Raw genomic sequence first — 57,671 nt, 5'->3', positions numbered from 1 at the left:
CCGGGCTCAACGGGACGAGGGCGGACCGCAGAGCGCGGCCAACTGGTCCACCACCTCGGCGATCGGCTTCCGGGTGTCGATCTCCATCGTGGCCGTCGCCCTGAGCAGTGGCTCCACCTCGGCGGTGTCCGCGGCGATGCGAGCGCGCTGGTCGTCGGTCTTGCCGAACGGGTTGTCGGAACGTCCGGCGATGCGCTCGAACATCACCTCGATCGGCGCGCTGAGCAGCACCACGTGGGCGAAACGGGGGTAGAACCGGCTTTGGTTCCACACCGCACCGGAGATGACCAGGGGTTCCCCGGAACGCTCGTGCTCGGTGAGCAGACCGTCGATCCGGTCCTCGCGCCACTGCCGCTCGACCCCGGTCCCGTCCGCCGTCGGGATTTCCTCGATCCACTCTCCGAAGTCGGTGTCCACCACCCGGTACCCGCGTTGTTCGAGGTGGCCCAGGATCGTCGACTTACCCACCCCGGACATGCCGGTCACCATAATCACGGCCACCCGGCCACCGTAGAGGACAAGGCGACCGGCCGGACTGGACAACCTCGGTGGCGTCCGGCTCGACGGCCCGGCGGCGAGACCGAGCAGCGCTCCGCGGTCACCCCACCAGCCGGGCAGCCACTTCGTCCGCCGCCCGTTGACCCGACAGGATCGCCCCGTTCATGCTCCCGGACGTCTCGTCGGCCGTTTCGGTGCCCGCCCAGTGCACGAGTCCGACCAGTTCGCGGAGGTACCGCCCGAACGTGGTCCACGCCTTCGGTGCGACCGCGGGGTTCGGCCCGCCGGGCGCGAAGACGTCGTTGCCCCAGGAGAAGTCGGTGTAGTCGGTGGTGTGGCGAGCGGATTCCCCGTACAGGTGCACGAGGTGCGCCACGACGCGCCTGCGGCGCTCGTCCTGGTCGTAGGCGTCGAACCCGCGCGCGTCGCAGAACACCATCAGGATGCCGGGGCCGTCGGCGCCGGGGCTGACGTCGAAGGTGAGGAAGACCGTCTCGTCGTCGGACACCGCTTCGCCCGAGAGCCCTCGGTCGCGCCAGAAGGGACGGTCGTAGGCGACGAACGCCTTGCTGAGCGCCCCCAGCCGCCAGCTGCGGGCCAGACCGTAGTGGCGCTCCGGCAGCGCGGGCGAGAACTCGATGGTCGAACGGTCCGTCGGCGACGCGGTCACGATGACGAACCGGGCGTCGATCGTGTGCTCGCCCGTCCCGACCGTGACGCGATCGCCGACGGTGGTGATGGTCTTCACCGGCGCGTCGACGATCACGCGGGACCCCAGCGTGTCGGCGAGCCCGCCGACGAGCGCGTGGGTGGTGCCCAGCACCCGGTCCTGCTGATCGCGGCCCTCGACCTTGAGCATGAGCTCCACGCCGCCGAGGTTCTTGATGTAGCGCAGTGCGTTGAACAGCGACACGTCACCGACCGGCGCGCCCCAGTGCACCAGGCTGAACATGGTCATGAACTTCCGGGTGCCCGCCAAGGCGTGCTTCGAGGTCAGCCACTCGCCGAGCGACATCGAATCGAGCCGCGCGGCGTCGGGGTGCTCCCACGGGGACGACACCGGGAGGCCGTCGACGATCTTCTGCAGCGCGCCCATGATCCGTGTGATGTCGAGCATCACCCAGGGCGCCAGGGCGGTGATGCCCTCGACCTTGCGCCTGCCCCCCGAAGGAGATCACACCCTTCCCCTGGTGGAACTGGGGCACGAACTCGCAGCCGAGCCGGCTCGCCAGGTCGCGCACCGCCGCGTGGTCCGGCGCCACCCAGGTCGCTCCGGCGTCGACGGGCACGCCCGCGATCTCGGTCCTGCGGATCCGACCACCGACGCGATCCCGGCCTTCCACGACGACGACGTCATACCCCGCTCGGGCGAGCCGGTCCGCTGCCGTCAGTCCGGCGAGCCCGGCGCCGACGACGACGACATCGGCGGATCGATTACCGGCACTGTTCATGGTCGCGCTCCGTCTGTCCGGGGGTCTCTCGGCCATCGCACCGGAGCACGTGTGCCTCCGACGCGAACGCCGCGACGACACGTGCCTCCCCCTCGGTCGACGACGGGGGTGCGTCACACCCTTCAGCTTACAGACCAAACGGTCGGCTAAGAAGTGCGCTTGGTCGCATATGTGCGCGTGTGGGGTCGGCGGCCCGCGACACCCCGGGGCCGGGACGGTGCGCTCAGCCCGGCAACTGCTCCCCGCTGGCCAGCGCCAAGAGGAGCTCGCGCGCGCCTCTCGTGGCCTCGGCGTCCCCGTAGGTGATGGCGGCCGCCACTCCTTCCGCGGCGCGACGGACCACCAGGATGCGGGCGTCGTCCACACCGTCGAGGGCGAACTGCTCGGACCACCACCGCTCGTCCGCACGAACGAGGTCCACCACGCCGGGCACGGTGTAGATGCCCGCCCAGGCAGGCGCCGAGGTGAAGTACTGGGTGACGGCGTCGGAGCCGGAGCAGAGCGCCCGGACGTAGGCCCTCAGCATCTTGCCCGGCGTGTTCTCCGACAGGTCGAGATGGGCGACCACGGCCGCGCGGAACCTGCGGTTGGCGTCCTCCACGAGCGCCGTCAGCAGGGCGTCGCGATTGGGGAAGTGGTGCAGCAGGCCGCTCTTGGAGACCCCCGCGCGCTGGGCGATGAAGGACAGCGAGACACCGGTCCCGCGCTCGGTCATCGCCGCCGCGGCAGCGCCGAGCACCGCGGCGCGAGTGCGTTCGGTGTTGCGCGTCGCGCGGGACTCGTCCGTCGAGTTCGAGGTCATGGTCGGAGGCTACTACCGTGCGAGTGGTCGACTGTAGAGACCGTTCGGTCCGGCTAATCGTCCCTGACCGCGAGTGCCGCGCGCCGTCGGCGAGGACGGGCGCGCGGCACTGCGTCACCGTCGGCCCGGTGTCGTCACGCGCGGGTCCACTTCTGGTTGTCCTGGCCGTTGCAGGTCCACAGGATCAACCGCGTGCCGTTGGCGGTGGCCGCTCCGTCGGCGTCCAGGCACAGCCCGGCGCGCACGTTGCGGATCGAGCCGTCCGAGCCCGACGCCCACTTCTGGTTGTCCTGGCCGTTGCACGACCAGATCACCACCCTGGTGCCGTTGGTCGTGCCTTGCTCGTAGGCGTCCAGGCACCGGTCGCCGAACACCCGGAACTCGCCGCTCGGGTTGGTCGTCCACTGCTGGTTGGCGCCGGCGCCGCAATCCCACAGCAACACGGTCGTGCCCCGGGCCGTGGAGGCGTTGTCGACGTCCACGCACCGGTTGGACCCGACACCGCGCAGCCGTGACGTGACGTCGCCGGACGAACCGCCGGCCGAGAACTGCCACCAGTCCACGTTGAACAGGAAGCCGCTCCCACCGGTGTAGCGCAGGTACACGTCCTGGTTGCCGGAGGCGCCGCTGACGGGGCAGGTCACCGATCGCCACGCCTGCCAGCCGCCGGTGTTGGGGACGGTGCAGCGGCCCACGACCGTGCCGGCGGCACTGCCCAGGCGGACCTCGATCGTGCCGCCGGAGGTGGCGGAGGCGACGCGGGCGGTGAAGGACGAGGCACCCGCGCCGAAGGCGACGTTGCGGACCTTGGTGTAGTCGCCGTTGTGGAGGGAGCCGATGTTCATGCCGCCCTCGGCGGAGGGTTCGGTTTCGATGCCCGAACCCCAGGCGATGGTCTCGGCCTCCTGGCGGACGTAGGGGTTGAGCACGTCCACCGGCGGCGGGCCGGCGGTGGTCATGGTCATCTGGGGAATGGTGCCGTCACCGTTGTAGGTGAACTTCTCGATCGCCACCGATCGGGCGTAGCCGCCCCCGCCGGGCAGGGCGCCGTTGTGGTAGAAGAAGTACGAACCGCCCTTGTAGTCGACGATGCCCGGGTGGTTGGTGAAGCTGGAGCCCTGGGTCGGCATGACCGTGCCGCGGTAGGTCCACGGCCCAGTGGGGCTCGGGGCGGTGGAGTAGGCGATGAACTCCGAGCAGCACTTGGCGGCGAAGATCATGTAGTAGAGGTTGTCGCGCTTGTAGACCCAGGGCGCTTCCTCGTACAACGTGGGTCTGGTCGCGTGACCGGTACGGGTGCCGAACCCGGCGGTGGTCAGCGGGATCTTCGTCGCGCTGCCGGAGAACGAGATCATGTCGGCGTTGAGCCGCACGTACCACAGGTTCGGGTTGCCCCAGTACAGGTACGCCTGGCCGTTGTCGTCGATGAACGCGTGCGGGTCGATCTCGCCGTTCTCCACCAGCGGGCGGCCGATGGCGTCGCGGAACGGGCCGGTGGGGCTGTCCGAGACGCCCACGCCGATGGCCATCCCGCCACCGCGGCGGCGGACCGGGACGTACCAGTAGAACTTGCCGTTGCGGGCGATCGTGTGCCCCGCCCAGGCGTTGGCGTCCGCCCACGCGAACGTGCCGAGGTTCATCGGCACGCCGTGATCGGTCCAGTTCACCATGTCGGCGGAGGAGAACACCCGCCACTCGCGCATGGTGAACGTGGTAGAGCCGTCCTCGTCACGTCCGGTGTAGACGTACACCCGTCCGTTGTGGACCATCGGTGCCGGGTCGGCGGTGTAGATGTGCTGGACGATGGGGTTGTCGGCCCTGGCCGTGGCCGGGAACAGCGCCAGGGCCGACATGACACCCACGGCCCAGGCGAGCAGGCGCCTTCGACGTTGCACGGTTGTCTCCTTCGATAGGGGTGCCGGTGCGCGCAGGCGGCATCGCGGTGCCGCCTGCACGCACCGGTGATGTTGTGCGGGCCGTGGAGTCGACCTTCGGCTCGTCAGCTCGTCACGTGCGGGCCCACCGCTGGTTGGCCTGCCCGTTGCAGGTCCACAGCCGCGCGGGCGCGCCGTTGGCGGTCGAACCGCCGGCGACTTCCAGGCACAACCCCGACTGCACGCCGGTGATCGAGCCGTCGGCGTTGAGCCGCCACTTCTGGTTGGTGCCGCCGTGGCACGTCCAGATGATCACCAGGGTGCCCGCGGTCGTGCCGGCGTTCTCGGCGTCGAGGCAACGCCGGGAGGTGGCGCTGTAGACGGACAGCTCCTGCGTCGTGGTGGACGTCCACTGCTGGTTGGGCCCGTTCCAGCAGTCCCACACCTGAAGCCGGGTGCCGGTGGTGGTGGACTGGTTCGGCACGTCCAGGCACTTCCCGGCGCTCACCGAGCGCAGCGGACCGGTGGCGCCGCCACCGCCGCCACCGTCGAGGCCGAGGAACGAGATGGCGTAGGCGAGCATCCCCGCCTGCGGCAGGGTGTGCCCGGTGCCCGTGATGCTGATGCCCTCCACCGTGGCCGTGGTGCCGGTGTCGCCGTAGCGGGTCCGCGTCCAGCTCGACTGCGGGCGGTCGGTGAAGGAGGGTGTCTGGCTCAAGCCGCGGAGGTTGGTCCACTGCTTGATCTCTTCGCCGAAGTTGCGGTAGGCCAGGGTGGTGTCCTGGTCACCGTGCCACAGCTGCATCCGGGGGTAGGAGCCGGTGTAGCCGGGGTACATGGACCGGGCCAGGTCGCCCCACTCCTGCGCGGTCTTGACGATGTTCCCGCTGGAGCACTGGCTGTTCCACAGCGAGCCGTTGGTGGTGGCGAAGCACCCCGCCGGCACCCCGGAGAAGGCCGAGGCCGCGGCGAAGACGTCCGGGTACTGGGCCGCCAGCACGTTGGTCATCATGGCCCCGGACGAGAACCCGCTGACGACGATGCGGGCCGGGTCGACGTTGTAGCGCTGGCGGGTCCAGTCGACCATGGACATGATGCCCGTGGAGTCGCTGCCGCCGTTGCGGGTCAGCCCGGCGCGGGTGGACACGTCGAAGCAGCGACCCTCGCGGGTCGCCTCGGGCACCACGACGACGTAGCCGTACCGGTCGGCGGCGGTGGCGAAGTCACGCCCGTTGCCGTTGAAGATCGCGCCGGCCGACCCGCCGCAGTAGTGCACGAGGACCAGCAGGGCGGGACGGGGTGCGACGTTGTCGGGCACGTAGACGTACATGCCCAGGTTGGTCGGGTTGGCGCCGAAGTCGGTGACGCGGGTCAGCGTGGCGGCCGAAGCCGGCCCCGCCGACACCAGCGCGACGCCGAAGACGAGCGACAGCAGCGACGCCATCGTCAACAGGGTGGTGAGCATTCGTCTCATGTGTTCCTCCTGAATGGACTGTCGCCGTTCCCGTAGCCGTGCGCGCAGCGGCACGGTCGGGCCGTTGGTGGACGGCCCGACCGGATGACCCACTACGCGGCCTGCCGCCGCCACTGCTGGTTGGCGCTGCTGCTGTTGCAGGTCCACTGGACGAGTTGGGCGCCGTCGGTGGTGGCGGCCTCGGACACGTCCAGGCACTTGCCGCTGTGCTGCGCGATCAGCCGCACGTGGTCGCTGCCGGCGTCCTCGAAGCGCCAGCGCTGGTTGGTCTGGCCGTTGCACGTCCACTGCACGACCCGTGCCCCGTCCGCGGTGGCCGAACCACCGCCGTAGACGTCGAGGCACTTGCCGCTGCCGACGTTGACCACCTCGCTGTAGCCGCCGCCGACGTCGCGGACACGCCAGCGCTGGTTCGCCTGGCCGTTGGGCGCCCACTGGACGACGTTGCCCCCGTCGGCGGTCGAGGCGTTGTAGACGTCGGCCACCTTGCCGCTGTGCCGCGCGGTGAAGGTCTCGGCGGTGGGCACCGGCACGGTGGAGCGCGGGGTGAGCCGGTAGAGACCGGAGCCGTGGGCGGGCAGCGAGCGGGACAGCGTGCCGCTCACGGTGCCCAGGCTCGCGCCCGACCACAGGTCCACCACCGAGGCGGAACCCATGCCCAGTTCGGCGAGCGAGGCCGACACGGTCGAGGTGCCGGTGCCGCGGTTGAACAGGGCGAGGTACTTGTCATCGCTGCCGGGCACGTCGGCGGTCCACGCGGTGTGCGTGCCCGAGAACAACTGACGGTTGTTGAGGCTGTGCTGGTCGACGGCCAGCACGGCGGTGTTGGTCATCAGCGCCAGCTCGGAGGCCCGGTTCTGGGTCAGGTCCCCGCCCCACATCAGCGGCGAGCGGGTGATCGACCACAGGGTCATCAGGGTCCGCTGCTCGTCGGCGGTGAGGTTCGAGTAGCGCGGTGAGCCCACGGGTCCCTGCTGCGACAGGCGCCCGATCGGGATCATGTCCGGGTCGGGCCACGCGCCGGGCCGGCGGTGCGGCGTCCACGCGTGCAGCCGCTCGAACAGGGCGTCCAGCGCTGACCAGTTGTCCCACAGGTCGTTGACGATCCGCCACATGTTGGCGTTGGCCGAGACGTGCGCACCGTTGCCGGTGGAGGTCGGGCCGGGCGAGAGGCTGAGCACCATGGGCCGCCCGCTGCGCTGGATGGCCGTCTTGTAGCCCTCGATCTCGGCTTGGCGGTAGGTGGGCGCGGCGATGTCGTCGACCTTGACGTAGTCCACGCCCCACGAGGCCAGCAGCTTGAACTGGGCGTCGAGGTAGGACTGGGCGCAAGGGTTGGTCATGTTCAGGCCCCAGTTGAGGTTCAACCAGGCCGCGGTGGTGTTGTTGTTGATCTGGTTCGCGCGGCAGTTCGTGCCCGGCACGGGGAGGTTGTCGGCGACCACCTGGCGCGGGATGCCGCGCATCAGGTGCACGCCGAACTTCAGGCCCTGGGCGTGGATGTAGTCGGCCAGCGGCTTGAACCCGTTGGAACCCGCGGCGGAGGGGAAGCGGGTGGTGTCGGGCAGCAGCAGGCCGCCCGCGTCGGTGCGCAGCCGGGGCTGGAAGTTCGCGTCCTGGTTCGGGCTGCCGGTCCCCCGGCCGGGGTAGTACCAGGCCCAGTCGATGACGATGTACTGCCAGCCGTGCTGCTTGAGGTTGTCGCGCATGTAGTCGGCGTTGGCCTTGACCTGGGCCTCGGTCACGTTCCAGTTGAACGAGTCGTAGCTGTTCCAGCCCAGCGGCGGCGTCGTGGCCACTCCGTTGTCCCACGCCGACGCCGACTCCTCCGATCCCGGGGTCAAGGTCGTGACGGACAACGCGGCGGCGGCCAGCAGCACGCCCACCCGCCGCAGGGATGATCTCCGGATCCCACCCACGGTGCCTCCTGCTCGTCGTTGAGAAGGCGCTCCCACCGATCACGAGAAATGCTCGATGAGCACGCTAACAGTTTGCAACTGGCTCGGTGATCTGCGTCTGCGAGTCTCTTGGCAGCAATGGAGAGTGTCAAGGATTCCCGCTTGGTTAGCGCTCACAATCGAGCTGAGCGAGCTGCTGGAGACCGCCTCCCCCCACCGTGCCCCGCAACCGGGACCTGGCGGCTTCGTCGACTTCTGACGGAACTTCGGCAACACGACGGCGAGAGGTTCCGCGGCAGCGTTGCCACGGCAGCGCCGCGGCAGCTGGAAGCACCGATCAGATCGACCGTGCCCCTGATGCGTCGGAGGTGCACCCGCTCATGTTCGCGTTCACATCATGACTCTCGAATCGATTCGAAGCCAATGACCCAATCGGGGTAAGCCGGCGGTTTACCCAGTTGGCGGCCCTTTTGAGACGGCAAGTTGCCTTCGCCTACATCCCGAGTACGTAGTGAGCGCTCACATGACAGGGCCCGACACCGTTGACCCGCACCCCTCGCGCGGCTACATTGGCCCGAAACTTCAGGTTGTAGCACCGAAAGTCATGACGACCGGTCACATCGGCGCACGGGAGTCCTCCCGTGGTCGGCAATGTCCTCAATGGACTTCGATCGACACCGAACACCCGTCAGGCCGACGCCATCAGGGAGGAAGTTGTGCGCACGCAGAACCACATCGCTCCCCGGCACGGCGACCACGACCTGACTCCCAGCTCCTCAGCCGCACACCACGTGGTCGTACGGCCACCCGGTCCCCGCCGGCACGGTAGCCGCCTTGACCGCGGTGTTCGCACCGGCCTCGGCGGCCGCCTGCCGAGGTGGCGATCCGGCTCGATCATTGACAGACGGGCACCCGATCGGGAAACTCCTGTGACACGTCAGCGCGCGTGCTGGAACCACCCAGCCCCGCGAACCGCAGGGAGACGCCGGCGGGTTACCACCTCGAATGCCGACGTGCCGTCGTCTACCACCTGTTGTTAACGCTAACACACTGTTTCACCACACCGAAGTCGACGCCGACACCGCCGGTCGGTCGCTCGTCGAAGTGTCGAACTTGCGCCTGTCACAGCGGAGAGGCCCGAGATGTCCACAGCTTCGTCGCAGTTGCGAGAACCGGTCGCGGGGCCGCGTCGGTGCTGCGCGCCGCATGGTCGGCGTGAGAGCCATGCAACTGGCCACGGCAGCGAATCCCCGGCACTTCGCCCTTCCGCAGTGTGGATCTCGACGACCACCTAGCTGACACCGCCGCCCGCGGCCGCTTCCCGGGCATCCGATCGCGGATCACCCGTGACGTGTTCGCGCGCCCGTCGTGACGATCCGGTCCGGACAGCCCTCGCACCGTTCTGATCCCTCGCGCCCCCTGGCGACTCATTGCCAATCCATGGAACGATCCATCAACGACGAAGGAACGCCATGACCCGAGCACTCCCGTCCCCCCGCCGCGGGCGGTTCGCCGCGCTGTTGGCAGCCGCCGCCCTGGTGGTCGCGGGCGCGGCCGCCGTGACGACCACCGCTGCCGCTCCGGCCCAGGCCCTGGAGAACGGCGTGGCCCGCACGCCGCCGATGGGCTGGAACACGTGGAACACGTTCGGCTGCGACATCAACGAGCAGCTGATCAGGCAGACCGCCGACGCCATGGTCGCCAACGGGATGGCCGCACGGGGCTACCAGTACGTGGTCGTGGACGACTGCTGGTTCGACCCCAACCGCGACGCCCAGGGCAACCTCCGCGCGCACCCCACCCGCTTCCCCAGCGGGATGAAGGCGCTCGGGGACTACCTGCACGGCAAGGGCCTGAAGTTCGGCCTCTACCAGGTGCCGGCGGCCGAGACGTGCGCGCAGTACTTCAACGCCTTCCCCGGTGCCACCGGGAGCAAGGGCCACGAGGTGCAGGACGCGCGCCAGTTCGCCGCGTGGGGCGTGGACTTCCTCAAGTACGACTGGTGCTCGCCGCAGGGCACGATCGACGACCAGGTGAGGGACTTCGCGAAGATGCGGGACGCCCTGGCCGCCACCGGCCGGCCGATCGTCTACAGCATCAACCCCAACAGCATCCACGCCAAGACCGGCCCGCTGCGCAACTGGGGCGACGTCGCGAACATGTGGCGCACCACCGAGGACATCACCAACCGGTGGGACACCGGCAGCGACGGCAACTCGTTCATGGGCGTCAAGAACATCATCGACTGGACCGTCCCGCTGGCCTCCTACGCCAGGCCCGGTGGCTTCAACGACCCCGACATGATGGAGGTCGGCAACGGCGGCATGACCGAGACCGAGCAGCGCAGCCACTTCGCCATGTGGGCGATCATGGCCTCACCGCTGATCGCCGGCAACGACGTCCGCAACGCGTCCGCGGCCACGCTGAGCATCCTCAACAACAGCGACCTGATCGCGGTCAACCAGGACTCCCTCGGCCTGCAGGGCGTCCAGGTGTCGTTCGACGGCACCCGGCGCGTGCTCGCCAAGCGGTTGGCCAACGGTGACGTGGCGGTGGCCATGCTGAACCAGGGCAGCACCACCACGACCATCTCGACGACCGCGAGCACCATCGGCAAGACCGGGAGCTCCTTCACCCTGCGCGACCTCTGGACGGGGGCGACCTCCACGACCACGGGTGCGATCTCGGCGAGCGTCCCCGCCCACGGCACGGCCGTGTTCCGGGTGAGCGGCGGCGGCACCACCACGCCACCCACGACCTTCGCGCTGCGCAGCGCGTCGGCCAACCGATGTGTCGACGCGCCCCAGAGCTCCACCGCCAACGGCACCCAACCGGTGATCTGGGACTGCCACGGTGCGGCCAACCAGCAGTTCACGCGCACCGGTAACACCCTCCAACTGCTCGGCAAGTGCCTGGAAACGCCGACCAACGCCACCGCCGGCACGCGAACCCAGCTGTGGGACTGCAACGGTGGCACGAACCAGCAATGGAACCTGAACAGCAACGGCACGATCAGCAACGTGCGAAACGGGCTGTGCCTCGACGTGGACAACAACGGCACCGCGAACAACACACCGGTGATCGTGTGGACCTGCCACGACGGCGCCAACCAGCGCTGGACCCGAGCCTGACCGCGGCAGTGGGCACCGGTCCACGACCAACCGTGCTCGACGGGCCGTCCCGGTGGCCAGACTGAGCACGACCCCATATCACGCGCTCACGTGAGGACCCCGAGCACTCCGGCCGTCGCCTCGCGCGCATTGGTCCGAGTGCTCGGGGTCCTGTCATCGGCATTGAACCGTGAGCGGGCCGCCTCGCAACGCCCATCCGTGCCCGGCGACCAAGCGCTCGCACACCTGCCGCTGCCACAACCGCGAGGAGCACCGGTCCTGGTACTCCGAGTCGGTGAACCGGGTGGATGTGGGGTCCACCCGGAGGTCCGCGACAGGGTCGGTGTTATCGTAACCCGTCCACGATCGCGGCGCCGGTGACTTCGTCGGTCAAATACGGGACAACCGAATGCGCTTTCGCGCCATTGTGCACCAGCGCGTTACGGACCCGCGCCCCGAACCGCGGACGGAGGTCCTTGACCAGCGCCACCACGTCCTTCTGGTCGGCCACGTTCGTCCACACCAGGTCCTCGCCACCGGGCCACACACCCGTTCCGCCGGCGGGAGCCGGGTCGAGGCGGTCGAACACGAGGTTGGCGATGCCCAGTGGCGAGCCCAGCGTGACCAGGGCCCGCACCCCGTGGCCCGGCGTCGCGCAGAGCGCTTCGTAGGCCACCACCGATCCCAACGAGTGCGCCACCACGACCCGGGTCTCATCGTCGAGGGCGGCGAGCACCCGTGCCCGCACGGCGGCCCGCACCTCGGGTTCGGTGAGGTAGCGGGCTACTTGCTTGAGGTCGAACACCACTGCTCGCAACGCCACGTCGGCGAAGAACCGACTGTTCGACAACTGCGTCAACGCCCGCTGCACCCATCCGGGTGTGGTTGCCAGCGTGTCCCCGTCTGGACGAGCGACGCGCTCGTCCACGTCGGCGGCTTCGGCCCACCACGCCGCGAGCAACTCCTGCTCCAGGCCCGGCTCCACGTCGCCGGGCCCCAGCATCGGGTCACCCACGCCCAGGAACGACCCTGCGGGCCGGAACACATCCCCGTAGAACGCCATCGCCAACGTGGGCATCACACCGTCGCTGCGAACCGCCGATCCACCACTCACGGTGGCGGCGCAACGGGTGATCCCGTCCAGCAGAGCCGGTTCCCAGGACGCCAACAGCGACCGTTCGCCTGAACTTTGTTGCCCGATACCGTGAACACACACCACTGACGCCACACAGCACTCCAAACCAACCTCGAGCGAGTACCTGATCACCATGGCATCGCGCCGGCCTGTTCCCCTTGCGCCACGCCGTTGCCAGTACTCGATTTCCGAACGGCGAACTCCCGGACACGAAATATGACGACGACTCGGTTCACGTTCCTGGCCGGCCGCGGCCGAAGCACCAGTGCCCGGCGCAGTGGGCACGGACATTGGTAGGCTGAAGCCGCTGCGCATCGTGACCCTGGATTCGCCGAGCCGCTCTCGCATTCGTGCACGGCGAGGCACCGAACTGGTAGAGGTGGTTGGTGCCTTGCGAGGGCAAGTAACCGCCTTGGGCAACGACTCGTCACCGAAGTCGGCGGACCGGTGCGCGATCTTTCGGTGCCCGACGTCGTGATCGCCTGCACATCCGCGTTCCGCGCACCCCGCGCCTCGGTCGAGCGTGGTGCGCCGTGAACCTGCGGGATCCGAGGCCCGCCGAGGGCAGGCGCTTGCTGGTGGCGACAGCGGTGACCCGGCACCGGCACCACCACCTGTGGGACCGGCCCACCTTGACCGCGGCCCGTCGAGACGTCATAGACCTGTTCACCACGCGCCTCGGGTACCGGCACCTGCCGGATCTCGGTGTCGACCCGACCCGGGACGAGCTCGCGGCGGGGTTGCGGGACGTGTGCTCCCCGAGGGCGCCCGATCCGCTCGACGAGCGGGACATGCTGGCCGTCTACATCACATGTCACGGGCATGTGCTGGAGGAGACCGGCGAGCACGTCCTGATCACGTCCGACACCCATCCGGACGATCTCGGCGACGCGTTGTCCACCTCGGACCTCACGGCGAAGCTCCTCCGCGGCACACGGGTGCGGCGGCTGCTGCTCATGCTGGACACCTGCCATTCCGGTCGAGGCGGCAACGAGATCGCCGCCCGGGCGCTGAGCCTGCTGACCGACACGTGGGGACGGGAGCCCGGAGCGGGAATGGTGGTTGTCGCCTCTTCTCAGCCCAATGAGGAAGCCGTGGTCGGGATGTTCCCGAGGCTGCTGCGCGACGCCGTCGACGCGGCGGCTGTGGCGGGCCACGGCCCCACGACCCTGGACACCCAGGTCCTCGTCGAGCAGATGAACAAGAACGTGAACCGACCGGGGCACCAGCGGATCGGGATCGCGAAGGTCGGGATGACCGGTGCGGAACCGCCGTTCCTCCTCAATCCGCGGCACGACAACGGACTCGACGGCGTCGACTTGGCATCCCAGAAAGCGGCCGAGTGGCGTGCCACGGCCGACAAACAGGAGATCGCCTTCCGGAATGACGTGCTGCGGCGTGCTATGGGCAGCCATGATGCGCCTGAAGGGGGGTGGTGGTTCACCGGGCGTCGTGATGCTCTCCGCGACCTGTCCGACTGGCTGAACCGCCCCGACGCGTCCGAACCGCTGCGGGTGGTCACGGGCGCGCCCGGATCAGGCAAGTCCGCTGTCCTCGGCATTCTGGCCGCGCTCTCCGACCCCGACCGACGGCCCTCGGTCCCGGTGGAGAAGCTGGATCTTCCGGACGAGTTGCTGCCCTCTCGCGGAGCGGTCGACGTGCGGCTCACGGCCCGCGGCCTGACGACCGGGCAGGTCCTGCACGCGGTGGCGTCGGCCGCCCGCGTGGACGCCTCGACAGCAGAGGAGCTGCTGAGGGCTCTGGCAGGGCGGACGTTGCCGTTCACCGTCTTGCTGGACGGCCTGGACGAGGCCGCCGCACCCCTGGACCTCGCGGGTGGGCTGCTGGCTTCGCTCGTCGAGTCCGCCCAGGGCCGGATCCGCTTCCTGGTGGGAACCCGCCCGCACCTCCTGCCCGTTCTGGTCACCGACTTGAGCCGTGCCGACGAGCGACTGGTGACAGACCTCGACGCACCCCGGTACGCCGACCGACCCGCGCTCACCGCGTACGCCATCCGGAACCTGCTCGGCGCCACCGTCGACAGCGCCTACGGGGAGCTGCCACGCCGCCGCCTCGTCGAGGTGGCGGAGGCCGTCGCCGAGGCGGCCGGGACATCGTTCCTGGTCGCCCGGATCACCGCGACGACCCTCTCCGCCGAGCCCCCGGTCACCGACCCCGGCGACCGCGTCTGGCGGGCATCCCTGCCCAGCGTCCCCGGTGACGCCATGCGCCGCGACTTGGAAGCCCGCCTCGGCGATGACGTCGTCCGCGCCCGCGACCTCCTCATCCCCTTGGCCCATGCCGAAGGCCAAGGCTTGCCGTGGGAGGACGTCTGGGCTCCGCTGGCCACCCGCATCTCCGGGCGCGGCTACACCGACGAGGACATCGTGTGGCTACGTCGGAACGCGGGCTCCTACATCGTGGAGAACACCGATCACGGCCGCTCCGCCTACCGGCTCTACCACCAAGCCCTCGCCGAGCACCTCCGCGAGGACACCGACGCGCACCGCGTTCACGATGCCTTCACCACCGTCCTGCGCGAGCGCGTCCCCCTCAGCCCGGAAGCCAGGATGGACTGGGCACGTGCCAGTCCTTACGCCCGCGCGCACCTGGCGACCCACGCAGCAGCGGCCGGGCGGATGGACGAACTCGTCCTCGACGCCGAGTACCTCGTGCACGCCGACCCGGACACGCTCCTGCCGGTGCTCCACCACGCGATCACCCCGACCGCGACCACTGTCCGCGCCGTCTACCGAACGACGCCGCACCGTTCCCTCACCCCGGCACAACGCCGACTCGTGCTGTCGATCGACGCGCTCCGGTTCGGCGACAGCACCCTGTCCCGGACGTTCGGACGTGCCCACCCCTGGCGCCCGCGATGGGCGACCGGACACCAGACCAGCACCCACTTGCGGGCCACCCTCACCGGGCACACCGGTTCGGTCCGGGCCGTGGCCTGCTTCGACATGGACGGTCGCAGCCACGCCGTCACCGCCGGCAACGACCGGACGATCCGGGTGTGGGACCTCGCCGACGGCGTGTTGCGCTCGGTCGCCCCCCACCCGACCAGACCTGTTCACGCGATCGCCTGCATCGCGGTCGACGGCCGACCCCATGCGGTCGTCGGCGGCAACGACAAGGACATCGCCGTCTGGGACCTGGCCGACAACGCCCTTCGCGTGACCCTCACCAGCTACCGCAAGCCGGTCCTCGCTGTGGCGTGCACCACCATCGACGGACTCCCGCACGCGCTCACCGCCACCGGCGGCATGCACATCCAGATCTGGAACCTCACCGACGGATCCCTTCGCGCGACCATCAACGACCCGGCGCTCCTCGCCCGCTCGCTCGCGGTCCTCACGCTGGACGGCCGGCCGCACGTCGTCACGACCGGGCGCGGGAACAGCGTCCAACTCTGGCGCCTCACCGACGGCGAACTGGTCAGCTACGCCGAAGTCGGTGGCCCGTCCCCTGTGCGGACCGTCACCTCCACCGTCGTTGCCGGCCGCCCGCACGTCGTCCTCTGCACCGCCGACCACACCGTTCACTCGTGGGACCTCACTTCCACCGATGTCGAGCGCGAGTCCGGTGTCCAGTCCTCATCCTTGGTGAAGTCGGCGTCCAGCCTCGTGATCAACCAGCAGCCCCACCTCATCACCAGCGGCTCCGACCACACCGTCAGCGTCTGGAACTCCCAGACTTCTCTCAGTCACCTCCGGGCCACCCTGACCGGTCACACCGGAACCGTCCGCGCGGTCGACTGCACCACCATCGATGGTCACCCGCACGTTGTGACCGCGGGAGACGACGCCACCGCACGGCTCTGGAACCTGCCCCTCCCCGGCACCCCGTCCAGCTCGAGGAGTCCGGCCACAGCGAGGTCGGACGTGACAGCTTCCGCCCCGGTATCCGTCGACGGGCAGGACATGCTGGTGGTCTGCCGCCGGGACGGGACGTTCGAACTGCGGCACCTCGCCGACGGCACCACCCGACCCTGGCCATCCGGTCACACCGGTCCTGCCGGTCAGGTCCGCGCACTCGCGGTCACCTCCGTCAACGGGCAACCGCACGCAATCGTGACCAGCGGTGATGCGAAAGCCACCGCGTGGGACCTCACGAACGGCAGGTGGCGCCTCACCCTTTCCGGACAGGCCGCTCCCCTGCGGGCACTCGCCTGCACCACCCTCGATGGTCACCCGCACGTTCTCACCGGCGGCGACGACAAGAAGATCCGCGTGTGGGACCTGACCAACCGGATGTGCCGAGCGGTGCTCGCCGGTCACACAAAACCAGTGCGTGCCATCGCCTGCACGACGATCGACGGCCGACCGCATGCCGTCACCGGCTCCGACGACCGCACTGTGCGCGTCTGGGACTTGCACGGCGACTCCCAGGGAAAAGTGCTCGGCCAACTACCAGGACCGGTTCGAGCCGTGTCGTGCACGCTCGTTCACGGCCGGCCGCACGTCCTCGCGGCCGGTGCCGACCGGACCATCCATGTCTGGAACCTCGCCGACCAGACCCTGTGGGCGACGCTTGCCGGTCACACCAAAGCCGTACGCGCCATCGCCTGCACCGTCATCGACGGCACACCTCACGCCATTTCGGCCGGTAACGACAACGCCGTCCGGGTGTGGAACCTCCACAACCACACCGGCGAAGTCCTCCTCCACCAGAACGGCCTCCGCGACGTTCAGGTCGGTCCCGCCGGCGAAGTCGTCATCAGCACGGGATGGGACCTGGTCGTGCTCGACGCAGCCCTCCGCGAGTCAGGTGGCTGACGCCCGACTCGTGGACGACCTGGTGGGGTGGCCGCGGGTGATGACGAACCTGCGTGGCGCGTCGGCGGCAGCTATCGGGGGGATCGTGCTGGAATTCGGACTGCCCGGCCCAGTGGACGTGCGCGACGACGGTGCGCCCACGGCCAGGTGTCGACGTTGTCGACCACAGTGGACTACGGCGTCGGTCGCGACACGGTCAGCAGGTGCCGGGATGGTCCAGTTCAGCCACTCCTACCAGTCCGCCGTCGCCGACGTAGGCGATGACGCGTTCGTCGGGGTGGAAGGCGATGCCGTGCACTCGGCCGGCGCACGGCAAGCGAGCCAGTTCGCGGCCTGTCGCGCTGTCCCAGAGCACCACCATGCGGTCGGCGCCGCCGGTGGCCAGCAGGCTTCCCGAGCGGGACGCGGCCACGCAGAGCACCGGGCCCTGGTGGGCGCGCCACCGCCGCGCTCGGCCCCAGGTCGGTCGCAGCGCCAGGGTTCCGTCGGCGCCGCCGGTGACGAGGTCGCCCGAGGCCGTCCACAGGGCTGGGGTCTGCAGGATTCCCCCCACCTCGGCGCCCAGCACCTGGGGGGTCCACGCGGTCTCGGGGTGGTGGAGTGTTGCCGTCCCGCTCGCGTCGACGGTGATCACCGCGTCATCGGGTCTGACGGTGACGGCACGGATGGACGACGTGCGGTCGTCCCCGACGAACAACGCCACGCCGGTGGCGGGGTCCCAGATGTGGAGCTTGCCGCCTTCACCCGCCGAGAACACCACCGATCCGTCGGAGGCCGCGGCACAGGCCAGGACGGGCTCGCTGTCACCCGGGTAGGACGAGCAGCAGACCCGTCCGTGGAGGTCCCACACCCGGCACGTCCCGTCGGCCCCCGCGGTGACGGCCCGTGCGCCCGGCAACGGTGCGAGAGCCCAGACCTGCGATCCGTGCTCACCCACTTCGACCACCTTCGGCTGCCCCGCCCCGGGCGGCGCGCCGACGTCCTCGATCAGCAGGACGCCGCCCCGCTCACCCGCGGCGACCACCAGGTCGTCCCCCAGCAGGAGGTGGCGGACGGCGTCGTCGGGATGGCGCACGGCGGGACCGATCTCGTCACCGGTCGCCGTGTTCCACTGCCGCGTCGTCCCGTCGGACGACGAGGTGAGCAGCGCCGTGCCGGCACGTGTGAAGGTGACGTCGCCGACCAGGCCGGTGTGGCCGCCGAGGGCCGAGCCGGTCGCCGCCGCCACGCTCCACAGGCACACCGTGCCGTCCCCGCTGACCGACGCCACCTTCTCGCCGTCTGCGGACAGCACAGTGCTCACCGCCGTGGTGGTGTGGGCTTCGAGAACGCCGATCTCGCTGAACGAGCGGAGTTCCCACAGGTGGACGCGACCGTCGTCCGAAGCCGCGGCGAGGAGGGAGCCGTCGGCGGTGACGTCGCAGTGGATGATCGGCGTCGTGGCGGGAGTCATCTCGGTTCCACCACCGCCGGCCAGGTCCCAGACCACGAGCCGCCCGTCCGCACCGCACGTCGCCACCGGCCGCCCGCCTGCGCCGAGGGCGCACCCGTACAGCGGCGCCCCGTGCACGAGTTCGGTCACCCGGCCCCAGTCGGCGAGGTTGCGCACGTAGAGCACACCTCGCCGTCCCCCGTAGACGAGGACCGACCCGTCGGGGCTCAACGCACCGCAGGTCAACGGTTCCGGCGCGAGGAACGGCTCTCCGATCGGTCGCAGCTCCGGCAGTGACCACTCCCTCACCCACTGGTCGGTGCCGAAGGTGAACACCGCGCTGCCGTCCGGTCGGACGGCACAAGCGGTGCACGACGGCGTGTGCGCGGTGACCCGGGCTGTTTCCCGGCCGTCGCGGACCGCCCAGACGTGGAGGGTACCCGCGGGGCCGGCGGTCGTCGCCAGCACGAACTTCCCGTCGGGCGTGGCCGCGCACGACTGCGGGCTCGCGGACATCCCCGTCAGCGTCCGCACCGGCCGGCCGGACGCCGTGTCCCACAACTCCAGGGTCCGGTCCGTGCACGCGGAGACCATCAGGTCGTGGCCGGGCACGAAGGCGCAGGCCGTCAGCCACCGCGGTCCGTGCTCCAGGCGCCGCAGGAGTGCCTCCGACTCACGGGGACGTGTCCGCGGCCGCAGTCTGACCGGACCGGGCGGCGGGTCCTGGCGCCCGGCGTCGACCAGGGCGGCGGTCGTGGGGCTCCACTGGAGCCGGTTGGCGAGCTGCTGCCAGGTGAGTTCCGGGTGACGGGCGAGGTGGTGGGACTCCAGCCGCAGGGCTCGGGCGATGTGCGCGAGCACCTCGCGGGTCGGGTGTGGTCGCCTGCCCCGCGCGCTCACGCCCGCTCCTGCGGCCAGAGCCGCAGCGCCATGTCGAAGTCGTCCTGGAGCGCGTACACGCCGGTGTGGGTGACGACGACGCGCCCCTGCTGGTCGACGTGCTCCTCGATCCCCACCGCCTCCACCTTGCGCTGCAGGAAGTGGAAGTCGGCGAGGGTCGCGCCCAGGTCGTCCCAGCTGCCGCTGTGCGCCTGCTGGTAGGGAAGTTCGAGCAGCTTGCGGGTGTTCGCGGCGGAACGCCCGCCGTCGGTGAGGTCCAGCGGCTGGGCGGCGAAGTACTCGGCGAGCCGGCGGTGCGCGGCGGCGGACTCGTGCTGGGTGAGGTAGCGCGCGGTGACCGCTTCGGCGAGCTGGCGGTGGTAGAAGCCGAGCAGCACCCTGCCTTCGCTCGACCGCTCGTTGAGGTAGGGCTCCAGGTCCGCGTGCAGGCGGGCCCACAGGATCGGGGGCAGCCGCTTGCCGGGCGCGGCGCCGTTCCCGCTCACGTCCAGCGGCGGCGAGTGCGGCATCCTGCGCGCGACCTCTTCGGTCACCTCCGCCGAGGTGGAGAGCAGGTCGAGCAGTTCGGCCTCGCTCAGCCCGTGCCGCGAGGCGGCGAGCAGGCCGAGTGCCTGGCGCACCAACGCGGGTCCGTGCTCGGCCTCCAACCGGTCCAGCAGCTGCTGGACGATGCCCGGTACGTCGGTGGCCAACGTGCCGGGCAGCACGTGCGCGTAGGACGCCCACCGGCGGGCTTCCTCGAAGGCCAGGCGCAGGTGCAGGGGGTTGCCGTGCACCGCGAAGCAACCGAGCACCTCCGCCCTCTGCTGTGCGGTCAGCTCCCGGCGTGCCTCGCCCAGCCACGTCCGGCCGGCGCCGTCCAGCCACCGGGTCAGCAGCTCGTCGCCGTCCTCGGTCGGCAGCGCACCCACCGGCACGGTGACCGCGCCCAGTGCGGCGGCGGCGCTCTCGGCAGCGCTGCCCCGTTGGGCGGACAGCACCACGCTCACCCCGGCCGGCAGGTCGGTCGGCAGCCAGCTCAGGTCGGGCGCGCCCGCCAGCTGGTCCAGCGCGTCCAGCACGAGCACGACGCCGGGATCGGCCGGCACGGCGGCCAGTTCCTCCCGGAAGGCGGCGGCGAGGGCGGCCACCTCCGTCAGCGGCTCGCCGTCCGGGCGGGCGCTCCCGGCCACTCCGGGCACGGTGCGGCGGAGGTCGTCGACCAGGGTGCGGACGTCGGCGGAACGCGGTGTGGCGCCGATGAAGCGGGCGACGACCGGGCGGCTGCCGGCGAGCCGGTGGGCGGCCTCGGACAGCAGCGCGGTCTTGCCGATGCCGGGTTCCCCGACGAGCAGCAGGGGCTTCGCCGGGCCGGACCGGATGTGCTCGGTGATCGTGTCGAGTTCCCGCCGGCGGCCGGTGAAGCCGCTGCGCCGCTCCGCGCCGAACGCCTGGTGGGCCAGTTCTTCCGACAGGTGCGACTCGAGCCGTGCCGCCGCTCGGAACTCGTCGTCGATCGCTGCGGCGAGCACGGCGTAGACCTGCTCGCACCAGGGTTCGACGTGGTCCTTGCGCGGTCGGCCCGCTGACGCGTCCCAGACCGCCCGGTACTCGGTGACCGCGCGACCGCCGAGGCGCAACCGCTCCGCGACCACGTCGTGGAACCGGCGCAGCGACCTGGCCGCCTCCGGGTCCGGCCGCTTGCCCTCCTCGTCGTCGACCAGGTCGCGGTACCTGCCCGCGGACGCGTCGTCGGGCAGGCCGTCCAGGACGCGTCGGAACACGTGCACGGCGCCTGGTGCCCCCGGGTCGTTCTCGGGAATTCCGCGCATCGCTTCCTGTTCGGTCAGCGAAGTGCGGAGGAATTGCTGCACCGAGGCGTCCTCTGAATTCTTCGCGGCTTGGAAAAGCGCCGATCGGAGCATCTCCTTGTCGCGGTCCCACGCTTCGCCGCCCAGTGGTCCGCGTTTGGTTTGCAGCACGAACACCGGGGGCACCGAATTGCGGTCTTCGAGGTACCACCGGTCCACGACGCGTCGTGCCGCGTCATCGGTCAGGCCGCGCCGCAGCTCGCCGAACGTCGCCGCGTCGATGGTCGGCGGGAGCAGGCTCGTGCCGTAGCGGTCGCCCAGGACCAGCAGGAAGTTGGGCCGCGCGGTGGCCCGCCGGCAGCGGTCCACCTCGCTCAGGCAGATCTCCGTGATGCGCCGGTCGGCCGCGGCGTCGTCGGAGACGCCCCACCTCAGGTCGATGGCCTGGAACTCGCCGCCCCGGCTGGCGCACAAAGCGCCGAGCCTCGGGAATACCCGTTCGTGCAACGCCGTTCGTTCATCCTCCAGATCACCGAACGTGGAACTGACGAACACTCGAAAGAGTGATGTTGCCCTGGGCATCGACTTGCTCCGGAAAGGTCATCCCTATGGACCGCTCCCGATGCTAGCGTCGACGGACATGGACGGCACCGCAATCGACGGCCGCACCGGCCCTCGGTTGGCCGACCTCTCGGCGATCGGCGCGACGGTCAACGCGAGCGCCCACGTCCTCGCCCGTGACCCGGGCCAGTTCGCCGCGCAACTCCTGCTGCGGTTGGACGCGGCAGAGGGCTCGCCGGACGGCTTGGGCGTCCTGCTCACCGCGGCTGCCGCGGACGACGGGAGGCCGTGGCTGAAACCGTCGCGCGCGAGCCTGCGCCGCTCCTCGTCGTTGGTGCGCACCCTGTCCACCGGCGACGGCGGTGGGGAGTGCTTGGCGCTCACCCCCGACGGGAGCGGGGTCGTCGCACCCGTGGCCCGCGACACCCTCGGGGTGTGGGACACCCGGACGGGGAAGACGCTCCAGCGGCTGACCGGTCACACGGGCTTGGTCCGCGCGGTCGCGGTCACCGCCGACGGGGCGCGGGCGGTCTCCGCGTCCGAGGACGGCACGCTGCGGGTCTGGGACCTGCGGACCGGGAGCCTGCTGCACACCTGGGCACCGCACTCCCTGTCCCCACTCGCGCTGGCGCTGACACCGAACGGGCGACAGGCGGTGGTGGCCGGTGAACGCCACCCGATCGCCGTGGTGGACGCGGCCACGGGCCGGCGCACGGCGACCCTCGCGGGCCACGACCGGCTCGTCCGCGCCATCGCGGTCACCGGGGACGGGCGACGGGCGGTGTCGGTCGGCTGGGACCACACGGCACGGCTGTGGGACCTGGCCACGGGACGGCAGGTGCGGGCACTGCACCGCGACGACCTGGTCGGTGAGAGCACGGCGTTGTCCCCGGACGGGCGGCACGCCGCCTTCGGACTGGACGACGGCTCGATCGCTTCGTGGGACCTGGGTTCCGGCGCCGTCACGACGACCCGACCGGGGCACACGTCCTTGATCCGCTGCCTCGCGTTCACCGCCGACGGACGGCTGGTGTCCGCCGGGCGGGACCGGCTCGTGCTGGTGTGGGAGATCGGCTCGGGTGAGGTGTCGATGCGCCTGCGGGGCCACGCAGAGGAAATCGGTGCGCTCTGCCTGGTGCCCGGTAGGCCCCACGTGGTCACCGCCGACCGGCAACTGCGGGTGTGGTCCCTGGACAACGGGGAACTGCTGGCGACGTTGGGGCGCCACGACAACGCGGTCACGTCGATGGCGGTCACCGCCGACGCGCGGCTGGCCGTGTCCACCGACGGCGGAGGGGTGCTGAAGTACTGGGACCTGACGCGCGGGACGTCCGTGCCCGGTCCGGACGCGGGGACCGCGCGGTCCGTCGCCGTGATCGGCGACGACCGCCTCGTCTGCCTCGACGACGAGCACGTCGGCGTGTACGACCTGGCGTCCGGCGCGAGGCTCGCCAGGTTCGGCGACCCGGCGATCACCGGAGGGGTCGTGGCGGTCGCCGCGGGGGTGTCCGCACCGGGGTCACCCGCACCGGCCGGGCCGTCACCGCTGTCGCTCCTCGTCACCTGCGAAGATCACCCGCTGGAGATCCGGAACCTCGACACGGGCGCACTGGCCGGCACCTTGCGCGGCCACACCCGCTACGTCCGCGGCTTGGACGTGTCCGCCGACGGACGCCGACTGGCCTCCGTGTCGTGGGACCGGACCCTTCGGCTGTGGGAGCTCCCGGAGGGCCGTCCCGCGGACGTGGTGCACCTGCCCGACGTGTCCGGGCAGGCGGTCGCCCTCACCGCCGACGGCTCGCTGGCGCTGGTGCCCGACCTGTACGGCAGCGCGCACGTGTGGGACTTCGGCCGCCGCGCGGTGCACCGCAGCCTCCACATCGACGCCGACATCAGCGACCGGGTCAACGCGGTCGCCCTCTCCCCCGACGGGAACGTCGCCGTCACGGGGTCGCAGGACGGCACGGTCCGGGTGTGGGACGTGCCCTCCGGCGAGTGCGGGAACGTGTCGACCGGGCACTCCAACGGAGTGGGTGCGCTGGCGCTGTCCCGCGACTGCACCACGGCGGTGTCCAGCGGCATCGACCGCACCGTGCGCGTCTGGGCCCTCGACCGGCCGAACACGCGGACCACGCCGGACGGGCGCACCGGACCCGTCCACGCCCTCGCCGAGGTGCCGCGCGGCGGGCTCGTGGTGTCGGCGTCCGACGATCACGCGCTGCACGTGTGGGAGCCGCGGTCGGGGCGCCGGGTGCGAAGCCTGGTCGGGCACGACGCCGCGGTCTGGGCGGTGGCCGCGTCACCGGACGGGCGCCGGGTGCTGTCGGGTTCCGCCGACCACACCCTGCGATTGTGGGATGCGGGGACCGGCCGGCTGCTCCACACCCTCGAAGGGCACCGGGAGAAGGTCTGCGCGCTGGCGCTCAGCGCCGACGGCACCCGCGCGGTCTCGGGCGCGTACGACGAGGCCGCCATTATCTGGGACTTGAGGGAAGGCCGGCGGCACGTCCTGCGCGGCCACACGAGCCTGGTCACGGCCGTGGCCATCACCCCCGACGGGCGCATCGCGGTCTCGGCCGGGATGGACCGGACCGTGCGGGTGTGGGACGCGGGGACCGGCGAGGCACTCAGGATTTGGGAGGAGCACCCCGAAGGCATCGCGACCCTGGCCATCGGCCCGGACGGCAGGACGTTGCTCTCCGGGGGCAACGCCGACGAGTGCGTGCGGGTCTGGGACCTCCGGACGCTGTCCTCGCGCCCGAGCGCGGCCGGGCCGTTCAGCGCGGTCGACCAGGTCGTGACCGGTTCGGGCGACATCGCGCTTTGCGTGCTCGACGACACGTGGCGCAGATGGCTGGGCGTGCTGGACCTGCGGACGTGGGAGTGGCGGCAGCACCTGACCGGCCACGCGGACCGGATCGGTGACGTCGCGCTGCGCGGGGACGACCGGTTCGCGGTGTCGGTGTCCCTGGACCACACCGTGCGGCTGTGGGACGTGCGGGAAGGCGCCGAGGTGGCACGCCTGACCGTCGACACGGGCCTGACCGCGGCGGCGATGGCCCGCGACGGGAGCTGGGTCGCCGCCGGGAGCGAGTCCGGCGCCGTCCACTTCGCCACCCCCGTCCTGCCGGGGGTCGACGGCGCTCGTGGTCGACGAGGGGAGCCCGGGTGAACGCGGAGAACTCGGTCTCCGGGGAGACCATCTCGGTGGCGGTGCAGGCCGGCCTGATCGCTGGTGGCGTGCACCTGCACGACCACCCGGCGCCCCGCCACGTCCCGCGCAACCTGCCGCCGACGACGCCACGGTTCACCGGCCGCGTCCGGGAGTCGGAGGAGTTGACCCGACTCGCGCGCACGGAGCAGGGCAGCCGGCTCTGCGTGGTCGACGGCGCACCCGGCATCGGCAAGACCTCCTTCGCGGTCCACTGGGGTGAGGCGGCGCACGAGCTGTTCCCGCACGGGCAGGTCTACCTGGACCTGCGCGGTTTCGACCCACGACGCCCGCCGATGACCCCCGAGTCCGCGGTCCGGGTGCTGCTGGACGCGCTGCACGTGCCGCCCTCGACCATGCCCGCCGACCCGGACGGACGGCTCGCCCTGTTCCGCAGCCTGGTGAGCGACCGCAGGTTGCTGTTCGTCTTCGACAACGCGCGGGAGAGCGAGCAGGTGCGCCCGCTGCTGCCGCGGTCCCCCGGCAGCTTCACGGTGGTGACCGCCCGGCACAGGTTGGACGGGCTGCACCTGCACCACGGCGCGGACCGCGTCACCCTGGCGCCGCTCACCGACGCGGAGGCCACCCTCCTGGTCGAGCGTCACCTCGGCAGGCGGGCCGAGGTGGAACGCCAGGCCGTGCGGCAGGTCGTCGCCGCGTGCGCGGGCCACCCGCTGGCGTTGAGCATCGTCGCCGCGCGCTCCGCGGTCGACACCGACGACTCGCTGGCCGCGATCGTGCGGGAGCTGGCGGACCGCAACGCCGCGCTGGACGCACTGACGATGACCGACGCGGCCGACTTCCGCGCGGTGTTCGCCCTGTCCTACCACCACCTCCCCGAGTCGCCGGCGACCGCGTTCCGGACCTTGGCCGTGAACCCAGGCACGAGCGTCAGCGCGCCGGCAGTCGCCGCGATGACCGGCACCGGGCCGGACGACGCCCGCCGTGCGCTCGCCGAGCTCGACCGCCGTCACCTGGTGTCGCGGATCTCGGCCGGGCGTTACGCGTCGCACAACCTCACGCTCGCGTTCGCCCGGGAGCAGGCGCGCGCCGACCCGCCGGAGCGACGGTCCTCGGCCCTGCGGGCGCTGCTCAACCACCATCTCCACGCGGCCAACCGCGCCGACCGGCTGGTCAACGGCCACCGCCGCCCGGTCGACCTCGAACCGTGCGCGCGGCCCGACCTGCTGCCCGACCTCGCCGACCGCGCGACGGCCATGACGTGGTTCGACGCCGAGTACGACGACCTGCTGGCCGCGGCCAGGACGGCGGCGGCCGAGGGAATCCACCCCTACACCTGGCAACTGCCCTGGGTGCTCTCGAACTACGCCTACCTGACCGCGCGGTGGCAGGACTGGGCCGACACCCACGTCGACGCCGTGGCCGCCGCACGGCACCTCGGCGACCGACCAGTCGAGGCGAGGCTGCTCCAGACCCTGGCCCGCGCGCAGAGCGAAACCGGCGCCCACGCCGATTCCCTGCGGCACTACCGGGCGGCGCTGGACATCCTTCAGGAGTTCGGAGACCTGCCCGGGCAGGCGAACGCGCTGAACGGGCTCGGCGGCGTCCTGCTGCGCAGCGGCGCGCACCGGGAAGCCCGGGAGACGGCCGAACACGCGCTCGACCTCTACACGTCCCTCGGTGACGAGGCAGGTCAGGCAAGCACCCACGGGCTCCTCGGCAGGGTGGGCCAGGCCGCCGGACGACGGACCGACGCGGTGCGCCACCACCGGCAGGCGCAACGCTGGTACCTGGAGTGCGGCAACCTGTACGGCTTGGCGCACACGGCCGACTGCCTGGCCGACCTGGAACTCGCGGCAGGTGACGCCCGTTCGGCGGCCGCTCACCTGCGCACGGCCGCCGAGCTGCACTACCGGGTGGGCAACCTGCACTACGCCATCACGGCGTGCCGGAACCTGCGCGCCCTGGTCGACCCCGCAACGGGGAGGGATCGCCTGGACCGGGTGATCACCCTGCTGGAGAACCGCTCCCCGCTGACCGTCGCCGAGCTGACCGAACTGATCGCCGACGAGCAGGGCCGTGCGTGATGTGATCGACGACGAACCGGGCCGATCCCGGCGCCGGCTTGCGACGTGGATCCGCGATCGGCTGCGCCTCGTCTGGTGGCGACCGATCTCGCCACTGTCTACAAGAGACTGGTGACAGGTGCGGGAACTGCAGAGGCCCTTGGCCGGCGGCGTTCCCGCGGCGCCGCCGACCAAGGGCCGGGCTCAGCTGAGCGTGACCCAGATGTCGTGCGCGTCAGGCTCCGCCTGGGTGCTCTTGATGAAGGCCGCGGTGTCGTGCCGGCCGTCGCCGTTGGTGTCGCCGACCGCGCACACCTCGTTGCCGGGGCACATGTACTCGGACCACTTCAGCGGCGCACCGAACGCGGCGCCGCTCGACAGTGCGACCCAGACGTCGTTGGTCGTACCCTTGGTGAAGGCGAGTGCGTCACTCCGGTTGTCACCGTTAACGTCCGCCATCGCGCACACCTCGACACCAGGACACATGTAGTCCGACCACATCGTGGGCGGACCGAACGTCGTGCCGTTCGACAACGCCACCCAGATGTCGTTGCTGGTCCCTTTGATCACGGCGATCGCGTCGTCCCGGTTGTCGCCGTTCACGTCGGCGATCGCGCACACTTCGGTGCCGGGGCACATGTAGTCCGACCACTTCGTGGGCGGCGCGTACTTCGCCCGGATACCTGCGATGTCGTCCTGAGCCAGGAAGCGGTGCGAACCGAGGTAGAACGGCGCCATCAGCGCCGACGAGTCGCCGGAGTGCCGCAGGCCCAGCGCGTGCCCGATCTCGTGCGCCGCGACCGTGACGAGGTCGAAGGGTTGTCCGTCGTCGCCACGGGGTGCGTCGGTCCAGGTCTCCGCGTCGTCGAAGTGCACGTCGCCGGCGATCGGGTTCGAGTAGGTGGGCGGAGGGAAGAACGCGTGGGCGAGGACGCCGCCCGGGCCGTCGAACGGGTCGAGGGGGTCGCCGTGATTGCCCGTCTGCCACGAGAACTCGATGTCGGCCGCCCCGGTCACCTCTTGGAACCGCAGTGGCGCCACGTCCGCCCACATCTTGAGGGCCGCCCGGACCGCCGCACGCTGCGCCGCGATCGGCAGATCGCCCGTGGTGTTCGCGAACGAGTAGGTGATCGTGCTCCCGGGCCACTTCCCGGGATCGAGGACGTAGGACGATTGGACATCGGCGGCCGGCGGCAACGAGTCGTAATAGACGACGTCGCCGTCAGCCTCCGCGACGGACGTCGTGGAACACAACAGCAGACCCGCCAGACTCGCGGACAGAATCCGATAACCGGTACGTCTCAAAATGTGCTCCCTTCCCGCGAGGTGGCCGTGCGCTGCGGCCTTCCGGCAATCACCACGGGACCTCGCAACTTCTGCCGACACCACGCGGACGGCAGGCGTACGGGCGGCGCGATCAGCGGATCATCCGCAGCTCCCCTCGGGACGGGCGAGTCGGGCATGGGTCATCCGCGGCAGCACTCGTCGCGGAAAACTCAAGCCGGAATAGGAAATCCGCAATCCTGCGGGTACCGAGTTCGCGCTTCGCCAGGTTCGCTGCAACGATCCGCGTCGCGGAGGTGGTTGACAATCCGCCCGACGGGTCAATCCACTTCGTTGTGGTGAAAGAGCAGGGTGCGGGTGAAGTGTCAGACGGTCCCGGTGCGGGCGACTTCGCCGTACCAGCGCGCGCTGGGCTTGATCGTCCTGGTGAAGGATTCCCGGTCGACCGACACCAGGCCGAACGTCGGCGTCCACGAGCCCCATTCGTAGTTGTCGAGCAGCGACCAGTGCAGGTAACCCCGCACGTCGACGCCGTCGGCGATGGCGTGGGCCAGGCCTGTCAGGGCGCGGCGGGTGTAGTCGACCCGGTCCGCGTCGTCGGCCGTGGCGATGCCGTTCTCGGTGACCAGGATCGGCACCGAAGGTCCGACGCGGTCGGCGGTGTGGCGGACGGCGCCCTCCAGCGCGGCGGGGTGGAACTCCCACCCGGTGAGGGTCCTGCGCGCGTCGGCGGCGGGCTCGATCGGGCCGTCGGGACCGATGACGACCCGGGTGTAGGCCTGCACGCCGATGAAGTCGTCGTCTTTCGAGACGTCGAGGAACTGGTCCTCGCGGGAGTAAGCCCACTCGGCGGCGAGGTCGTCGGCGCCGTCCACGGCCTGGAAGTTCTGGTTCGCGACCGTCCAGCCGGACCGGACGCGTGGCAACGCGGCGAGTTCCTCGCGGGCGACGTGGTGCGCCGCGACCAGCGCGTCGGCGACGTCCTGGTCCGGCGGGGGCATCGCGCCGGCCACGTTCTCCCGCCGCTCGCCGCGCTTCATCATCGCGCTCATCATGGCCACCATGTTGGGCTCGTTGATGGTGCACACCCACTCGACGCCGTCGAGGACCGGCAGCACCGCGCGGACGTAGGCGCGGAAGCGGGCGACGGCGTCGGCCCCGGTCCAGCCGCCCGCCGCGCGGAACCACAACGGTGTCGTGAAGTGGTGCAGGGTGACCACGGGCGTCAAGCCGCGTTCGAGGCAGCCTTCGACCATCCGCCGGTAGTGCGCGAGGTGCGCCCGCGAGACGTGGCCGGGCGCGGGCTCGACGCGCGCCCACTCGACGCTGAACCGGTAGCCGGTGAGCCCGAGGTCGCGGACGATGTCGAGGTCTTCGCGCCACCGGTGGTAGCTGTCGCACGCGTCGCCGCTGCGCTCCGGCAGGAACGAGTCGGGCGCGTTCTCGAACGCCCACAGGTCGCTGGCGGTGTTGTTGCCCTCGACCTGGTGCGCGGCGGTCGCGGCTCCCCACAGGAAGTCGCGGGGGAAGGTGGCGTTCACGGTGTCTCCTGGTGTTGTCGAACGCTCACGGACGCCGGTACGCGCCGGCGGCGAGCAGCTGCTCCTGCCCTGCCCGCGCCTGCTCGACCAGTCGCGCCACGGTCTCCGCCGTGACACCGAGGCCGAACGACCGGAGCTTGTCGAGCGGGATGGACAGGAACATCCGGACCAGTTCCGGCGCGACGGAGGACTGGGCGGCGCCCAAGGCCGTCTGTCCGAGCAGAGCGGCCAGCACTTCCCGGCCGGCCGGGTCGGCGCGCCACTCGGCGATGGTGGACTGCGCGGTGAGCGGCGTCAGCACGCGGTCGCCGTCGCTGTGGACCGTGGCCCGCAGCCGCACGTCCTGCGAGGAGGCGCCCACGCGGAGGGCGTAGTCACCGGCGGCCAAGGCCCAGCGCTGACCGCGCACGTCCCACGTCCGCAGGTCGGCGGCCGTCAGCGGGAGCGTGACGGCCGTCGTCTCGCCCGGTCGCAGGTCGAGCTTGGCGAAGCCGCGCAGCTCCGAGCGGGGCCGGGTGGGGTGTTCCTCGACCGGTCCGGCGTACAGCTGGACGGCCTCCTGCCCGTCCCGGTCTCCGGCGTTGGTCACCGAGAAGGTCACCTCCCACGCGTTCTCGGCCACCTCGGCCACCCGCAGGTCGGAGTACTCGAACCGGGTGTAGGTGAGGCCGTGCCCGAACGGGAACGCGACCGGCCGGTCGAGCGTGTCGAAGTACCGGTAGCCGACGAAGGTGCTCTCCCCGTACACGGAGGCGCCGTCGCCGCCGGGGAACGTGAGGTAGCTGGGGTGGTCCGACAGGCGCAGCGGGATGGTCTCGGCGAGCCGGCCCGACGGCGCCCGGTCGCCGAGCAGGAGGTCCGCCGTCGCGTCCCCGCCGCCCTGTCCGAGCAACCAGCCCTCGAGCACCGCGTTGGCGTGGTGCTGCCACTCGGCCACCGAGATCACGCCACCGTTCGACAGCACGACGACGACGCGCGGCGCCACGGCGGCGATCCGTTCCAGCAGGCCGACCTGGTCGGCGGGCAGGTCGATCGTGGTCCGGTCGAAGCCCTCCGATTCGGCGTGCTCGGGCAGGCCCAGGAAGAGCACGGCGACCTGCGCGTCACGGGCCGCCTCCACCGCCGCGAGCACCAACGCCTCGTCGGCGACACCGTCCACGGCGTAGCCGGGCGCGAACCGGACGACGTCGGCGCCCAGCCTGCCGGTCAGCGCGTCCAGCGCGGAGGACAGCTCGGTCGGCACGATGCGGGACGACCCGCCGCCCTGGAAGCGCGGGGTGCGGGCGAGTTCGCCGATCACCGCGACGGCGCCCGGTGACGACGGGTCCAGCGGGAGCACGCCGTCGTTGGTCAGCAGCACGGCCGCGGCGGCGGCGGCTTCCCGGGCCAGCTCGGCGTTGTCACGTCGGATCGCGGCCAACTCCTCGTCGGCCGCACGTGCCCGGGCGGCCCCGAGTCGCTCCTCCAAGCGGCGCAGGCGGTCCACGACCGCGTCGAGCGCGGACTCGTCCAGCTCTCCCCGCTCGACCGCGGCCACGACCTCCGCGTCCGTGCCGGTCGGCGGCATCTCCAGGTCCAGCCCGGCCCGCAGCGCGGCGACCCGGTCGTTCACGGCGCCCCAGTCGGACACGACGACACCGTCGAAGCCCCACTCCTCGCGCAGCACCCGCGTGAGCAGCCAGGGGTTCTCGCTCGCCGGGACACCGTTGATCCCGTTGTACGCGCTCATGACCATGGCGGGGCGCGCGGTCCGCACCACGTGCTCGAACGGGCGGAGGTAGACCTCCCGCAGCGCCCGCTGGTCGACCTCCGCGGAGACCCGCATCCGGTCGGTCTCCTGGTTGTTGACCGCGAAGTGCTTGACGCACGCGCCGACGCCGCTGGACTGGACGCCCTCGACGTAGGCGGCGGCGAGCCGTCCCGTCAGGTGCGGGTCCTCGGACAGGTACTCGAAGTTGCGGCCGCCCAGCGGCGAGCGCTTGATGTTCATGCCCGGACCGAGGAGGACGTCGACCTCCAGCGCGGCGGCCTCGCGGCCGAGGGCCTCCCCCACCCTGCGCACCAGCGCGGGGTCCCAGGTGGAGCCGAGTGCCACGGCGGGCGGGAAGCACGTGGCCGGGACGCTCGTGCCGATGCCGAGGGCGTCGCCGCCCTCACCTTGGCGGCGCACGCCGTGGGGTCCGTCGGCGAGCAGGAACGAGCGCACGAGGCCGGGCGCCCCGGTCGAGTGCCAGGTGTCGCTGCCCGAGGTGAGCGATGCCTTGAGCGCGAGCGGTGCGCGCTCGACCTCGTGGTCGGCCATGGTGGACGGTCTCCTCATCGGTGAGCTTTGACGGGGGCTTCGGCGTCCGGGGGTCAGCCCGACTTCCAGCGGGTCACGTCGACGCCGAGCAGGGCGAGGAAGTCCAGCAGGCGACCGCGCATGTCGATCGTGCCCGGGGCGAGCAGCCACTGCGTCTGCAGCCCGTCGAGCAGGGCGATGAGCTGTTGCGCCGCCGCCTCGGGGTCGAGCCGGTCCCGGCCGCCCACCGCCTCGCCGAGGATGGTCGCGAAGTGCTCGCGGAGGATCTCGTACCGCCGCAGGAAGTACCGGTGCGCCGGGTGGTCGGGATCGCTGGCCTCGTTGGAGAGCTTGGCGTACAGCGCGACGAGGCCGGGCGTCATGGCATTGCGCTCGACGATGTGGAGCAACTGGTCGAGGTGGTCCCAGGCGTCGAGGTGCTCGTCGAACAGGACGTCGGCGTCGATCTGGTCGCGTCGTTCGAGCACCCGCATGAGCAGTTCGTCCTTCCCGCCCGGGAAGTGGTGCAGGGCGCCGGCGTGGGTCAGCCCGGCCGCCGCGGCGATGTCCCGCAGCGACACCGCGAGGTAGCCGGACTTGGCGAACAGCTCCGCGGCGGCGTCGGTGATCCGCTCCTTGGTGCGGTCGCCCTTCGTGTACCGCTTGGCCGGGATCGGCGAGCCGCTCCTCACGCGGTCGGGGCCTGCACTCGCCATCGTGTCTCCTCCGCGGCGTTATCGAAGTGGTCTGGACATCGAGCCCGCCGATGTGCCTACCATGTGGCCCGTAAAACTTACCACATGGTGAGTTCTAGGTCGTCGGTCCGATCAGGCCCGGTAGGCGGGCAGCGAAGCCCGGCACGCAGACAGGAGTTGCCCATGAGGATCCGCAGATTCCCCACCGTCGGGACGGCGGGCGCGGTGGCGGTCGCCTTGGTGCTGACCGGGTGCTCCGGAGCGGGCGGTGGGGCCGCCGGCCAGAGCGACCCGACGCTCGACATCGCCACGATGACCATCCCGCAGAGCCTCGACCCGGTCACCGCGGTCGGCGGCGCGCTGCCCTTCTTCCAGGCCACCTACGACTCGCTGCTCAAGCGCGAGCCCGATGGCGCGTACAGCCCGATGCTCGCCACCTCGTGGACGTGGGACCCGAGCCGCACGAAGCTGTCGCTGGCGTTGCGCGACGACGTGAAGTTCGACGACGGCTCGGCCTTCGACGCCTCGGCGGTCAAGGCGAACCTGGAGCGCTTCAAGGCGAGCACGGGCGCGAACGCGAAGTGGTTCTCCGGCCTCAAGCAGGTCGAGGTGGTCGACGCGACGCACGTCGTGCTGCACCTGGACGCCCCCGACCCCGCCTACCCGCACTACCTGTCCGACGCGGCGGGCCTCATGGCCAACCCGGCCGCGTTCGCCGACGCGGAGAAGCTGAAGACCACCCCGGACGGCACGGGACCGTACGAGCTGGACGCCGCCCAGACCGTCGTCGGGACGAAGTGGGTCTACCGCCGCGCCGAGAACTACTGGGGTGAGCGCCTGCCGTTCGACGGCGTCACCATGACCGTGTTCGACAACGAGACCGCCATCGTCAACGGCCTCAAGACCGGACAGGTCGACACTGCCGTCATCCAGGACGCCAACCAGCAGTCGAGCCTGGACGGCGCCGTCGGCCTCACCACCACCCCGGTGGACTTCGACTTCCAGGGCATCCTGCTGTTCGACCGCGCCGGCAAGGTCACCCCTGAACTCGCCGACGTGCGGGTGCGGCAGGCGCTCAACCACGCGATCGACCGCAAGACGATGCTGGAGCAGATCCGCCGGGGCAAGGGCGCGAGCACGAGCCAGATCTTCGGCACCGACACCTCCGCCTACCAGGAAGACCTGGACTCCTACTACGCCCACGACCCGGAGAAGGCCAAGCGGCTGCTCGCGGAGGCCGGGCACGCGGACGGCTTCGAGCTGAAGATGCCGCGGATGTCCTCCATCGTCACGGAGGCCATCGCCTCGTCGCTGCGGTCCGACCTCGCCGACGTCGGCATCACCCTCACGTGGGTGGACGTCGACCAGGGCGACGCGCTGCGCCGCATCTTCTCCGACCGCGAGTTCTCCGGGTTCGTGATGAACCTCGGCCAGTCCGCCGACGACTGGCTGGTCATCAAGGACCTGGTGCTGCCGGGGACGTTCAACCTGTTCGGCTACACCGACGACACGGTGAAGGCGCTGACGCCGAAGATCCAGGCCGCGCCGGCAGGTGACGCCGTGGAGGACGTGCGGGCCCTCAACCGCCACCTCGTCGAGAACGCGTGGTTCGTCCCGTTCTACCGCATGTCCTACGCGCTGGTCACCGACGGCGGCGTCACGGCGCGGCCCCAGTCCGGCATGGCCGTCCCGTCGCTGTACAACTACCAGTCGGTCGGCTGAGACCATGCTCGGGTTCGTCCTCCGCCGGCTGGCTGCGGGTGTCTTCCTCCTCTTCGCCATCTCCTTCGTCTCGTTCGTGCTGCTGTCGGTGCCGCACCTCGACGTGGCGCGGCAGCTCGTCGGGCAGGCCGCGACGCAGGACGTCGTGGACGCCAAGAACGCGGCGCTCGGCCTGGACCAGCCGGTCCTCGCCCGGTACGCGAGCTGGCTGGGCGACGCGGTGACCGGAGACCTCGGCACGTCGTGGTTCACCAGCGAGAACGTGCTGACGGCCATCGGCAACCGGCTGCCGGTGACGCTGAGCCTGATGCTCGGCGTCACCCTCGTCACCGCGGTGCTCGCCTTCTCCCTCGGCGTGTGGGCGGGCGTGCGGCGGGGCGTCGTGGACCGGTTCGTGCAGGTGCTGGGCGTGGTCGGCTACGCGTTGCCCGGCTTCCTGGTCACGCTCGTGATCGTGCTGGTCTTCGCCGTGCAGTTGCGGTGGTTCCCGGCGATCGGCTACGTCCCGCTGACGTCGTCGGTCCCGGGGTGGCTGTCCACGGTGGTCCTGCCGATCCTGTCGCTGTCCGTCGCCTCCGTGGCCGGTGTCTCCCAACAGGTTCGCGGCTCCGTCATCGACGTGCTGCGCCAGGACTACGTCCGGACGCTGCGGGCCAGGGGCCTGCCACCCCGGCGGGTGCTGTTCCGGCACGTGCTGCGCAACGCCTCGGCGCCGGCGCTCACCGTGCTCGGCATGCAGTTCGTGGGCCTGCTCGGCGGGGCGGTGCTCGTCGAGCAGATCTTCGGCCTGCCGGGCATCGGCTCCATGACCGTCACCTACACCACCCGCGGTGACACGCCGATCATCATGGGCCTGGTCATGACGACGGTCGTCTGCGTCGTGGTGATCAACCTGGCCGTCGACGTGCTCATCGGCTGGCTCAACCCGAAGGCGAGGACGGCATGAGCACGGCCCAGCGGTTCCTGCGCAACCCCCAGGCCATGGCCTCCTCAGCCCTGCTGGCGCTGATCGTCGCCGCGGTGCTGCTCGCGCCGGTGCTGGCCTCGCACCTGCCCGGCGCGGCGGAGCTGGGCAAGGCGTTCGCCGGGCCCGAGCCCGGTCATCCCCTCGGGTTCGACTCGGCGGGCCGCGACGTCTGGTCCCGCCTGCTCCACGGCGGCGGCAACAGCCTCGGCGGCGCACTCATCGCGCTCGTGGTCGCCCTCGGCCTCGGTGTTCCCAGCGGTCTGGTCGCGGGCTACTACGGCAAGTGGTTCGACTCCCTGGCGAACTGGGCGAGCAACTTCGTGATGGCCCTCCCGGCGATGATCGTGCTGCTCGCGTCGAGGGCCATCCTCGGCCCGACCGTGCCGGTCCTCATGGTCGTCCTCGGCGTCCTCGTGGCACCGAGCTTCTTCCGGCTGGTGCGCGGCATCGTGGCCAACGTCCGCCGCGAGCTCTACGTCGACGCCGCCCGCGTGTCCGGCCTGCGCGACCGACGGATCATCGCGCGGCACGTCCTCATCGTGGTGCGCGCGCCGATCATCATCCAGGTCGCCCTCGTCGCGGGCATCGCCATCGGGTTGCAGGCCGGTCTGGAGTTCCTCGGCATCGGCAGCGGCGACGCCCCGACGTGGGGCGCGATGCTCAACGAGGCGTTCCAGAACCTGCAGCGCAACCCGCTGCTGATGCTGTGGCCGGGGCTGGCCCTCGGCCTGACCAGCGCCGCCCTCGTGCTGTTGGCGAGCGCGCTGCGCGACGTCCTGGAAGACCGGGGCGCCCCCGTCCCGAACCCGCGCGCGGCCCGACGCGTCCGGGTCGACCCACCGACCACGCCGGACACCGCCGGCGAGCGGGCGTCGCTGCTGTCCGTCCGCGACCTCGCCGTGTCGTACGGCCACGGCGCGACGGCCGTCGAGGTGGTGCGCGGGGTCGACCTCGACGTCGCCGAGGGGGAGGTCGTCGGTCTGGTGGGCCAGTCGGGCTCCGGCAAGTCGCAGACGGCGTTCTCGGTCCTGGGCATCCTGCCCGAGGGCGGTCGGGTCACGCGGGGCAGCGTCCTGGTCGCCGGCACGGAGGTGGTCGGTCTCCCGGAGAAGGAGTACCGCGCGCTGCGAGGAGGGGTCATCGCCTACGTGCCTCAGGAGCCGATGAGCAACCTCGACCCCGCGTTCACCGTCGGCAGCCAGCTCGTGGAACCGATCCGGGTGCGCTTGGGGTCCTCGCGCAAGGCCGCGACGGAGCGAGCGCTCGACCTGCTGCGCCAGGTGGACATCACCGATCCCCGGCGCGTCTTCGACTCCCACCCGCACGAGATCTCCGGTGGCATGGCGCAGCGCGTGCTGATCGCCGGTGCGATGAGCTGCGACCCGCACCTGCTCATCGCCGACGAGCCGACCACGGCGCTGGACGTGACCGTCCAAGCCGAGGTGCTCGACCTCCTGCGCCGCCTGCAGGCCGAGCGGGGCCTGGGTGTGCTGCTGGTGACGCACAACCTCGGCGTCGTCGCCGACCTCTGCGACCGCGTGGCCGTGATGGAGGCCGGGCGCGTGGTCGAGACCGGTGACGTCGAACAGGTGCTCAAGCGCCCGCGCCACCCGTACACGCGAACCCTGGTCGAGGCCGTGCTCGACGACGTCCCCGCGCGTCCCGCCTGGGTCGCGCCACGAATCGCGGAGGTGCCGGCATGAGCGGCAGCGCGTTGTCCGACCCGGCGTCCGCGCGGATCCTCGACGTCCGCGACCTGCGGGTGTCGTTCCCCGGCAAGGGGTGGCGTGCGCCGCGGGTGGACGTCCTGCACGGTGTCTCACTCGACATCCGACCCGGTGAGACGGTCGGTCTGGTCGGCGAGTCGGGATCCGGCAAGACGACGATCGGGCGAGCAGTGCTCGGCCTCGTCCCCGTGAGCGGCGGGACAGTCGAGTTCCGGGGCGAGCGCATCGAGCACGCCACCGGTCGACGGCGCCGACTGCTCAGCCGCCACCTCCAGGTGGTGTTCCAGGACCCGTACGCCTCGCTGAACCCGTCCATCCCGGTCGGGGAGACGCTCGCCGAACCGCTGCACGCGCAGGGGATGACGGGGCACGACGCCCGCCGCAAGGTCTCCGACCTGCTGGACCGCGTCAAGCTGCCGGGTGATGCCGCCCAACGGCTCCCGCGCGAGTTCTCCGGTGGGCAGCGGCAGCGCATCGCGATCGCCCGGGCGCTCGCGATCGGCCCCGAGCTGATCGTGTGCGACGAGCCGGTGTCCGCGCTGGACCTCACCACGCAGCGCACCGTGCTGGACCTCCTGCTGGAGATCCAGCAGCAGACCGGCGTCGCCTACCTGTTCATCTCCCACGACCTGTCCGTGGTGCGGTACCTGTGCCACCGGGTGAGCGTGATCCACCGCGGTCACATCGTCGAGTCCGGGGAAGCCGGGCAGGTCACCACGGCGCCCCGGCACCCGTACACGCAGCGGCTGCTGCTGTCCGCGCCCGTCGCCGACCCCGCCGCCCAGCGGGCCCACCGGATCGCGTTGCACCGACGCCGGATCGAGGAGACCGCATGACGCCGGACCTGCCCCTCGTGCCACTGCCGGCACGGATCACCACCACGCGGCCGGGACGCGTTCCGCTCGGGACGTCCGGCACGGTCGCGATCGCGGTGCCGCCCGGCCTCGCCCCTGGCGTGACCGAGTGGTTCACGACCTGGGCACGACGGCTGCACGGCCTCGACGTCCGGGTGGGCTCGTCCGGCGACATCACGGTCGTCGTGGACGATCCGGTCGCCTTGGGGCTCACGGACGTGCGGCCGCCGGACGGGGTCGATCCCCGGGCGGCTGCGGCCGACGAGAGGTACCGGCTGACGGTCGGCCCCGACGGCGTGCTCGTGGAGGCCGCGGGCGATGAGGCCGCGTTCCGCGGGCTCACCACTCTGCTCCAGCTCATCGAGCCGGAACCCGGGTCGGTCCCCGCCGTCGTGATCGAGGACGGCCCCGCCCACGCGTGGCGCGGCCTGTCCCTGGACCTCGCACGCCACTACTCCACACCGGCGGAGATCCGCCGGATCGTCGACCTCCTCGCCTGGTACAAGCTGGACGTCCTGCACCTGCACCTCACCGACACGCAGGCGTGGCGGGCGGAGGTCGCCGGCCGGCCGCGGCTCACGGGCGCCGGTCCCGGCGCCACCGCGGAGTTCTACTCGCGGGACGAGCTCAGCCGGATCATCGCGTACGCGGCGCAGCGGTACGTCACCGTGGTCCCCGAGTTCGACGTGCCCGGCCACGTGGCCGCCGCGTTCGCCGCCTACCCGGAACTGCGCGGCGACACCGAACCGGCGCACCCGTACGTGTGCTACCTCGACCCCGAGGTGCCCGAGGCCGTCGCCTTCACCCGCGACGTCATCGACGAGCTCGTCCGCCTGGCGCCGGGGCCGTTCGTGCACCTGGGGGCCGACGAGCCGTTCGGCATGCCGACGCAGGCGTACCGGCGGTTCGTCCAGGAGGCGCACGCCCAGCTCCGGTCCGCGGGCAAGAGGGTCGTGGCCTGGCAGGAGGCGGCACGCGCGGGCTGCCTGGACTCGGCCGACGTGCTCCAGTACTGGATCGGCCCGGACAACTCCTTCGACACCGAACGGCTCAAGCAACGCGCGCCGGCCGCGCTGCACCCCCTGATCGAGGACGCCGCCCGGATGTTCGCGCTCGCGCCCGGTGACGTGCCCGCGGCGGCGGCAGCGGGCGTTCCGGTGCTCCTGTCGTCCAACACGACGCTCTACCTCGACCGCCCTTACGCCGACCCCGCGGCCGACGAGGAGTCGGAGCGGCGGCGGCGACGCGCCGGGCACGCCGACTACGAGCCGCGGACCCCGGAGCAGGCGTTCGACTGGCATCCGGGCGCGCTGCCGGAGATCGCGGCGGCGGGAGCGGAGGTCGCCGGGGTCGAGGCGGCGATCTGGTGCGAGACGGTCGACTCGTTCGACGACCTGGCGTTCCTGCTCTTGCCGAGGCTCGCGGGAACTGCGGAGAAGGCGTGGACCCGGCGGGTCACCGAGTGGCGTGATCACCAGCGACGACTCGCCGGCCACGTCGACACGTGGCACGCCCTGGGCTTCCAGGCCGCGTACCAGGCAGCCCACCCGAACCCGGAGCTCGTGGAGCGGCCCGGAAGGAGCGGTTGACTACCGGCTTGAGCAGGCCCCGAGCAGTTGGTGTCACGACGGGTCGTGCGGGGACGCGAGATGGCGTTGCAAGTCGCGGTGGCGGAATTGCACAGCGGTGCCCGTCAGCCGCAGGATGCCGGCCGCGTGAGCCCAGTCGAGGAAGTGGCCGAGCCTCCACGGCAGCAGGCCTTCCCGGTGGTATGCGCGCAATGCGAGCAGGTACCGCGGCCAAGGTGAACTGGCGGTGACCACGCAGGTGGCCACCACCACCGCGATGCCCGATGCCTCCCGCATGGCCAGGGACAAACCGGTGACGAGGACGAGGAACAGGTACAGGTCGCGATACAGCGCCATGCGCATCGCGTCGCTGGGACGACTGAGGACCTCTTGTGCCTGGTGGGCGCCGAATGCGACGGCGGCCGTCAGCAAAGCCGGGATGAGGACCACGCCTGCGTCGAGGGTCTCGGCGAGTCTTCCTGTCACGTCGGCGAGCCCACCTTCGGCCACACCCTGGAACAGGGACGCTACGGCGTAGAAAGTTGAAAAGGTCAACCCGAACACGAGGAATTTCGACAGGGGTACGCGGAAGCGACGGAAGGAGATCCGCTTGGGCGGATCACCCGCCGACGCGGCGCTCCACCAGAGCACGCCGATCAGGGCGATGAGACTGGACGCGAGGTCGGCCCAGTTCGAGTAGGTCATCGGTGATCGGAAGGTCTGACCCGACAGGAACCACCCGACCGCGGGCACGCAAAGCCCGGCGGCCAAGGATGCGCCCGCGAACTTCGCCCGCGCGACCGTGGTGTCCGGGGTCGAGCGCCACAGCTCGTGGACGTGGAAGTCCGTAGCGGAACCGCCTTGTGCGGCCGTCCGCGCCAAGTGCCGAGTCAGCGCGTGCAGCCGGCGGATGACCTCGTCCGTTCGGTAGTGCCGCCTGCTCGAACGCTGGTGGTGCGCGGTTACCGCGGGCACGAGCCGGTCGAGCAGATGAGCCTCCAACGCTTCGCCGTCCAGGCGGTTCAAGTCAGCCGGGGTGCTGTCCCGATCTTGGTACACCGTGACGGCGAGGTAGAGGCGCAGCGGATTGCTCAGGCAACGCGCGAGGCGGCCCTGGGGATGACGGCGCAGGCGTCGCACGATCGGTTGCCACCGCCGTTCGACCCCGTCCGGCTGTCCTGAACGGGGAAAGCGGTGGCGCAGCCACCCGATGACGTTTTCGGCGTCCAGCGGTCGGATCACCACCGCGGTGGCATCCTCGAGCGGCTCCTGATCGGCCAACGCGTGGTACCGGGCCGTTCGGCAGGTGAGAAGGACAGGAGGCGGCGCCGGACCCGTGGGCAGGTTCAGCGCGGCGAGCAGCAGGCGCGCCCTGGTAGGAGGGCCTTCATCGGGATCCATCTCGTCGATCCCGTCGAGGATGGGCAGCAGCCACCCCTCGACGACCAGCGCCTTCGCCACGGTGGAAGGGACTCCGTACGTCGCCGTCAACTGCTCCGCCATCCACTCGTCGAGGCGACGGCGCACCGCAGCCGGGTCGGCGTCGGCGGAGTGGGCGAAACCGGACACGCTCATCCTGACGGGCACCCGGACGCGAGTGGTGTCAGCGGAGTGGAGCGCGGCTTGCGCCACCGCGACGAGGTCCAGCAGCAGGGTCAGCGCGAGGACGGTCTTGCCCGACCCCGCTTCGCCGAGGAGGACCAGTCGTCCCCGGTCCAGTTCGCGGTAGTAAGAGGAAATGGTGGCCGCGGAGCCGGTACGGCCGCCACCGTCACCCCGCCAGCGCACCAGCGCCGCTTCCACCTGGCCGAACTCCACGTTCGCCGGCCTGGCGGCGCCGGTGTCGCCCAACAGACGTCCCAGCTGCCTGGCCTCGCCGGTCCCGACCGCGGTGAGCAACCGAAGGGCGTGCCCGGCGATGTCCTGACGGCTGGTGGAACCGCGACGCAGCGCCACGACGCCGGCGACCGCACCCACGATCCCCGGGCCGAGCGCGAGCACGTTGGCGATTCCGGCTCCGTCGTCGGGCGCGGTCCTGTCGAGCAGCCACCACGTCGACCACACCAGCACCAGCGTGACCAGCCCTACCGCGAGCAATGCCGAGCCCCGTGACCGCACCGATCACCCACCTCCCCGAGAAGTCCATCGTCCCAGCGTCCGCGCGCGTTCCGCCGTGCCGGGGTCCGGCGGCGTCCGTGCGAGGCCGGTCGCCAGAGCCGAATGCCGGGCCGGCGGTCATTCGAATTCGGCCCCCGCCGTTCGGGGACAATCCGACCTCGACAGGTGGTGGATCCAGTCGTAGGTCTTGGTGGCCGGCGACTTGCTCAAGGGAGCACGCAGGCACCTGTCCGAGTGGATTCGGGCCCACGAAGGGGCGATTGTCACTACCTTCGCACCCATGAGTTCCCCGGACGAGGACGAGGTGCTGCTCGACGCGGCCCGCGCCGTGCGACCGTACCTGTCCGAACTGGTCGGGCAGCCCACCGCGGCCGAGTTGGACGCGGAGTTGGCGGCGCTGTTGGCGTCGGCTCGGGGCGGGCACGCGGTGGCGGATCGAGTGGCGGAGATGCTGTCGCGGTCCACCGAGGTCCAGGCGTGGGCCGCCGGGTTCCTCGAGCACGGCTGCCCGCCCGAGGTCGCGGAGTTGCGCGAGCGGGCGTTCCAGGGGCTGCCGGGTGTGCCCGAAGCGCCGTCCCCGGACAAGTTCCGGTGCCCGGAGGGTGACTACGTGTTCTACCGACGGGCCGTCGGCGTTCGCGTGCCGCCGTGCCCGACGCACAAGACCCCGCTGGAGCGGTGATGCTCACCGCCTTCTGGCAGGGCGTCGGGTCGAAGCTGGCCGATCGCTGGTCGTCGACGGCGGTGGGGTCGCTGGTGTTCTGGGCGCTCGGGCTCGGCGCGCTGGCGTGGCGCTTCGGGTTCGGCGCCGCCGTGACGACGGTGAGCACCTGGATCTCGGCGCGGCCCGCCCTCGTGCAGGGCGCGCTGGTGGTCGGGGCGCTCGTCGTGGTGGCGGGCTCGGCGAGCCTGGTCGCTCGCGTGACGCTGCCGGTGACACAGGTGTTGGAAGGCTACGGCTGGCCCTTCTGGCTGCGCTGGCCGCTGGTGAGGTGGACGGCTTGGCGCGTCCGTCGGGCCGAGGAGCGATTTCAACGGGCCGAGGCGCTGAAGGAGGACGAGTCGCTGAGCGGCGTGGCGCGGCGGCGCTCGGTCGACCGGACGGCGCGGCTGGAGCTCTGGCTGAGGAGGTTCCCGACGGAAGCCGACCTCCAGGAGCCGGCCAGGCTGATGCCGACCCGGCTGGGCAACGTCCTGCGCGCCGCCGAGACCCGACCGACCGACAAGTACGGGTTGGACGCGGTGATCTGCTGGCCGCGACTGTGGTTGTGCATGCCCGACACGGCGCGCCAGGAGTTGACCGCCGCGCGCGGCGCTTTGGACACCGCGATCGGAGCGTGTTGTTGGGCGGCGTTGTTCGTCGTGTGGACACCGTGGCAACCCGTCGCGCTCCCCGCGGCCGTGGTGTTCGCCGTCGTGGCGTACCGGCTGTGGGCGGTTCCCCGGGCAGCCGCCTACGGGGAACTGGTCGAGGCGGCGTTCGACCTGCACCGGGGCGAGCTGTACACCGCCCTGCGCTGGCCCAGGCCCGAGAACCCCGCGCAGGAGCACGGCGCGGGCAAGGCGGTGACGTCATACCTCTGGCGCGGCAGTGACGCCGAGAAACCCGTGTTCGAGGCACCCTCTTCATGAGCGCACCTCCCGACCTCGTGGCAGCACGGCTGCGGGCGATCCGCTCGGGCACGAGTTGGAACCCCCCCGCACCGGTGGACATCGACTGGGCAGCGGCCTACGACAACGGGATGCGCTTGGTGGACCGGTTCAACCGCACCTATGACGGTGACGCGCTGGCCGAAGGCTTGGCATGGCTGGAGTCCGCCTTGGTGGTGGCCGGACCGGACGACCTGTTCGTCACCGTCGCCCACTACGCCCAAGCCGAGCGGCTGCACCGGGAGTGGGCGGGCCAGTACGGCAGGCGCGACGAGGAGCGCGCCGCCAACGAGCGGTCGCTGCTGGCCGCCGAGGCGGCGCTGGCGCTGGCCGAGGCCGCCGGCACGGACCGGCTCTACCACCAGCTTTTGATCGCCGGCGCCCTCCGCGTCCGCGCGTCGACCGACCGTCGGCCGGACGACCTGGACGACGCGATCGCGCTGCTGGACGGCGCGATCAGGTTGGTGCCGCCGCGCCATCCCGACTACCCGACCGCGCTGAACATCCTCGGCAACTGCCTGCGCGAGCGTTTCGAGGCCGGAGGCGACCGTGCCGACATCGACCGGGCGGTCGCTCTCCAGCGGGAGGTCGTCGACCGTCATGGGCCCGGTGGGCCGTCGGCGTTCCAGCGGAGCCTCGCGCGCAGTCTCGCCGCGCGGGCTCGGCGCACCGGCCTGCCGGCCGACATCGACGCCGCGATCGAGTGGTTCGACGAAGCGCTGCGGCACGGCGCCCACCTCGCGAACGAGGGTCCGAGCACGGCCAACACGGTGGGTGGCCTGCGTTTCAACCGCTATGTCGTGTCCGGTGACATCTCCGACCTGGAACTGGCCATCGACCGGTTCGAGCAGGCACTCGACTCGGCGCCGCGGGAATCCCCGAGCTATGCGTGGTACCTGCGCAACGTCGCGGTGACCTTGACCGAGCGGTTCGAGTTCAGCCCCGACATCGCCGATCTCGACCGCGCGATCGAGCTGCACGCGCAGGCGCTCGCGCTCGTCCCGGCGGACCACCCGATGCGCGCGTCGTTCCTGGAGATGCTCGGCCACGCACTGGTGTTGCGAGCGACGAACGCCGACGACCCCTCGTCGCTCGCCCGAGCGATACCGCTCCTGGAGGAAGCCCTGGAGTCGGCGGACACCGGCCATCGGCCGGCCGTGTTGATCGGACTGGCCACGGCTCTCGTGTTGCGAGGGGTGGGTACCGGTGCGCGTGCCGACTTCGACCGCGCGGTCGCTCTCAGCGGCGAAGCCGCGGAGCTGGACGACCGTGACTCCACCATCAACCACAGCCTGAGCCTCGGCCGCCATGCCTGGGCGTTGGCCCAGCGGCACGACCAGTTCGCCGAGAGCGGGGATCGGGACGCCGCCACCGCCCGGTTCCGCCTCGCCTACGACAGGGGCATGTCGACCATGCCCCCTGCCGCTCTGCGCACCGCCGTCCAGTGGGGCGACTGGGCGGCCCGGAACGCGGACTGGGAACTCGCCGCCGAAGCGTTCGGCAAGGCCATCGTCGCGGCACGGCTGCTGGCGGCCACGCAGCTCCACCCGCGCACGCACTTCGTCCGGCTGAACCACACCGGCGCGCTCCCCGTCCGCGCCGCCTACGCGCTGGCCAAGCTGGGCCGCCACGAGGAAGCGCTGCTCACCCTGGAACAGGGCCGGGCCAGGCTGTTGTCGGAGACGCTCGAACGGGACAACGCCGACCTGAGCTCCCTCGGCGGCGAACTGCGCGACCGGTTCCGGGCCGCGGCGGCACGCGTCCGGCAGCTGCGCGTCTCACCCCTGTCCGAGGACCCCGGGTTGACCCAGCACGAGGCCAAGCGAGTCCGCGCCGAGTTCGACGAGGTGCTGGCCGAAGTCCGGCGGGTCCCGGGCCACGAGAGGTTCCTGCTGCCGGCCGAGGACCTCGACACGGACGCCTTGGGCGAGCCGGTCGGGTTCCTCGTCGCCACACCGGCCGGTGGTCTGGCCCTCGTCGCTTCCGCCGAACGCGACCCTCTCGCGATCTGGCTGCCGGACCTCGTTTCCGACGCCCTGCTCGACCGGGTGCACGGCTACCTCGACGCCTACCGCGATCGCGGCGCCGACCCGGCCGCGTGGCTGGGCGCGATCGACGACGTCACCCGGTGGGCGTGGGACACGACGATGGGGCCGCTGCTGGCGGAGCTGTACTCGACGCCGCGGATCCGGTTGGTCCCGACCGGGCTGCTCGGCCTGCTCCCGCTGCACGCCGCCTGGCGCCCCGGCGAATCCGGTCGGCGTTACGCGGGCGACCAGGTGCTGATCACCTACAGCCCGACCCTGCGCCGAGCGCGGGAGGACCCCGGCCCCGCCGACAGCCTGCTCGTCGTCACCGAGCCCGCCTCGACGCGTGCGACGCCCCTGCTCTTCGCGTCGGTCGAGGCCGACGCGGCGTGTGCGGCCTTCCCCCGCCATCGGCGGCTCGACTCGGTGTCGGCGACTCCTCGGGCGGTGTTGGAGAACCTCGGCCGGCACGGGGTCCTGCACTTCGCGTGCCACGGGTCGGCGCAGTTGACCGACCCGCTGTCGAGCGGGCTGCTGCTCGCCGGGAACCGGACGCTGACGCTGCACGAGATCCTGGGCCTCGGCGCGGTGCGGGCCAGGCTCGCGGTCTTCTCCGCGTGCGAGACGGGGATCGGCGGCACCATCCTGGTGGAGGAAGCCATCAGCCTGCCCGCGGTGACGCTCCAGACCGGGGTGACCGGCGCGGTCGGCTCGTTGTGGGCGGTGCCCGACTTGGCGACCGCGTTGCTCATGGCGGCCTTCTACGACAGCTGGCCGCACAGCCTGCCGGACCCGGCCGCGGCGCTGCGCGAAGCGCAACAGTGGGTCCGCGACAGCGACAACGCCACCAAACTCGACCGCTTCCCGCACCTGCTCCGCGATGTCCACGACCGGATGCCGCCCGCTGCCCGTCGCCTGTGGCTCACCGCACGGCCCCACACCCATCCTTACCACTGGGCGGCGTTCGCGCTGTGGGGCCGCTGAACGGACACGGTGCCGGAGGAAACAACGCGGGCGAACCCGGTATCCGGTCAGAGGGAGGGGACATGGTGGCTCAGGAGGACGACGGGCTGGCGCGACTGGTCGAGATCGTCGCGGGGCTGCGCGCGGAACTCGAGGGGACGACGCCCTCGGCCGAGCTGAGGCGGGAGGCGCTGCTGGCCGAGGCCGCGCTGGCGACGTTCCACCGGTTCCGCGAGGACGGGGACCTCGACGACATCGACGAGGTGATCAGACTCGTCAAGGAGCTGTGCGAGCTCACCCGACCGCCCCGCCGCGAACCGTACGCGTTCGTGCTCAGGGACACCGCGGCGGAGAAAGGGCGGCTGACCGGGAACCTGGACGACGTCCGGGACGCGTTCTACGGGTTCCACCTCGACGATCCGCCGTTCGAGGACGAGGCGCTGCGGGAGGACGTCCTGCGGCAGATCGCGCAGATCGACCAGGACCGCTTGACCGAGCTGACCGAACGGGCCCAGGACCTCCACGCACGGCTGGAACGGCACCGCACCCGCAGGAGGCGCAACGCCGCCCAGACCGCGGACGCGGCGGAGGTCGCGGGCGAGCTGGCCGGCACGCTGGCCGCGATCTACTCGCTCACCGACGTGGTCGAGGACGCGGTGTCGGCCGTCCAGCACTACCGGTTGGCCATGGACTTGGCCGAGCCGGGCAGTCGCGTCCACTGCGTGGCGGCCAACGACATGGCGGTCCTGCTGCGGACGCTCTTCTACGTGAGCGGCGACGTCCGGACCGTCCACGAGGCCGTGTGGGCCATGGAACAGGCCGCGACAGCGCTGGACGACGACGATCCGGCACTGCCCTCGGTTCTCAGCAACCTCGGCGCCGTCGAAGCGCTCCTTCACGAGCAGACGGGCGAGCCGGAGTACCTCGACCGGGCCGTGGACTCGTCCCGGCGAGCCTTCGAACTCACCCCGGCGGACTCCGAGGACCTCCTCGGACACCGGTCGAACCTCGGCGCGGTGCTGCTGGACCGCTACCACGCCGCGGGCGACGTCACCGACCTGGACGACGCGATCGCGCTGTTCGAGACGTCCGTTGCCGCCGCGGCGAAGGACCGGACCTCGTCCGACTACCTCTCCCGCGTCAACCTCGGCTCCGCTCTCATGGCGCGCTATCGCCTGACCGGCGACCTCGGCGCCGCGTTCCGCGCCCTTGAGATGCAGGAAGCGGCGCTGGAGCACACACCGCGGAAGACCGGATTCGGCTACGAGAGCGCGCTGGGCAACGTGGGCGCCACGCTCAACGAGCTCTACCGGAGCACCGGTGACCCGGGTTTGCTGGATCGGGCGATCGAGGCCCTGCGCGGCGCAGCCGAGTTCGCCCCCGCCGACAGCGCCGACCTCGCCGTCATCCACATGAATCTCGCCGTCGCCTTGGAGGCCAAGGCGCAGCGGGACCACGACACCGAAATCCTGATGGAGGCCCTGACGGCGATCAGGGCAGCGCTGGACCGCCTTCCGCCGGAGTCGCCGCGCTACGCCGTGGCGGTGTCGAACTACGGGTGGCTGCTGTCGACGTTCTACGAGGCGAGCGCCGACCCCGCCGCCCTCGACGAGTCCGTGCGGGCGCTGGAGTTCGGACTGGAGGGCTTCGGTCCCGACGAACCGTCCCGGGTCAACACCCTGCACAACCTCGTGCGAGCGCTGGGCAGTCGTTCGCTGCTGACCGGCAGCCCCGCCGATCTGGAACGCGCGGTCGCGCTCGTCCGGGAGGTGGTCGACGACCTCGCGGACCTGCCCGCGGCGATCGTGCTGACCATGAGCGACACCTTCGCCGGGGTGGCGATGCGGGCGGGCGACCCGCCACTGGCGATCACCATCTACCAGCACGCGTTAGGACTGCGCGACCGGCTCTACCGCACCATGCCGGGTCGGTGGGAACGCGAAGTCTGGCTGCGCGAGGCCGGGAACCTGCCGTCCGACGCCGCGTACGCGCTGGCTCGTCACGGCGATCTGCGGGCCGCGGTGCTCGTGCTGGACCGCGGGCGGGCGATGGCGCTCTCGGAGAACCTGGAGCGCGACTTCGCCGACCTGGCCGCGCTCGCCGCGGCAGGGCACGACGCGCTCGTCGCCGAGTACGAGGAAGCGGCCGCCGCCGTGCGGCAGGTGGAACAGGCGGACCTGGCCGCACGGCAGGGCGCGGAGGCGTTCGCGCGGCTGCGCGATGCCGCGGGTCGGAAGCTCACGTCGGTCATCGACCGGATCAGGGCGCTGCCGGGCCAGGAGGGCTTCCTCCGCGTGCCCGATGCCCTGCCGGTCACCGGCGCCGACGACGCCGTGGTGTACCTCGTGGCCGCCGACCTCGGCGGGGTGGCGCTGATCGCCCGGAACGGGAGCGTGTCGGCGGTGTGGCTGCCCGACCTGCGCGACGCCGTCCTGGCGACGACCGTGGCGGAGCTGCGGTCGGCGTACGACGCCCGGCACGAGGACCGGCGGCGCTGGTTCGACCGGCTCGACGCGGCCTGCTCCTGGTCGTGGACGGCCGTCATGGGCCCGCTGCTGGAGGTCCTGGAGCCGGTGCGGGAACTGTGCCTGATCCCCGACGGGGCGCTCGCCTCCCTGCCGCTGCACGCGGCGTGGACGCCCGGCACCGACCGTCCCGGCGGTCGCCGCCACGCGGGCGACGAGGCGCTCATCACCTACGCGGTGTCCGACGGCATGCGCCGGTGGGCGGCGCGAACCCGGTCGCAGACGCGGACGGAGTCCGTCCTCGCGGTCGAGTCCCCGGACTCGGACCTGCCCTCCGCGACCGCCGAGGTGAACCGGGTCGTGGGCCGATTCGCCGAGGCCACCAGGCTTGCGGGCGGCGCGGCGACCCGGTCGGCCGTCCTGTCGGCCTTGACGGCGTGCGACGTGGCGCACTTCGTCTGCCACGGCCGTTCCGGCGGGGCCGAGCCGTTGCGCGGCGGGCTGCTCATGAGCGACGGGATCCTCACCCTGGAGGACCTGCTCCAGCTCCGCACCGTGCGGTCGCGCCTCGCGATCCTGTCGGCGTGCGAGACCGGGCTCGCGGGCACGGACCTGCCCGACGAGTTCCTGAGCCTGGCGACCCGGCTGCTCCAGACGGGATTCGCCGGGGTGGTCGCGTCGCAGTGGGCCGTTCCCGACCGGGCGACGACCCTGCTCATGGCGAAGTTCCACGCCTGCTGGCGGTCCGAGTGCACGGAGCCGGCCGCGGCCTTGCAGGTGGCCCGGAACTGGCTGCGCGACAGCACCAACGCGGACTTCGCCGACGAGTTCCCCGACCTGGTCGCGGTGCCTCCCGGTCTGGGTCGGCTCGGGCACCGGCTCTGGGCCGGGACCCGGCCGTACGCGCATCCGTACTACTGGGGATCGTTCTTCCTCACCGGGGTGTGAGCCGCCGCCCCCTGTGCTTGGACGGCGCACTGTCCACGCAGAAGCCCAACGCCTCGTTCCCTAGGACAACAGCCATTCGCCGGGGAACGCCGCCAAGACGGCTGCCAACGCGCCCGAAGTCCGGCCGCGCACCACCAGAAACCCGCTCCCGATGACGCGGACCACCGCGTCGTGGTTCGCGTACCAGCGCGAATCACCCACCTCCGGCACGGCCAACGCCGCGAACACGCGCTCGACCCGCAGCCGCTCCTCCTCGCCCTCCAGCTCACGGCAGTCGGTCAACCCGTCTTCGAGGAGCAGCGACTCGGCCAGCACCATCTCCACGCACGCCAGCGAGAACCGGTCGACGAACGGCTCCCACATCTCCACGCGCTTGTCGGCGAGATCCGGTCGCACGAACACCGGCGGGTCGTCCCCGGACAGCGCCACGCCCCAGTACGCGCACGCCTGGTTCTCCACCCGGTGCACGAGCACGCCGTCCCACACCTTCAGCTCGTCCGGTCTGAGCAGCTCGTCCTGGTTGCTGGTCAGGTCGGTTCGCCGGCCGAACAGCGCGTACGCCTCCCGCACCGCTGCGGGCAGCCGCACACCGAGCCGTTCCTCGGCCTCGTCGACGGCGCACCCGTCGTCGACGCCCAGCGGCGTCACGAAATGCTCGGCGTACTCACGCACGAACCGCCAGGCGCCGTCCCGATCGACCGCCGCCCGCTCCACCGCCGCCGCGATGTCGAACCCCATGCGGCGACACCTTATCGACAGCCGCGGTTCGGGTCTGCAGGTCGCTGTGATCGCCCTCGGACTCGGTGATCGGCTGACCGCCGCCCTGCCGCTCACCGAGATCGCGGCACTGTGGCGCCGGGCCGCGCCGCAGGCAACCGACGGGCGGAGTGCCTTCTCGGCTCAGTGCGGAGGACGGGCGTCCTCGTCGCACTGGTCCGACAGTTCACCCGGTCGAGTGGAACCGATGCGGGCGGAGACCGGGGCCACGGCGGCGGGGTCAGACGATCATCGACGGCCAGGGCCAGCGGCGGACGCGGTAGGGCAGCCACCAGGCGAAGGCGTCCACGGTGCCGACGAGCCCTTCGTCGATGAGGTGGGCCAGGACGTCCGGGGGGATCGAGTCCGACCGCGCGCCCGGCATCAGGGTTTCCACCGCGGCGAGGTACTCGGGATCGTCGATGACGAAGCGCGACAGGTCACCCGCCCGGCGGTCCCTGACCTCCAGGAAGCCCGGACCGTGCCGGTGGATGCACTTGCACAGGTAGTACGTGCTCCGCCACTGCTCCAGGACCGCGTCGGCGTCGGGGTGGTCCGGCAGGGCGCGCGGCGGGTGGAAGTGGTTCAGGCGGGCCCAGACGTCCTGGTTCCGGCCGGAGATCATGGTCCAGTCGTAGGCGACGCTCCAACTGGTCAGCTCACGCAGGAAGACCATGAGCCACACCAGGGTCCTGGCGTCCATCCCGCCGGAGAGGTCCACCGGGCTGCCGACGGAGACCTTGCGGACGCCCCTGGCGTACAGGTCCGCGGCCGTGGCCTGCGGGTCGCCCGACGCGGGCTGCTCCCCCATCGCCAACTCCGGCAGGTGCAGGACGGCGTCGTCGTGGTCGCGCCAGAGCAGCAGCGGGACCGGGGCGGGGCGGTGGTCGAATGCCTCGACGGCGGCGGTCACGCGGGCACCTCCTCGATGTCGGGCCGGGTGTGCTCCGGTTCGGCGTCGAGCCGGGGCAGTTTCATCAGGTCCTGGTTGCGGGCGATCGGCGCCACGTGCACGTAGGTGTCGCACTCGGTGAACAGCACCCCGAGCCGCAGCCACTCCGCCAGGGCGTCGGCGATCCGACCAGGGTCGGCGTCCAGCCCCGCCGCGGCGAGCTTGCGCGACAGCGCGCCCGGCGCGTGCGGTTGGTCGAGCAGCCGGAACAGCGCGATGTCCCACGGGTCGTCCAGCCACCGGCTGGTCCAGTCGAAGTCCGCGCGGCGGCTGACGAGCAGGATCCGGTCGCCCAGGTCGGTGTGGCTGAGCCTGCTGGTGGGGAACTCGCGCTGCCACCGCTCGGCGGCGTCGCGCAGCCGGTCCCCGACGTCCTCGCCCACGCCGAGCGAGTCGGAGGTGAACAGGTAGGCCAGGTCCATCAGCTCGGTCCGCGGGAGGTCGTAGTTCATCGCGTACTGCGTGCCGGGCCCCAGGTCGGCGAACCCGAGCTCCGGGCGGTTGAAGTACGGGCTGAACCGCTCGATGACGATCCGCGCGACGCCCTCCACCGGCGGCAGGTGGTGCAGGGCGGGCATCTGCTCGATCACCGGCAGGTAGTCGTCCTCGGTCTCGCCCGGGAAGCCGTAGAGGTAGTTCCACGCGATGGACAGGCCCTCCGACGCCGCGTCGCGCAGCATCCGCACGTTGTGGCAGCCCGTCACGCCCTTGTCCATGATCTTGAGGACCCGGCTGTTCAGGTTCTCGACGCCGGGTTGCACGTTGACCAACCCGGCCGCGGCGAGCGTGGCGAGCTGGCCGCGGTTCATGTTCGACTTGATCTCGTACTGCATGCGCAGGTCGTACCCGGACTCGATGATCGCGGGCAGCAGGGTGCGCACGTAGTTCATGTCCAGGATGTTGTCCACGACGAACATGTCCAGCACCTGGTGCTTGCGCACCAGCTCGACGATCTCGTCCCAGAAGACGTCCGGGCTCTTGCTGCGGAACTGCATGAACGACCCGTTGAGCCCGCAGAACGTGCAGTGGTGCTTCTCGCCCCACCAGCAGCCGCGAGCGCCTTCCACGACCAGCTTCGGGTCCAGCCAGTCGCGCACCACCGACTCGTCGAGGCGCTCGAAGTAGCCGTCGTACTCCGGCGCCACGATCTGCGCGGGCGCCAGCGGTGTGGTCACCATGGGGTTGACCACCGCCGCGCCGTCGTCGTCCCGCCAGCACAGGCCGGGCACCGCGGTCGGCGGGTCGCCGGCGCGCATCGCCCGGACCAGGGCGGGGAAGGAGACCTCGCCCTCACCGCGCAGCACGTAGTCGACGAACGGGAAGTTGCGGTGGATCGCCTCGCCCTGCACGCCGTCGCAGTTCGCCCCGCCCATGGCCACGCGGACGTGCGGCAGGATCCGCTTGAGCTCCTTGGCCACCGCCAGCGCGGGCACGTTCTGCTGGAAGGTGGACGTGAACCCGACCAGGTCCGGGTTGCGCTCGGCGATGCGCCGAGCGGTCTGCGCGACGAACTCGGGCGCGGTCTCGTGCAGCTCCAAGGACATCGCGCGCTGCTCGTCCGGCATCGGCACCAGCTCGGCCAGCTCGTCCTCACGCCAGTGCGGGTCGTCGTAGAGCGCCGAGGTGAACACCCAGTCGCCGACGCCCTGGAAGTAGGTGTCGAGCGAGTAGAAGTAGTAGTCGCGGACGGTGAACGACCTGCGCTCGGCGATCCAGTCCACGTAGTCCAGGTTGGCGTGCACGACCTCGACCGAGGTACCGGGGACCTCGCGGCGCACCGCCGTGCTCAGGATGCCCAGCGCCAGCGAGGGCACGTCTATCAGTGCCCACGGCATGTTGACCAGAACGATTCGCACTGCGGCTCGCTTTCGTCGTGCTCGCGTCTGTGGTGTCCGGATCCGGTAGGGGTGGGAGGCGGGCGATCGGGTACCGCCCGCCTCTGCCACCTGGGTGGCGTGCCGTCAGAAGCTGACCTTGACGGACACGCTCACCTCGACACCGCGGCTCTGGTCGCGGTTGCCGCTGATCGGGTCGTTCTTGATGACGCGCTTGCGCATGTGGTCACCTCCCTCCGGTGGTCGGGGCGCACGGGTCCGGCCCGGTGCCGGGGCCCTCGTTCATCCCGTCTTCGCGGGGGCGGAGATCTCCCGCCCCCCGAGTGCCGTCGCGACGAAGCTCACGACGGAGCCGATGATCTGGCGGTGGACCGCGTCGGTCCGGCCCTCGTGGCCGGACGGGGTCCACTGGAGCTCGTGCTCGACGCCGTGCGCCTCCAGCGCCGCGACGTAAGCGGCGACCTGGTCCGGCGGGCAGCGGTCGTCCTCGGTGGCGGCCAGGACCAGCACCGGCGCCCGCACGGAGGCGACGTGGGACATCGGGGACGCCGCGGCGTACGCGGCGGGCCGCTGGTCGGGGTCCCCGCCGAAGATGCGCCGGTCGAGGGCCCGCACGGCGGGAGTCGCGCCTCGGTAGGCGGCGACGTAGTCCGCGATCGGGTTGACCGCCGCGACCGCGTGCCACAGCTCCGGCTGGACGCCCGCGGCGAGCAGGGCGAGGTAGCCGCCCCACGACGTGCCCACCACCGCCGTGCGGTCCTCGTCGGCCACGCCCGCGGCGACCAGGTGCTCGCGCACGGCGGCGAGGTCGAACAGCTGCGTGTGGCCGGGCCCGTCGGAGAAGTCGTTGCGCCAGGCCGGGCCGTAGCCCGTCGAGCCGCGGTAGTTCGGCCTGGCCACGGTGCAGCCGATGCCCGTGAAGACCGAGACCAGGCCGTCGTAGGCGTCGCGGGCGGCGGCGTGCGGGCCACCGTGCAGCAGGAACACGGTGGGGTGCGGTCCGGGCGAGTCCGGCGCGGTGAGCAGCGTGTGCACGGGTCCGGCCGGGGTGTCGACCCACACCTCGCTCGTCACGCCCGCCACGGTCGCGTTCCGCGGGCCGAGCGACCACCGTCCCGAGGCGGTGCGCAGGTGCGGCGGGTGCGTCGCGTCGGTCCACACGTAGTGCAGGTCGCCGTCGGGCTGCACCTGGGCGGCCAGGATGCTGCCGCGCGGCGTCGGCACGGGCGCGTCGGCCCGCCGCTCCAGGTCGAGCTCGCGCAGTTCGGACCGGGCGTGCCGGTCCCGGCGCACCAGGACCCGCCGCCCGTCGGGGTACCAGGTCGGCGCGATCTCGGTGTCGGAGTCGAACCACCGCAGCTCGCGGACGCCGCCGTCCGGGGTCCACTCGGCCAGGCGGTACGCGGTGTCGTCAGAGGTGGTCAGCAGCAGCCGTGCCGGGCCTTCGACCGGGGCGAACCCCGAGACCCACAGGGCTCGTCCCGGCAACCGCAGCGGCAGCCGTTCGCCGGTGGCCAGGTCCAGCACCACCGCCGGCACCGGGTCCTCGGCGTCGCGGGCGAGCACGGCGAAGCGGCCGGAGTGGGACAGGTCGACGAGCGTGGTGTGGCCGTCGAAGTCGCCGACGTGGTCCACCCGGCCGTCCGGGCTCCTCCGGTAGACCGAGAGGCCGTCGTGGCCGACGCCGACCGCGGCGGTGCCGTCCGCGGACATGGCGAGCCCGGCCGCGCGCCCGGGCGGCAACCCGGCGTCCTCGGAGTCGCCGCCGCCGAACGGGGTGATCCGCCAGCGGCCGACCCCGGTGAGGTCGTCGTCGAACCACCACACGTGAGCGCCGGTCGGGTCGATCGCGCAGCCGACGGTGCCCTGCGGTCGGTCGGTGACCTGACGCGCGCCCGCGGCGGACCAGGCGAACACCTCGCACCGGCCGTCCGCGTCGCCGGTGTGGACGGCGCGGTCGGGCGCGAACTCGGCGAAGGCGGGCACCTCCGGGAAGAACACCTGGACGTCGATCTTCACGGCGGTCACTCCTCAACCGGCTCGGGGGTGCGGTCGGCCGCGGACGACGCCGCCAGGGATCGCACGGTCGCGGTCGTGTAGAGCGCGATCGCGACCAGCGCCGCCCCGAGCACCGCGGCGACGAAGGCCGGGGCGAGCGCGGCGACGAGCACGCCCGCGACCAGGGGCGCCACCGCGCCGGTGCCCTCCCCGACGACGCCCAGCGCGGTCCCGACCCGGCCCTGCATCCCGTCCGGGGTGCTGGTGATCGCCTTGCTCTGGAACGCGATGCTCAGCGCGGGGGTGAGGGCCGACACCGCGGCCAGCAGGATGCCCATCACCACCGGCGGCGGGGTGGTGGTGAACCCGAACGCGACGAGGACGACCAGCCACGAAACGACCAGGACCAGGCGGGTCGGGGCGAAGCGGCGCAGGAAGAAGGGCGCGACCAGCGCCCCGCACAGGCCCGCCACCCCCGCCGCGGTGAGCAGCAGGCCGATGGTCGCGGCGGACGCGCCGTGCAGGCGCGCGACGAGGATGACGTGGAAGTACAGCGCGCCCAGCACCAGGTTGACGCCCCCGGCCCACGTGACCATGAACCGCAGGAACGGCTCGGCCCACAGGAACCGCACGCCGTCGGCGAAGTCCCGCAGGAAGAAGGACTTGCGGTCCTCGGTCCGCGCCGGTCGCAGCTCCGAGCTGAGCAGGCCCGCGCACAGGGCGGTGACCGTGTAGGAGAAGGCGTGGACGAGGAAGGGCGCCCACGGCGCGAACTGGTACAGGCCACCGCCGATGCCCGGTCCCGCGAGCTTGGCGGCCTTCTCCCTGGCCTGCAGGGCGCCGAGCGCGCCCTCCGGGTCGTCCTTCGGGAGGATCGCGCGGATGGCGCCCGACGCGGCCGCCGCGTAGCAGGCGGTGGCCACGCCCTCGACGACCGCGGCGGCGAACAGCACCGGCAACGACGCCCGGCCCGTGAGCACCACGAGCGCGATCACCGTCGCCGCGCAGGCCGCGACCAGGGCGGAGACCACCATCATCGGCCGGCGCGGCACGCGGTCCGCGTAGACGCCCGCCACCGGGGAGACCAGCACCTCGGCCAGACCGACCACCGTGCCCAGCACACCCGCCGTCACCGGCGAGCCGCCGAGCAGCAGGACCAGCACGGGCAGCACCAGCGCCGAGGCGTGCGAGCCGAGCAGGGCGGCCGCGCCACCGAGCCAGAACAGCCGGAAGTCCCGGTGTCCGCGCACGCTGGTACCGACCACCGACATCCGTCGTTCTCCCGTCTTCCGCGATCACGAAATCAAATCCATGCGACGAACAGAGTCCGGCGAGGGGTTCAAGACCGCACTTTTCGGCGGTAAAACGAGACTGGAGCCAGCCTTATCTCGGGTCCGACAACCACCGTTCCACCAGGGCGGTGGATGCTTCCCCGGAATTTATACATGCCCCGCCAAGACTCGTCATGCACCCCGGCAGAGCAATTCCGCTGGCGTACGGACCAGGGATAACTCCGGCGGATGCCACCCGCGCGGAGATCCGAAGCAATGGGCTTCGTTCGGTATTGCGAAACCGCGGCGGCCCGGCGATCCTGCGCCCGCCGAAATCATCGTCAATGCAGGTAGCGGAGGTACGAGCGCAAGAGGCGCGCTCACGGTGGCGGCTGCCGTCCACCGTGACTTCGACCGGCACGGCATGACGACCGGCTGCGCCGCCCCAAGACGGCGCAGCCGGCCGAGTCCCCCGTCAGCCGGTTGTCGTCCGGTCGAACACCCGAGCCGGTTCGGGCGCGGTTGCGCCCGACGCCGGAACCGCGTTGCACCGTTGCTACCACCGCGTTCGACCACCCGGTACGTCTTCGCATACCGCGAGAATCGTTCCTTGACGTTGCCGGGGCCGGTTGCGATCCTTGTTTTTTCGCGCGAGTGTCCTACCGTCCGCAGACAGGGGCACGAAATGGCCGTGGACATGTCTTTCCTGATCGCGGATCCGGATTATTACGAACCGTGGGACACCATCGATCCCGGCGTGCGCTATTCCCCCGCGCACGCGCCCGAGGGGTGGACGCGGCTGCACGACGGCGCGTGGACCCACTGGGGACCACCCGGGCTCGTCCTGCCCGACCAGGGCTGGAAGGTGCACGTGTCCAGCTCCCTGCGCAACGCGCAGTCCGTGCTGGCGATCGTGTCGTCGGCGTGCGTCGAACTCGGGGTGCCGTTCAAGCACCTCGCGGGCGAGCGCACCTTCCTCATCGCGCACGACAAGCACGCCGCCAGGCCGCAGAGCGGCAAGTTCTGCACCCTGTACCCGCCCACCGAAGAGCGCGCGCTGCTGCTGATGAGGCGCCTGTCGGCGGACCTGGCCGGTGTCGACGGG

The 57,671-nt window shown here is 71.5% G+C and carries 33 protein-coding genes and 1 pseudogene (1 of these 34 cut by a window edge); 14 read left to right on the top strand and 20 right to left on the bottom strand.

Annotation, left to right across the window (positions count from 1 at the left end; genetic code table 11):
- Positions 1-6: 6 nt before the first annotated feature.
- The 7 genes and pseudogenes from ABTZ99_RS07955 to ABTZ99_RS07925 all read right to left on the bottom strand — a co-directional run bounded on the left by ABTZ99_RS07955 (position 7) and on the right by ABTZ99_RS07925 (position 8,018).
- The gene (locus tag ABTZ99_RS07955) at positions 7-489 is read right to left on the bottom strand and encodes a shikimate kinase (protein WP_499609377.1); all 483 of its coding nucleotides are present in this window, start codon (positions 487-489) and stop codon (positions 7-9) included.
- 109 nt (positions 490-598) lie between these two features.
- The gene (locus ABTZ99_RS07950) at positions 599-1,615 is read right to left on the bottom strand and encodes a flavin monoamine oxidase family protein (RefSeq protein ID WP_499609300.1); all 1,017 of its coding nucleotides are present in this window, start codon (positions 1,613-1,615) and stop codon (positions 599-601) included.
- A 67-nt stretch (positions 1,616-1,682) separates the two neighbouring features.
- A pseudogene (locus tag ABTZ99_RS07945) lies at positions 1,683-1,949 on the bottom strand (FAD-dependent oxidoreductase); the annotation flags it as partial.
- Between the two features lie 223 nt (positions 1,950-2,172).
- Positions 2,173-2,751, bottom strand: a complete 579-nt coding sequence (locus tag ABTZ99_RS07940) for a TetR/AcrR family transcriptional regulator (protein WP_499609297.1) — start codon at positions 2,749-2,751, stop codon at positions 2,173-2,175.
- Positions 2,752-2,885: 134 nt separating this feature from the next.
- Positions 2,886-4,646, bottom strand: coding sequence for a family 43 glycosylhydrolase (locus tag ABTZ99_RS07935; RefSeq protein ID WP_499609294.1), 1,761 nt, complete (start codon positions 4,644-4,646; stop codon positions 2,886-2,888).
- A 112-nt stretch (positions 4,647-4,758) separates the two neighbouring features.
- Positions 4,759-6,099, bottom strand: coding sequence for an extracellular catalytic domain type 1 short-chain-length polyhydroxyalkanoate depolymerase (locus ABTZ99_RS07930; RefSeq protein WP_499609291.1), 1,341 nt, complete (start codon positions 6,097-6,099; stop codon positions 4,759-4,761).
- Positions 6,100-6,191: 92 nt separating this feature from the next.
- Positions 6,192-8,018 (bottom strand): alpha-galactosidase, encoded by a 1,827-nt coding sequence (locus tag ABTZ99_RS07925; protein WP_499609288.1) that lies wholly within the window; start codon positions 8,016-8,018, stop codon positions 6,192-6,194.
- 1,451 nt (positions 8,019-9,469) lie between these two features.
- On the opposite strand from ABTZ99_RS07925, the gene ABTZ99_RS07920 reads away from it, so the two are divergent.
- On the top strand, positions 9,470-11,128 hold the full coding sequence (locus tag ABTZ99_RS07920; RefSeq protein ID WP_499609284.1) for a glycoside hydrolase family 27 protein: 1,659 nt from the start codon (positions 9,470-9,472) through the stop codon (positions 11,126-11,128).
- A gap of 325 nt (positions 11,129-11,453) precedes the next feature.
- Here the strand turns inward: ABTZ99_RS07920 and ABTZ99_RS07915 are convergent, their stop codons facing one another.
- Positions 11,454-12,335: a hypothetical protein gene (locus ABTZ99_RS07915; RefSeq protein WP_499609281.1), complete on the bottom strand. Its 882-nt coding sequence runs from the start codon at positions 12,333-12,335 to the stop codon at positions 11,454-11,456.
- Positions 12,336-12,775: 440 nt separating this feature from the next.
- On the opposite strand from ABTZ99_RS07915, the gene ABTZ99_RS07910 reads away from it, so the two are divergent.
- Positions 12,776-17,023, top strand: a complete 4,248-nt coding sequence (locus ABTZ99_RS07910; protein WP_499609279.1) for a hypothetical protein — start codon at positions 12,776-12,778, stop codon at positions 17,021-17,023.
- A 196-nt stretch (positions 17,024-17,219) separates the two neighbouring features.
- Here the strand turns inward: ABTZ99_RS07910 and ABTZ99_RS07905 are convergent, their stop codons facing one another.
- Complete coding sequence (locus tag ABTZ99_RS07905) at positions 17,220-19,355, bottom strand: WD40 repeat domain-containing protein (RefSeq protein WP_499609276.1); 2,136 nt, start codon at positions 19,353-19,355, stop codon at positions 17,220-17,222.
- Positions 19,352-21,727, bottom strand: a complete 2,376-nt coding sequence (locus ABTZ99_RS07900; protein WP_499609274.1) for an AAA family ATPase — start codon at positions 21,725-21,727, stop codon at positions 19,352-19,354. The genes ABTZ99_RS07905 and ABTZ99_RS07900 overlap by 4 nt, the downstream gene beginning before the upstream one ends.
- 58 nt (positions 21,728-21,785) lie before the next feature.
- On the opposite strand from ABTZ99_RS07900, the gene ABTZ99_RS07895 reads away from it, so the two are divergent.
- Both ABTZ99_RS07895 and ABTZ99_RS07890 read left to right on the top strand, forming a co-directional pair.
- On the top strand, positions 21,786-24,878 hold the full coding sequence (locus ABTZ99_RS07895) for a WD40 repeat domain-containing protein (RefSeq protein ID WP_499609271.1): 3,093 nt from the start codon (positions 21,786-21,788) through the stop codon (positions 24,876-24,878).
- Positions 24,875-26,965 carry a tetratricopeptide repeat protein gene (locus ABTZ99_RS07890; RefSeq protein ID WP_499609268.1) on the top strand — a complete coding sequence of 697 codons (2,091 nt, stop codon included), beginning with the start codon at positions 24,875-24,877 and terminating at the stop codon, positions 26,963-26,965. The genes ABTZ99_RS07895 and ABTZ99_RS07890 overlap by 4 nt, the downstream gene beginning before the upstream one ends.
- A gap of 183 nt (positions 26,966-27,148) precedes the next feature.
- Here the strand turns inward: ABTZ99_RS07890 and ABTZ99_RS07885 are convergent, their stop codons facing one another.
- From ABTZ99_RS07885 to ABTZ99_RS07870, 4 genes are all read right to left on the bottom strand, one after another.
- Positions 27,149-28,198: a matrixin family metalloprotease gene (locus ABTZ99_RS07885; RefSeq protein WP_499609266.1), complete on the bottom strand. Its 1,050-nt coding sequence runs from the start codon at positions 28,196-28,198 to the stop codon at positions 27,149-27,151.
- Between the two features lie 395 nt (positions 28,199-28,593).
- Positions 28,594-29,769, bottom strand: coding sequence for a glycoside hydrolase family 1 protein (locus ABTZ99_RS07880; RefSeq protein WP_499609264.1), 1,176 nt, complete (start codon positions 29,767-29,769; stop codon positions 28,594-28,596).
- Between the two features lie 25 nt (positions 29,770-29,794).
- Positions 29,795-32,071, bottom strand: coding sequence for a glycoside hydrolase family 3 C-terminal domain-containing protein (locus ABTZ99_RS07875; RefSeq protein WP_499609261.1), 2,277 nt, complete (start codon positions 32,069-32,071; stop codon positions 29,795-29,797).
- Positions 32,072-32,124: 53 nt separating this feature from the next.
- Positions 32,125-32,766, bottom strand: a complete 642-nt coding sequence (locus tag ABTZ99_RS07870; protein WP_499609258.1) for a TetR/AcrR family transcriptional regulator — start codon at positions 32,764-32,766, stop codon at positions 32,125-32,127.
- A 162-nt stretch (positions 32,767-32,928) separates the two neighbouring features.
- On the opposite strand from ABTZ99_RS07870, the gene ABTZ99_RS07865 reads away from it, so the two are divergent.
- From ABTZ99_RS07865 to ABTZ99_RS07845, 5 genes are read left to right on the top strand one after another with little or no spacing between them, the layout of a single operon-like run.
- A complete protein-coding gene (locus ABTZ99_RS07865) occupies positions 32,929-34,467 on the top strand; it encodes an ABC transporter substrate-binding protein (protein ID WP_499609256.1) in 1,539 nt (512 codons plus the stop codon).
- A 4-nt stretch (positions 34,468-34,471) separates the two neighbouring features.
- Positions 34,472-35,413 carry an ABC transporter permease gene (locus tag ABTZ99_RS07860; RefSeq protein WP_499609253.1) on the top strand — a complete coding sequence of 314 codons (942 nt, stop codon included), beginning with the start codon at positions 34,472-34,474 and terminating at the stop codon, positions 35,411-35,413.
- Complete coding sequence (locus ABTZ99_RS07855; protein WP_499609251.1) at positions 35,410-37,137, top strand: dipeptide/oligopeptide/nickel ABC transporter permease/ATP-binding protein; 1,728 nt, start codon at positions 35,410-35,412, stop codon at positions 37,135-37,137. The genes ABTZ99_RS07860 and ABTZ99_RS07855 overlap by 4 nt, the downstream gene beginning before the upstream one ends.
- On the top strand, positions 37,134-37,997 hold the full coding sequence (locus ABTZ99_RS07850; protein ID WP_499609248.1) for an ABC transporter ATP-binding protein: 864 nt from the start codon (positions 37,134-37,136) through the stop codon (positions 37,995-37,997). Before ABTZ99_RS07855 ends, ABTZ99_RS07850 begins: the two co-directional genes overlap by 4 nt.
- Positions 37,994-39,604 carry a family 20 glycosylhydrolase gene (locus tag ABTZ99_RS07845; RefSeq protein WP_499609246.1) on the top strand — a complete coding sequence of 537 codons (1,611 nt, stop codon included), beginning with the start codon at positions 37,994-37,996 and terminating at the stop codon, positions 39,602-39,604. Before ABTZ99_RS07850 ends, ABTZ99_RS07845 begins: the two co-directional genes overlap by 4 nt.
- Positions 39,605-39,637: 33 nt before the next feature.
- Here the strand turns inward: ABTZ99_RS07845 and ABTZ99_RS07840 are convergent, their stop codons facing one another.
- Entirely contained in the window at positions 39,638-41,701 is a 2,064-nt protein-coding gene (locus ABTZ99_RS07840) for an NACHT domain-containing protein (RefSeq protein WP_499609244.1), read from the bottom strand.
- 280 nt (positions 41,702-41,981) lie between these two features.
- On the opposite strand from ABTZ99_RS07840, the gene ABTZ99_RS07835 reads away from it, so the two are divergent.
- From ABTZ99_RS07835 to ABTZ99_RS07820, 4 genes are all read left to right on the top strand, one after another.
- On the top strand, positions 41,982-42,383 hold the full coding sequence (locus tag ABTZ99_RS07835; RefSeq protein ID WP_499609241.1) for a hypothetical protein: 402 nt from the start codon (positions 41,982-41,984) through the stop codon (positions 42,381-42,383).
- Positions 42,383-43,333, top strand: coding sequence for a hypothetical protein (locus ABTZ99_RS07830; protein WP_499609238.1), 951 nt, complete (start codon positions 42,383-42,385; stop codon positions 43,331-43,333). Before ABTZ99_RS07835 ends, ABTZ99_RS07830 begins: the two co-directional genes overlap by 1 nt.
- The gene (locus ABTZ99_RS07825; protein ID WP_499609235.1) at positions 43,330-46,362 is read left to right on the top strand and encodes a CHAT domain-containing protein; all 3,033 of its coding nucleotides are present in this window, start codon (positions 43,330-43,332) and stop codon (positions 46,360-46,362) included. The genes ABTZ99_RS07830 and ABTZ99_RS07825 overlap by 4 nt, the downstream gene beginning before the upstream one ends.
- A gap of 62 nt (positions 46,363-46,424) precedes the next feature.
- Positions 46,425-49,754 (top strand): CHAT domain-containing protein, encoded by a 3,330-nt coding sequence (locus tag ABTZ99_RS07820; RefSeq protein ID WP_499609233.1) that lies wholly within the window; start codon positions 46,425-46,427, stop codon positions 49,752-49,754.
- A 60-nt stretch (positions 49,755-49,814) separates the two neighbouring features.
- Here the strand turns inward: ABTZ99_RS07820 and ABTZ99_RS07815 are convergent, their stop codons facing one another.
- The 5 genes from ABTZ99_RS07815 to ABTZ99_RS07795 form a co-directional block, all read right to left on the bottom strand.
- The gene (locus ABTZ99_RS07815) at positions 49,815-50,492 is read right to left on the bottom strand and encodes a hypothetical protein (RefSeq protein ID WP_499609231.1); all 678 of its coding nucleotides are present in this window, start codon (positions 50,490-50,492) and stop codon (positions 49,815-49,817) included.
- Between the two features lie 259 nt (positions 50,493-50,751).
- Positions 50,752-51,423, bottom strand: a complete 672-nt coding sequence (locus tag ABTZ99_RS07810) for a DUF5825 family protein (RefSeq protein ID WP_499609228.1) — start codon at positions 51,421-51,423, stop codon at positions 50,752-50,754.
- A complete protein-coding gene (locus ABTZ99_RS07805) occupies positions 51,420-53,318 on the bottom strand; it encodes a RiPP maturation radical SAM C-methyltransferase (protein ID WP_499609225.1) in 1,899 nt (632 codons plus the stop codon). The genes ABTZ99_RS07810 and ABTZ99_RS07805 overlap by 4 nt, the downstream gene beginning before the upstream one ends.
- Positions 53,319-53,579: 261 nt before the next feature.
- Positions 53,580-55,316 carry a S9 family peptidase gene (locus ABTZ99_RS07800; RefSeq protein WP_499609222.1) on the bottom strand — a complete coding sequence of 579 codons (1,737 nt, stop codon included), beginning with the start codon at positions 55,314-55,316 and terminating at the stop codon, positions 53,580-53,582.
- A gap of 5 nt (positions 55,317-55,321) precedes the next feature.
- Positions 55,322-56,566, bottom strand: a complete 1,245-nt coding sequence (locus tag ABTZ99_RS07795) for an MFS transporter (protein ID WP_499609219.1) — start codon at positions 56,564-56,566, stop codon at positions 55,322-55,324.
- Positions 56,567-57,263: 697 nt separating this feature from the next.
- Here ABTZ99_RS07795 and lanKC point away from each other — a divergent pair.
- A protein-coding gene (lanKC, locus tag ABTZ99_RS07790; RefSeq protein ID WP_499609216.1) for a class III lanthionine synthetase LanKC crosses the window boundary here: on the top strand, positions 57,264-57,671 show its 5' end (the start). Its footprint extends 2,211 nt past the window's final position; 408 of the gene's 2,619 nt are visible here — the first part of the coding sequence; the start codon lies at positions 57,264-57,266; its stop codon lies off the right edge, out of view.

Origin of the sequence: Actinosynnema sp. NPDC002837 (assembly GCF_040295345.1) — a bacterium.
GTDB lineage: Bacteria > Actinomycetota > Actinomycetes > Mycobacteriales > Pseudonocardiaceae > Actinosynnema.
This window is presented reverse-complemented; position numbering and strand designations above follow the sequence as displayed.

Bases quoted from the DNA above. Each gene is read 5' to 3' on its own strand.
- ABTZ99_RS07955 (WP_499609377.1), bottom strand. From the start codon at position 489: ATGGTGACCGGCATGTCCGGGGTGGGTAAGTCGACGATCCTGGGCCAC.
- ABTZ99_RS07950 (WP_499609300.1), bottom strand. From the start codon at position 1,615: ATGCTCGACATCACACGGATCATGGGCGCGCTGCAGAAGATCGTCGAC.
- ABTZ99_RS07940 (WP_499609297.1), bottom strand. From the start codon at position 2,751: ATGACCTCGAACTCGACGGACGAGTCCCGCGCGACGCGCAACACCGAA.
- ABTZ99_RS07930 (WP_499609291.1), bottom strand. From the start codon at position 6,099: ATGAGACGAATGCTCACCACCCTGTTGACGATGGCGTCGCTGCTGTCG.
- ABTZ99_RS07920 (WP_499609284.1), top strand. From the start codon at position 9,470: ATGACCCGAGCACTCCCGTCCCCCCGCCGCGGGCGGTTCGCCGCGCTG.
- ABTZ99_RS07900 (WP_499609274.1), bottom strand. From the start codon at position 21,727: ATGCCCAGGGCAACATCACTCTTTCGAGTGTTCGTCAGTTCCACGTTC.
- ABTZ99_RS07895 (WP_499609271.1), top strand. From the start codon at position 21,786: ATGGACGGCACCGCAATCGACGGCCGCACCGGCCCTCGGTTGGCCGAC.
- ABTZ99_RS07875 (WP_499609261.1), bottom strand. From the start codon at position 32,071: ATGGCCGACCACGAGGTCGAGCGCGCACCGCTCGCGCTCAAGGCATCG.
- ABTZ99_RS07870 (WP_499609258.1), bottom strand. From the start codon at position 32,766: ATGGCGAGTGCAGGCCCCGACCGCGTGAGGAGCGGCTCGCCGATCCCG.
- ABTZ99_RS07865 (WP_499609256.1), top strand. From the start codon at position 32,929: ATGAGGATCCGCAGATTCCCCACCGTCGGGACGGCGGGCGCGGTGGCG.
- ABTZ99_RS07860 (WP_499609253.1), top strand. From the start codon at position 34,472: ATGCTCGGGTTCGTCCTCCGCCGGCTGGCTGCGGGTGTCTTCCTCCTC.
- ABTZ99_RS07855 (WP_499609251.1), top strand. From the start codon at position 35,410: ATGAGCACGGCCCAGCGGTTCCTGCGCAACCCCCAGGCCATGGCCTCC.
- ABTZ99_RS07850 (WP_499609248.1), top strand. From the start codon at position 37,134: ATGAGCGGCAGCGCGTTGTCCGACCCGGCGTCCGCGCGGATCCTCGAC.
- ABTZ99_RS07845 (WP_499609246.1), top strand. From the start codon at position 37,994: ATGACGCCGGACCTGCCCCTCGTGCCACTGCCGGCACGGATCACCACC.
- ABTZ99_RS07835 (WP_499609241.1), top strand. From the start codon at position 41,982: ATGAGTTCCCCGGACGAGGACGAGGTGCTGCTCGACGCGGCCCGCGCC.
- ABTZ99_RS07830 (WP_499609238.1), top strand. From the start codon at position 42,383: ATGCTCACCGCCTTCTGGCAGGGCGTCGGGTCGAAGCTGGCCGATCGC.
- ABTZ99_RS07825 (WP_499609235.1), top strand. From the start codon at position 43,330: ATGAGCGCACCTCCCGACCTCGTGGCAGCACGGCTGCGGGCGATCCGC.
- ABTZ99_RS07820 (WP_499609233.1), top strand. From the start codon at position 46,425: ATGGTGGCTCAGGAGGACGACGGGCTGGCGCGACTGGTCGAGATCGTC.
- ABTZ99_RS07815 (WP_499609231.1), bottom strand. From the start codon at position 50,492: ATGGGGTTCGACATCGCGGCGGCGGTGGAGCGGGCGGCGGTCGATCGG.
- ABTZ99_RS07795 (WP_499609219.1), bottom strand. From the start codon at position 56,566: ATGTCGGTGGTCGGTACCAGCGTGCGCGGACACCGGGACTTCCGGCTG.